The organism is Actinokineospora enzanensis DSM 44649 (assembly GCF_000374445.1).
In the GTDB taxonomy this organism is placed as follows: domain Bacteria; phylum Actinomycetota; class Actinomycetes; order Mycobacteriales; family Pseudonocardiaceae; genus Actinokineospora; species Actinokineospora enzanensis.
In genome coordinates this window covers 1-57,671 of sequence record NZ_KB894441.1, presented here as the reverse complement: position 1 = coordinate 57,671, position 57,671 = coordinate 1, and the positions used below count along the sequence as shown (strand labels likewise).

General features: G+C 71.7%; 45 protein-coding genes, 1 other RNA gene and 2 pseudogenes (1 of these 48 running past the window's edge). 18 read left to right on the top strand and 30 right to left on the bottom strand.

Annotated features, from left to right (window positions below; genetic code table 11):
* Positions 1-1,385, bottom strand: the 5' portion of a protein-coding gene (locus C503_RS0132045; protein WP_018686326.1) for an alpha/beta hydrolase. The gene continues 166 nt to the left of window position 1, outside the view; 1,385 of the gene's 1,551 nt are visible here — the first part of the coding sequence; the start codon lies at positions 1,383-1,385; its stop codon lies off the left edge, out of view.
* Positions 1,386-1,394: 9 nt separating this feature from the next.
* Positions 1,395-2,972, bottom strand: a complete 1,578-nt coding sequence (locus C503_RS0132040; protein WP_084477429.1) for an alpha/beta hydrolase — start codon at positions 2,970-2,972, stop codon at positions 1,395-1,397.
* Positions 2,973-3,082: 110 nt separating this feature from the next.
* Between C503_RS0132040 and secA2 the strand changes: the two genes are divergently transcribed.
* From secA2 to C503_RS0132015, 5 genes are all read left to right on the top strand, one after another.
* Positions 3,083-5,470, top strand: a complete 2,388-nt coding sequence (secA2, locus tag C503_RS0132035) for an accessory Sec system translocase SecA2 (RefSeq protein WP_018686324.1) — start codon at positions 3,083-3,085, stop codon at positions 5,468-5,470.
* A gap of 134 nt (positions 5,471-5,604) precedes the next feature.
* Complete coding sequence (locus C503_RS0132030) at positions 5,605-7,329, top strand: NAD+ synthase (RefSeq protein WP_018686323.1); 1,725 nt, start codon at positions 5,605-5,607, stop codon at positions 7,327-7,329.
* 713 nt (positions 7,330-8,042) lie between these two features.
* Positions 8,043-9,479, top strand: coding sequence for an RNB domain-containing ribonuclease (locus C503_RS0132025; RefSeq protein WP_018686322.1), 1,437 nt, complete (start codon positions 8,043-8,045; stop codon positions 9,477-9,479).
* 143 nt (positions 9,480-9,622) lie between these two features.
* Positions 9,623-10,297, top strand: coding sequence for an NADPH-dependent F420 reductase (gene npdG, locus C503_RS0132020; protein WP_018686321.1), 675 nt, complete (start codon positions 9,623-9,625; stop codon positions 10,295-10,297).
* Entirely contained in the window at positions 10,298-11,038 is a 741-nt protein-coding gene (locus tag C503_RS0132015; protein ID WP_018686320.1) for a helical backbone metal receptor, read from the top strand.
* Here C503_RS0132015 and pip read toward each other — a convergent pair.
* Entirely contained in the window at positions 11,035-11,982 is a 948-nt protein-coding gene (gene pip, locus C503_RS0132010) for a prolyl aminopeptidase (RefSeq protein WP_018686319.1), read from the bottom strand. The genes C503_RS0132015 and pip overlap by 4 nt on opposite strands.
* Positions 11,983-12,017: 35 nt before the next feature.
* On the opposite strand from pip, the pseudogene C503_RS42770 reads away from it, so the two are divergent.
* Positions 12,018-12,948: pseudogene (locus C503_RS42770) on the top strand (glutathione S-transferase family protein).
* A 24-nt stretch (positions 12,949-12,972) separates the two neighbouring features.
* Here the strand turns inward: C503_RS42770 and panB are convergent.
* From panB to rnpB, 10 genes are all read right to left on the bottom strand, one after another.
* Positions 12,973-13,872: a 3-methyl-2-oxobutanoate hydroxymethyltransferase gene (gene panB / locus C503_RS0132000; RefSeq protein WP_084477428.1), complete on the bottom strand. Its 900-nt coding sequence runs from the start codon at positions 13,870-13,872 to the stop codon at positions 12,973-12,975.
* Between the two features lie 160 nt (positions 13,873-14,032).
* Positions 14,033-14,236, bottom strand: coding sequence for a hypothetical protein (locus C503_RS0131995; protein WP_018686316.1), 204 nt, complete (start codon positions 14,234-14,236; stop codon positions 14,033-14,035).
* Between the two features lie 8 nt (positions 14,237-14,244).
* Complete coding sequence (locus C503_RS0131990; RefSeq protein ID WP_018686315.1) at positions 14,245-14,727, bottom strand: hypothetical protein; 483 nt, start codon at positions 14,725-14,727, stop codon at positions 14,245-14,247.
* Between the two features lie 13 nt (positions 14,728-14,740).
* Positions 14,741-15,748: a C40 family peptidase gene (locus tag C503_RS0131985; protein ID WP_018686314.1), complete on the bottom strand. Its 1,008-nt coding sequence runs from the start codon at positions 15,746-15,748 to the stop codon at positions 14,741-14,743.
* Positions 15,745-16,377: a hypothetical protein gene (locus tag C503_RS0131980; protein WP_018686313.1), complete on the bottom strand. Its 633-nt coding sequence runs from the start codon at positions 16,375-16,377 to the stop codon at positions 15,745-15,747. Before C503_RS0131980 ends, C503_RS0131985 begins: the two co-directional genes overlap by 4 nt.
* Positions 16,378-16,381: 4 nt before the next feature.
* The gene (locus C503_RS41580) at positions 16,382-18,439 is read right to left on the bottom strand and encodes a hypothetical protein (protein WP_018686312.1); all 2,058 of its coding nucleotides are present in this window, start codon (positions 18,437-18,439) and stop codon (positions 16,382-16,384) included.
* Positions 18,440-18,524: 85 nt separating this feature from the next.
* Positions 18,525-21,326 carry an ATP-binding protein gene (locus C503_RS0131965; RefSeq protein WP_245572638.1) on the bottom strand — a complete coding sequence of 934 codons (2,802 nt, stop codon included), beginning with the start codon at positions 21,324-21,326 and terminating at the stop codon, positions 18,525-18,527.
* Positions 21,327-21,450: 124 nt separating this feature from the next.
* A complete protein-coding gene (locus C503_RS0131960) occupies positions 21,451-21,987 on the bottom strand; it encodes a hypothetical protein (protein ID WP_018686309.1) in 537 nt (178 codons plus the stop codon).
* A 19-nt stretch (positions 21,988-22,006) separates the two neighbouring features.
* Positions 22,007-22,300 (bottom strand): hypothetical protein, encoded by a 294-nt coding sequence (locus tag C503_RS0131955; RefSeq protein ID WP_018686308.1) that lies wholly within the window; start codon positions 22,298-22,300, stop codon positions 22,007-22,009.
* 398 nt (positions 22,301-22,698) lie between these two features.
* Positions 22,699-23,097: RNase P RNA component class A (gene rnpB / locus C503_RS43760), an RNA gene on the bottom strand.
* Positions 23,098-23,149: 52 nt separating this feature from the next.
* Between rnpB and C503_RS48655 the strand changes: the two genes are divergently transcribed.
* Both C503_RS48655 and ssuE read left to right on the top strand, forming a co-directional pair.
* Positions 23,150-23,272: a hypothetical protein gene (locus C503_RS48655; RefSeq protein WP_281170549.1), complete on the top strand. Its 123-nt coding sequence runs from the start codon at positions 23,150-23,152 to the stop codon at positions 23,270-23,272.
* Positions 23,273-23,411: 139 nt separating this feature from the next.
* Entirely contained in the window at positions 23,412-23,969 is a 558-nt protein-coding gene (gene ssuE, locus C503_RS0131950; protein WP_018686307.1) for an NADPH-dependent FMN reductase, read from the top strand.
* A 116-nt stretch (positions 23,970-24,085) separates the two neighbouring features.
* Here ssuE and C503_RS0131945 read toward each other — a convergent pair whose 3' ends face one another.
* From C503_RS0131945 to C503_RS0131925, 5 genes are all read right to left on the bottom strand, one after another.
* The gene (locus C503_RS0131945; RefSeq protein WP_026316910.1) at positions 24,086-25,222 is read right to left on the bottom strand and encodes a bifunctional RNase H/acid phosphatase; all 1,137 of its coding nucleotides are present in this window, start codon (positions 25,220-25,222) and stop codon (positions 24,086-24,088) included.
* A 13-nt stretch (positions 25,223-25,235) separates the two neighbouring features.
* Positions 25,236-25,973: a zinc ribbon domain-containing protein gene (locus C503_RS0131940; protein ID WP_018686305.1), complete on the bottom strand. Its 738-nt coding sequence runs from the start codon at positions 25,971-25,973 to the stop codon at positions 25,236-25,238.
* The gene (locus C503_RS0131935) at positions 25,970-26,809 is read right to left on the bottom strand and encodes a Nif3-like dinuclear metal center hexameric protein (RefSeq protein WP_018686304.1); all 840 of its coding nucleotides are present in this window, start codon (positions 26,807-26,809) and stop codon (positions 25,970-25,972) included. The genes C503_RS0131940 and C503_RS0131935 overlap by 4 nt, the downstream gene beginning before the upstream one ends.
* Positions 26,806-27,843: an Rv2231c family histidinol phosphate aminotransferase CobC gene (gene cobC, locus C503_RS0131930; protein WP_018686303.1), complete on the bottom strand. Its 1,038-nt coding sequence runs from the start codon at positions 27,841-27,843 to the stop codon at positions 26,806-26,808. The genes C503_RS0131935 and cobC overlap by 4 nt, the downstream gene beginning before the upstream one ends.
* A 77-nt stretch (positions 27,844-27,920) precedes the next feature.
* Complete coding sequence (locus C503_RS0131925; protein ID WP_156893656.1) at positions 27,921-28,133, bottom strand: hypothetical protein; 213 nt, start codon at positions 28,131-28,133, stop codon at positions 27,921-27,923.
* 33 nt (positions 28,134-28,166) lie between these two features.
* On the opposite strand from C503_RS0131925, the gene C503_RS0131920 reads away from it, so the two are divergent.
* Genes C503_RS0131920 through C503_RS48240 form a run of 3 tightly spaced genes read left to right on the top strand, consistent with a single transcriptional unit; the run spans position 28,167 to position 30,302 of the window.
* Positions 28,167-28,628, top strand: coding sequence for a low molecular weight protein-tyrosine-phosphatase (locus tag C503_RS0131920; RefSeq protein ID WP_018686301.1), 462 nt, complete (start codon positions 28,167-28,169; stop codon positions 28,626-28,628).
* The gene (locus C503_RS0131915) at positions 28,625-29,464 is read left to right on the top strand and encodes a fructosamine kinase family protein (RefSeq protein ID WP_018686300.1); all 840 of its coding nucleotides are present in this window, start codon (positions 28,625-28,627) and stop codon (positions 29,462-29,464) included. Before C503_RS0131920 ends, C503_RS0131915 begins: the two co-directional genes overlap by 4 nt.
* Positions 29,465-29,492: 28 nt before the next feature.
* The gene (locus tag C503_RS48240; protein WP_018686299.1) at positions 29,493-30,302 is read left to right on the top strand and encodes an SURF1 family cytochrome oxidase biogenesis protein; all 810 of its coding nucleotides are present in this window, start codon (positions 29,493-29,495) and stop codon (positions 30,300-30,302) included.
* Between the two features lie 17 nt (positions 30,303-30,319).
* Here C503_RS48240 and C503_RS45150 read toward each other — a convergent pair.
* Positions 30,320-31,180 (bottom strand): annotated as a pseudogene (locus C503_RS45150) (cobalamin biosynthesis protein); the annotation flags it as partial.
* Between the two features lie 112 nt (positions 31,181-31,292).
* Between C503_RS45150 and C503_RS0131900 the strand changes: the two are divergent.
* From C503_RS0131900 to C503_RS47030, 4 genes are read left to right on the top strand one after another with little or no spacing between them, the layout of a single operon-like run.
* Entirely contained in the window at positions 31,293-32,852 is a 1,560-nt protein-coding gene (locus tag C503_RS0131900; RefSeq protein ID WP_018686297.1) for a DUF2397 domain-containing protein, read from the top strand.
* Positions 32,842-34,122, top strand: a complete 1,281-nt coding sequence (locus C503_RS0131895; RefSeq protein ID WP_018686296.1) for a TIGR02678 family protein — start codon at positions 32,842-32,844, stop codon at positions 34,120-34,122. Before C503_RS0131900 ends, C503_RS0131895 begins: the two co-directional genes overlap by 11 nt.
* A complete protein-coding gene (locus C503_RS0131890) occupies positions 34,119-38,372 on the top strand; it encodes a TIGR02680 family protein (RefSeq protein WP_018686295.1) in 4,254 nt (1,417 codons plus the stop codon). The genes C503_RS0131895 and C503_RS0131890 overlap by 4 nt, the downstream gene beginning before the upstream one ends.
* The gene (locus C503_RS47030) at positions 38,369-39,487 is read left to right on the top strand and encodes a DUF2399 domain-containing protein (protein WP_018686294.1); all 1,119 of its coding nucleotides are present in this window, start codon (positions 38,369-38,371) and stop codon (positions 39,485-39,487) included. Before C503_RS0131890 ends, C503_RS47030 begins: the two co-directional genes overlap by 4 nt.
* Here the strand turns inward: C503_RS47030 and C503_RS0131880 are convergent, their stop codons facing one another.
* On the bottom strand, positions 39,488-40,162 hold the full coding sequence (locus C503_RS0131880) for a FadR/GntR family transcriptional regulator (RefSeq protein ID WP_018686293.1): 675 nt from the start codon (positions 40,160-40,162) through the stop codon (positions 39,488-39,490).
* Positions 40,163-40,261: 99 nt separating this feature from the next.
* On the opposite strand from C503_RS0131880, the gene C503_RS0131875 reads away from it, so the two are divergent.
* Both C503_RS0131875 and C503_RS0131870 read left to right on the top strand, forming a co-directional pair.
* Entirely contained in the window at positions 40,262-40,756 is a 495-nt protein-coding gene (locus C503_RS0131875; RefSeq protein ID WP_033401273.1) for a gluconokinase, read from the top strand.
* Positions 40,753-42,108 (top strand): GntT/GntP/DsdX family permease, encoded by a 1,356-nt coding sequence (locus C503_RS0131870; protein WP_018686291.1) that lies wholly within the window; start codon positions 40,753-40,755, stop codon positions 42,106-42,108. Before C503_RS0131875 ends, C503_RS0131870 begins: the two co-directional genes overlap by 4 nt.
* Here the strand turns inward: C503_RS0131870 and nudC are convergent.
* The 5 genes from nudC to C503_RS0131845 all read right to left on the bottom strand — a co-directional run bounded on the left by nudC (position 42,092) and on the right by C503_RS0131845 (position 49,114).
* A complete protein-coding gene (gene nudC, locus C503_RS0131865; RefSeq protein ID WP_018686290.1) occupies positions 42,092-43,075 on the bottom strand; it encodes an NAD(+) diphosphatase in 984 nt (327 codons plus the stop codon). The genes C503_RS0131870 and nudC overlap by 17 nt on opposite strands.
* A gap of 205 nt (positions 43,076-43,280) precedes the next feature.
* Entirely contained in the window at positions 43,281-44,642 is a 1,362-nt protein-coding gene (locus tag C503_RS0131860; RefSeq protein ID WP_018686289.1) for a M16 family metallopeptidase, read from the bottom strand.
* The gene (locus tag C503_RS0131855) at positions 44,639-45,943 is read right to left on the bottom strand and encodes a M16 family metallopeptidase (RefSeq protein ID WP_018686288.1); all 1,305 of its coding nucleotides are present in this window, start codon (positions 45,941-45,943) and stop codon (positions 44,639-44,641) included. The genes C503_RS0131860 and C503_RS0131855 overlap by 4 nt, the downstream gene beginning before the upstream one ends.
* Before the next feature lie 128 nt (positions 45,944-46,071).
* Positions 46,072-47,268, bottom strand: coding sequence for a hypothetical protein (locus C503_RS0131850; RefSeq protein WP_018686287.1), 1,197 nt, complete (start codon positions 47,266-47,268; stop codon positions 46,072-46,074).
* A gap of 115 nt (positions 47,269-47,383) precedes the next feature.
* Positions 47,384-49,114 (bottom strand): DUF2207 domain-containing protein, encoded by a 1,731-nt coding sequence (locus C503_RS0131845; protein ID WP_026316905.1) that lies wholly within the window; start codon positions 49,112-49,114, stop codon positions 47,384-47,386.
* A gap of 363 nt (positions 49,115-49,477) precedes the next feature.
* Between C503_RS0131845 and C503_RS0131840 the strand changes: the two genes are divergently transcribed.
* A complete protein-coding gene (locus C503_RS0131840) occupies positions 49,478-50,452 on the top strand; it encodes a neutral zinc metallopeptidase (RefSeq protein WP_156893652.1) in 975 nt (324 codons plus the stop codon).
* A gap of 201 nt (positions 50,453-50,653) precedes the next feature.
* Here the strand turns inward: C503_RS0131840 and C503_RS46385 are convergent, their stop codons facing one another.
* The 5 genes from C503_RS46385 to C503_RS41570 all read right to left on the bottom strand — a co-directional run bounded on the left by C503_RS46385 (position 50,654) and on the right by C503_RS41570 (position 57,585).
* Positions 50,654-51,073 carry a hypothetical protein gene (locus C503_RS46385; protein ID WP_018686284.1) on the bottom strand — a complete coding sequence of 140 codons (420 nt, stop codon included), beginning with the start codon at positions 51,071-51,073 and terminating at the stop codon, positions 50,654-50,656.
* 34 nt (positions 51,074-51,107) lie between these two features.
* The gene (locus C503_RS0131830) at positions 51,108-52,172 is read right to left on the bottom strand and encodes a potassium channel family protein (protein WP_018686283.1); all 1,065 of its coding nucleotides are present in this window, start codon (positions 52,170-52,172) and stop codon (positions 51,108-51,110) included.
* A gap of 202 nt (positions 52,173-52,374) precedes the next feature.
* The gene (locus C503_RS0131825) at positions 52,375-53,739 is read right to left on the bottom strand and encodes a ribosomal protein L7/L12 (protein ID WP_018686282.1); all 1,365 of its coding nucleotides are present in this window, start codon (positions 53,737-53,739) and stop codon (positions 52,375-52,377) included.
* A 46-nt stretch (positions 53,740-53,785) separates the two neighbouring features.
* Positions 53,786-57,034 carry an ATP-dependent helicase gene (locus C503_RS0131820; protein WP_245572635.1) on the bottom strand — a complete coding sequence of 1,083 codons (3,249 nt, stop codon included), beginning with the start codon at positions 57,032-57,034 and terminating at the stop codon, positions 53,786-53,788.
* A complete protein-coding gene (locus C503_RS41570; RefSeq protein ID WP_018686280.1) occupies positions 57,031-57,585 on the bottom strand; it encodes a Uma2 family endonuclease in 555 nt (184 codons plus the stop codon). Before C503_RS41570 ends, C503_RS0131820 begins: the two co-directional genes overlap by 4 nt.
* Between the last annotated feature and the right edge of the window lie 86 nt (positions 57,586-57,671).

Sequence of the window (57,671 nt, the reverse complement as noted above, 5' to 3'; positions counted from 1 at the left end):
GTAGCCGGATCCCCGGTAGTGGAAACCACCAGCACCACCGGAATCCCGAAAATCTTCACCTCGCCCCCAGTGACCGGCACCGGCCACAACCCACAAACATCCAACGCGGGCAACACCGGCACATCGTCAGCCATGAACGTCCCCCGAGTCCCCTCGACGATCCGCCGAGCCCGATCCGCCACCACCGCGCGATCAGTGACCCGAGGGTCATCCACACACCGAATGGCATTCCGTGCATCCGTCGAGTGGTTGTACTCCCCATCCCCCTGCCGCCCAAGATACAGATCGGCCATCTCAAGCAGCGTAGCCCCGTCCCCCTTGGCCAGCTCATTCATGGCCCGCTGCAACCGAGTCCAACTCAGCTCGGAATACAACGCGGAAGTCAACCCGATGGACGCATCCGAGAACGACAGCTTTCGATCCCCCACAGCAAGCGGCGCGTCCTTCAGCGGACGAAGCAACGCAGCCATCTGATCCTGGTTCTTCACCCCGCACTTGGCCTGCGCGGCACACCACTCCACATACTTCTGCAACGCCTGGTCGAACCCCTTGGCCTGCGCGATCCCCGCATCCACCGGATCCTCATCCGGATCGAGCGCCCCATCCAGGATCATCGCCCGGATGTTCTTGGGAAACATCGAGGCGTAGTAGGTCCCCAACCGGGTCCCATACGAATACCCCAGATAGTTCAGCTTCTCCGCACCAAGAGCCGAACGCAACACATCCATATCCCGGGCGACATCCCGCGACCCCACATTCGCGAGCGCCTCAACGCCCCCGCTGTGCTCGATGCACGCGGCCACATACTGCTGCGACCGCTTCTCCGACTCCTCGACCGTCGTGGCAGGCGGCGCAAGCCGATCAGCGTCGAACTGACGCGCGTCATAACACCGGATGTGCGGTTCCGAGGCCCCCACCCCGCGCGGATCGAACCCGATCAGGTCGAAGCGCTGGACCATTTCATTGTCCGGCAACGCCGCACCCAGCTGCGACACCGTCATCATCCCGGAGACACCGGGCCCACCAGGGTTGACCAGTAGCGCGCCAACCCGGGCACCAGTCGCCTTGTGGCGCAGGATCGCGATGGTGATCGTGCGGCCGTCCGGTTTCGAGTAGTCCAACGGCACCGTCATCCGCGCGCACAGGATCCGCGGGACCGCGTAGGCGAGCCGGGTGTCCTCGTCGTCGCCGTAGGGGGCGCAGTCCTCCCAGTCGATCCGCTGGCCGTAGAAGCGTTCGAGGCCGGGCGGCACCGGGCCCTGGGGACCCAGTTGCTCACGGACGCCGGATGTCGGCGAGCCGTCCACAACGGACGTGCACGCGCTCAGGGCGAGGGCAGCCACACCGGCTATGACCAGCGGAAACCTGCGGAAAAACGACACCACGCCATCTTCTCAGGCAGAGCAACGGGTTTCCGGCGCGGGCAACGCCAAATCAACCAGGTAGGTGGTGCCCGCGTCGTCCACGCACTTGTCGCCCTGCAGGAACGCGGTGTGCTGGGTGGCCTCGTAGGTCAGCACCCGGCCGCCGAGGGCCTTGGCCAGCGAGACGCCCGCCTCGTACGGGGTGGCCGGGTCGCCGGTGGTGGAGACGACGAGGATCGGGGGCAGGCCGCTGACCTGCGGTTGACGTTCGGCGGCGGTGACCGGAACGGGCCAGAAGGCGCACGCGTCCAGGGAGTCGGTGGGTGGGTTGCCGTCGTCGAGGAACGGGGCGGCGGCCTTGTAGCGGCGCTGGGCCTCAAGGATCACCGCGCGGTCGGTCACCCGGGCGTCGTCCACGCAACGCACGGCGGTGAACGCGTCCTGGGTGGTCGAGTAGCGGCCCTTCTTGTCCCGTTCCAGGTAGGCGTCAGCGAGCCGCATCAACGTCGTGGCGCGGTTCTGCCTCAGCTCGTTAAGACCGGTGTTGAGCAGCTCCCACAGCTGCTCGGAGTACAGGGCCTGGGTGACGCCGGTGCTCGCGTCCGAGAACGACAGCTTCCGGCCGTCGCCGACGTCGACCGGGCGGGTGATCAGCTGCCGGACCAGCTCCTGGTACTTGGTCTGGGCGCGGGTCGCGTCCCGGCCGAGCGCGCAGTCCTGGCGTTGCCCGCACCAGGCCACGAAGTCGTCGAAGGCGTCCTGGAAGCCCTGGGCCTGCGAGACCAGCTCGGCGACCGGGTCCTGCTCCGGGTCGACGGCCCCGTCCAGCACCATCGCCCGCACGCTGCCGGGGAACGCGTCGGCGTAGACGCTGCCGATGCGGGTGCCGTAGGAGTAGCCCAGGTAGGTGAGTTTCTGATCGCCGAGAGCGGAACGCAGCACGTCGATGTCCCTGGCGACGTCGCGGGTGCCGACATTGGCGAGCATGGCGGCGCCCTTGTCGGTGCGCTGGGCGCACTTGGCCGCGTAGTCCTTCTCCTCGCCCTCGACCTTGGCGACCCCGGCGGGCGAGGCGTCCAGCTCGTCGTCGTCCGCGCGGTCGGCGTCGCGCTCGGCGTCGGTGAGGCAGTGGATGGTGGGCTCGCTGGAGCCGACCCCGCGCGGGTCGAAGCCGACGAAGTCGAACCGGCGGTTGAGGGTGCCCTCGGCGGACAGCCGGGCGGCGGTGGCCAGGCCCGCCGCGCCCGGTCCGCCCGGGTTGACGATGAGCGAGCCGATCCGGTCGTCGGCGTCCGTTGCCGGCTTTCGCAGAATTCCGATGCGGATCGTGTCGCCGCCGGGCTGGGCGTAGTCGAGCGGGACGGTGAGCTGCGCGCACTGCACGCCCTTGGTGCGCAGCGGCGCCCTGTCGTCGTCCGTCTTGGCGTACGGGTCGCAATTCTCCCAGGTCAGGGACTGCCCGTAGAACCTGTCCAGGCCCGGCGGCACGGCCCCGGCCGGACCCTTGCGCTCGACCAGCGGCAGCGTCGGCTCGTCCGACGAGCAGCCCCCGGCAAGGACGAGCAGGATCGCCAGGGCACTCGCAGTCGACTTCCGCACCGAAGGCATCCTGCCATCCGGATGCGGAACTCACCTGCCGTGCTGCACCGTTAAGGAGCAGGGCGAGAATTGCGTCACTGCGAGCGTCGCTGTTCGGACGAGGGAAGAGGACCGAGGACGTGGCTGCGTTGTTGACACGGGTCAAGAGCGGGTTCCAGCGGCTGTTGGAGCGCCCCGCCACCGTCGATCTCAAGCGGTACGCGGAGGTCCTGACCTCGATCGAGTGGCGCGAGGAGCGGGTGGCGAAGCTGTCCGACGCGGAGCTGACCGAGGCGGCGGACGCGCTGCGGGCGAAACTCGCGGAGAAGAACAAGAAAGACAAAAAGGACAGGGAACCGGTCAAAACGCTCGACGTGCAGGACATGGTCGAGTTGTGCGCGCTCGGCCGCGAGGCGTCCCGGCGGGCACTCGACCAGCGCCCGTACGACATGCAGCTGGTCGGTGCCATGGAGCTGCTGCACGGCCGGATCGTGGAGATGGGCACCGGCGAGGGCAAGACGCTCGCGGGCGCGCTGGCCGCCGCGGGTTACGCGCTGCAGGGCCGGTCGGTGCATGTCATGTCGGTCAACGACTACCTGGCCCGGCGCGACGCGGAGTGGATGCGCCCGGTGTACGAGCTGCTCGGCGTGTCGGTGGGCTGGGTCGACCAGGAGTCCGGCCCGGAGGACCGGCGCGACGCCTACGGCCGCGACGTCACCTACGGCGCGGTCAGCGAGATCGGCTTCGACGTGCTGCGCGACCGGCTCTGCGTCGACCCCGAGGACCTGGTGCAGCGCGTCCCGGACGTGGCGCTGATCGACGAGGCCGACTCGGTGCTGGTCGACGAGGCCAGGGTGCCGCTGGTGATGGCCGGGTCCACCGACGACAGCCAGGGCGACCCCGAGGTGGCCCAGATCGTCCGCACGCTGCGGCCGGGCCAGCACTACGAGCGCGACGAGGACAACCGCAACGCCTGGCTGACCAGTCGCGGCGCCAAGGTCGTGGAGAAGGCGCTCGGGGATATCGACCTCTACTCAGGCGATCACTCCGACCGGCTGGCCGCGGTCAATGCCGCATTGCACGCGCACGCGCTGCTCCAGCGGGACGTGGACTACATCGTCCGCGACGGCAAGGTGCACCTGATCAACTCCTCCCGCGGCCGGATCGCGCTGCTCCAGCGCTGGCCGGACGGGCTGCAGGCGGCGGTCGAGGCCAAGGAGCGGCTCAAGCCGACGGAGAGCGGCGAGGTACTCGACTCGATCTCGGTGCAGGGGCTGGTCAGCCGCTACCAGCGGGTCTGCGGGATGACCGGCACGGCGCAGGCCGTGTCGGAGCAGCTGCGCGAGTTCTACGAGCTGAAGGTGTCGGTGATCCCGCCGAACAAGCCGTGCGTGCGCGCGGACGAATCGGACCGGGTCTACGACACGATCGAGAGCAAGGAGGCCGCGCTGGTCGCCGAGATCGCGGCCCAGCACGAGACCGGGCGGCCGATCCTGGTCGGCACCATGGACGTGGCCGAGTCCGAGCGGATCGCGGAGAAGCTGACCGAGGCAGGCGTGTCCGGCGTGGTCGTGCTCAACGCGAAGAACGACGCCGAGGAGGCCGCGATCGTGGCCGAGGCGGGCGCGCTGAACGCGGTGACCGTGTCCACCCAGATGGCTGGCCGCGGCACCGACATCCGGCTGGGCGGTGCCGAGGGCGACGACGCCGCGCACGACAAGGTGGCCGACCTGGGCGGGCTGTACGTGATCGGCTGCGGACACTACCCGAGCAGCAGGCTGGACAACCAGCTGCGCGGCCGGTCCGGCAGGCAGGGCGACCCGGGCGGGTCGGTGATCTTCGCCAGCCTGGCCGACGACCTGGTCGCCCAGTACGCGCCGGACGCCACCGCCGGGACCGAGGCGGACGACGACGGGCGGCACGAGGACGCGACCGCGCGCCGGTTCGTGGAGCACGCGCAGAAGGTCGCCGAGGGCGTCAACCTGGACATCCACCGCAACACCTGGCGCTACACCCGGCTGATCGAGCACCAGCGCGGCCTGGTCCTCGCCTACCGCGACGACGTGCTGCACACCGACCTGGCCGCGACGCAGATGTCGGAGCGGTTGTCGGAGCAATGGGCGAAGTGGTCCGCGGACGTCGACGATGAGGTGCTGGCGCGCGTCGCCCGGCACGTCGTGCTGTTCCACCTGGACACCAAGTGGTCGGAGCACCTGGCGTATTTGTCCGACGTGCGCGAGACCATTCACCTGCGTGCGCTGGCCCGGGAGACCCCGATCGACGAGTTCCACCGGGCGGCCATCACCGAGTTCCGCGGACTGCTGAAGTCGATCGGCGACCTGGCCGCGGAGACCCTGGAGACCGCAAAGGTCACCGCGAGCGGGCTGGACCTGGAGACGGCCGGGCTGCGCAGGCCGACGTCGACCTGGACGTACCTGGTGCACGACAACCCGTTCGACTCCGACGCCGAGCAGGCGCTGCAGCGGGTGCGCGCGATGCTCAAGAAGGTGAAGACGCGCAAGGCGTGAACCCGTGGCGGGCGAACCTGCCTGACAGGCAAGCCCGCCACCCCACCAGGGCATCTATGGTGTTCCCCACGGTGGCGGGCTGACCCCCGTCACATTTTCGCCTCAGAGGCGAAAACATGGTGGAGGATGATGTCATGCCGCAGCTCCGAATCGCACTCGCGCAGGTCAACCCCACGGTCGGCGACCTGGCGGGCAACGCGGGCACCGTGCTCGCGTGGACCCGCCGCGCCGTGGAGGCGGGCGCCCACCTGGTCGTGTTCCCCGAGATGGTGCTCACCGGGTACCCGGTCGAGGACCTCGCCCTGCGCGAGTCGTTCGGCCTCGCCGCCCGGCACGCGCTGGAGGAGCTGGCCGCATCCCTCGCGACCGCGGGCTGCGGCGACATCCCCGCCTGGGTCGGCTACCTCGACCGCGACGAGGTCGGCCCGCGCAACGCGGCGGCGGTCCTGCACGGCGGTCGGGTGGTGGCCCGGCAGTACAAGCACCACCTCCCCAACTACGGCGTGTTCGACGAGCGCCGCTACTTCAAGCGTGGCCACAGCCTGGACATCGTCCGCGTGCGCGGGCTGGAGGTCGGCATGGTCATCTGCGAGGACATCTGGCAGGAGGGCGGCCCCATCGCGGCGCTCGGCCGGGCCGGGGTGGACCTGGTCGTGTCGCCGAACGCCTCGCCGTACGAGCGCAAGAAGGACGACGCCCGCCTGCCGCTGGTCGCCCGGCGGGCGCGGGAGGCCGGGGCGCCGCTGGTGTACGTCAACCAGGTCGGCGGTCAGGACGACCTGGTGTTCGACGGGGACTCGATGGTGGTCGGCACGGACGGGGCGTTGGTTGCGCGGGCGCCGCAGTTCGTCGAGCACCTGACGGTGGTGGACCTGGAGCTGCCGGGCGGCGCGGACCGCACCGACGCCCAGGCGGACGAGGAGTTCACGGTCCGGCGGGTGACGGTGTCGGATTCGTTCGTGCCCGCCTACGAGCCGGTGCACGTGCCGGGGATCGCGGAGCCGTTGCCGGAGGAAGCCGAGGTGTGGGCGGCGCTGGTGACCGGACTGCGGGACTACGTGCAGAAGAACGGGTTCCGGTCGGTGGTGCTGGGGCTGTCGGGGGGCATCGACTCGGCGGTGGTGGCCTCGCTCGCGGTGGATGCCCTGGGCGCCGACTCGGTCTATGGCGTGTCGATGCCGTCGGTGTACTCGTCGGAGCATTCACGGTCGGACGCGGCGGACCTGGCCGAGCGCACCGGATTGCACTTGAGCGAGCAGCCGATCGCCCGGATGGTCGAGGTGTTCGTCGGCCAGCTCGGGCTGACCGGGCTGGCCGAGGAGAACGTGCAGGCGCGGTGCCGGGGGATGACGCTGATGGGGCTGTCGAACCAGCACGGGCACCTGGTGCTGGCCACCGGGAACAAGACCGAGCTGGCGGTGGGGTACTCGACCATCTACGGGGACGCGGTCGGCGGGTTCGCGCCGATCAAGGACGTGCCGAAGACGTTGGTGTGGGAGCTGGCGCGGTGGCGCAACGCGGCGGCGGAGAAGCACGGCGAGGTGCCGCCGATCCCGGAGGACTCGATCAGCAAGCCGCCATCGGCGGAGCTACGGCCGGGACAGATGGACAGCGACTCGTTGCCGGACTACGAGCTGCTGGACGCGGTGCTGGATGACTACGTGGAGGGGGATCGGGGGTACGCGGACCTGATCGCGGCCGGGTTCGAGCCGGAACTGGTGGACCGGGTGCTGCGGATGGTGGACCGGGCCGAGTACAAGCGGCGCCAGTACCCGCCGGGCACCAAGATCAGCTTCCGGGCGTTCGGGCGGGACCGCCGCCTGCCGATCACCAGCGCTTGGCGGGAGGGGGCGGTCTGAGCTGGGCGACGAAAGTGAATGAGAAACGTCGTTACGGCTCATAGCGCCGCAGGTCAGGAAGTGTCGTCCCCGCGCCTGCGGGGGTGTTCCCAACACCCGGTCGCCGGGGAGCACGTACCACCAGTCGTCCCCGCGCCTGCGGGGGTGTTCCGTGCAGCCACGTCGACAACATCCAGATCTACGGGTCGTCCCCGCGCCTGCGGGGGTGTTCCCAGGCGCACCGGACTCCCGGTAGGCGGGTCTGAGTCGTCCCCGCGCCTGCGGGGGTGTTCCCTGCTACGCGAACTGGCCGAGCACCATCGCCATGTCGTCCCCGCGCCCTGCGGGGGTGTTCCGCCCTGGAGGCGGAGGAACCGGCCACCGATGCGGTCGTCCCCGCGCCTGCGGGGGTGTTCCCGAAGGATTGATCGTCTCAATTCTCGATGCGATGTCGTCCCCGCCTACGTGGGGGTGTTCCCAGCAGGTCTCCGGGTTGCAGGTCGGTGATCGAGTCGTCCCCGCGCACGCGGGGGTGTTTCGTCGATGTGACGGCGGCTGGTCGGTGACTCCTTGTCGTCCCCGCGTACGCGGGGATGTCCCGTCGAGCCCGCCATATCCGGTGCACAGGGTTCCGTCATCCCGCGTAGGTCGGGTTCGGTTCGAACTGTGCTGCGCGGTGATGTGTCGGGAAGCGAGTCGCTGTCGTCACCCGTTTGGGGTGGTCAGGGGCTAGGGTGCTCGGTGTGGAGTCCACGGGGACCGGGGGTGCTGGGGTCGATTTCGCGCGGGTTCGGGCGGAGTTCGGGTTGCCCGATCAGTTCCCGCCCGGCGCGCTGGCCGAAGCGGAACAGGCCGTGTTCGATGGGCCGCGCGGGGAGCGGGTGGATGCGACGGCGTTGCCGCTGGTCACCATAGATCCGCCAGGGGCCAAGGATCTCGATCAGGCCGTGCTGCTGGAGCGGCGCGGGGATGGCTACCGGGTGCACTACGCGATCGCCGATCTTGGGGCGTTCGTGGTGCCGGGTGGGGCGTTGGACGCGGAAGTCCGGGGGCGGGGGCAGACGATCTATCTGCCGGACGGGAATGTTCCGTTGCACCCGACCGTCCTGTCCGAGGGGGCGGCGAGTCTGCTGCCCGATCAGACCAGTCCGGCGGCACTGTGGACGATCGATCTCGACGCGGTCGGGGAGCCGGTGCACGCCGAGGTGCGGCGGGCCTGGGTGCGGTCGATCGGGCAGTTCGACTACGAGGGTGTGCAGGCGACGTTCGATGCTGGGACGCCGCACCCGTCCGTCGCGCTGCTGCCCGAGGTGGGCAGGCTGCGACGGGCGTTGGCGATCAAGCGTGGGGCTGTCGAGTTGCAGTTGCCCGAGCAGGAGATCGAGCCCGCCGGTGACGGGTGGCGGCTGGTGTTGCGGCCGCGCAACGAGGTGGACGCGTGGAACGCGGAGATCTCACTGCTCACCGGGATCTGCGCGGCCGAGATCATGCTCAGCGCCAAGGTCGGCGTGCTGCGGACGTTGCCACCGCCGGACGAGAGCGCGATCCACTGGCTCCGCCGGTCGGCGAAGGCGCTGGACATCCCGTGGCCCGCCGACGAGAGCACCGCGCGGATGCTGGCCGAGCTCGACCCGTCCTCCCCCGCGTCGTTGGCCCTGTTCATGGACGCGACCCGCCTCCTGCGCGGCGCCGGTTACACCGTCTTCGACGGCGAGATTCCCGCCCTCACCACGCACGCGGGCATCGCCGCCTCGTACGCGCACGTCACCGCCCCACTGCGCCGCCTCGTCGACCGCTTCGGCACCGAGATCTGCCTGTCCGTCTGCGCGGGCGACCCCATCCCCGACTGGGTGCGCGCCGCCCTGCCGCTGCTGCCCGACCTGATGGAACGCTCCGACACCACCGCCGCCAAGGTCGACCGCACCTGCCTCGACCAGGTCGAGACCTGGGTCCTCGCGGACCACGTCGGCACCGAGTTCCCCGCCGTCGTGCTGCGCGCCGAGACCACCACCGCCGAGATCTTCATCCCCACCCCGCCCGTCCTGGCCCGCTGCACCGGCCCCGCCCTCCGCGAGGGCGCCACCATCCGCGTCCGCCTCCTTGAGGCCGACACCACCCGCCGCCGCCTCACCTTCGAACAAACCGACGTCCCGCCCACCCCGGAAACCTGAGTCGCGAACCGCCGCGTGGCAGAACGGAACTGCGTGTTTCCCCGCGTCCGGAGGCGCGTAATTCCGGGTGCGGGTGTGGGGTGGGTGTCAGTGCGGGAACACCCCGGGAGTGGATACCGTGCGGGGAAGGCAACCGGGAAGGGGTGGGTGTGGCTGAGTTGGGGCGGGTCAAGGTCGGGGTGCTCGGGGGGACCGGGCCGCAGGGGCGGGGGCTCGCGCTGCGGTGGGCCAAGGCGGGGATCCCGGTGGTGATCGGGTCGCGGTCGGCGGAGCGAGCGGAGGCCGCGGCGGCGGAGTTGCGGGAGGCGGCCGGGGTCGGGCATGTGACCGGGCTGGACAACGCGGGATGTGCGGCGGACGCGGATGTCGTGTTGGTCGCCGTGCCGTGGGAGGGGCACCGCGAGTTGCTGGTCGCGGTGCGGGACGAGTTGGCGGGGAAGATCGTCATCGACTGTGTGAACCCGCTCGGGTTCGACAAGCAGGGGCCGTACGCGCTGGCCGTCGAGGAAGGGAGTGCGGCGCAGCAGGCGGAGCGGACGTTGCCGGACTCGCGGGTGACGGCGGCGTTCCACCACGTGTCGGCGGTGCTGCTGGGTGACCTGTCCGTGGCCGAGGTGGACATCGACGTGCTGGTGCTCGGCGACGACCGGGAGGCCACCGACACCGTGCGGGCGCTGGCCGACGCGATCCCGGGGATGCGTGGGATCTACGGGGGACGGCTGCGTAACGCCCACCAGGTCGAGGCGTTGACGGCGAACCTGATCGCGGTCAACAAGCGGTACAAGGCGCACGCGGGGCTGCGGATCACGGACGTCTGAGTGGTCGACGACCAGGGAACGCCCGTCACCGGCGCGGTCCGGCGGGTGGTGAGTCTGGTGCCGTCGCTGACCGAGGCGATCGAGGTGTCGGTGCCCGGATTGCTCGTCGGTGCAACGGACTATTGCACGCACCCGATTGACCTCGATGTGCCGCGCGTGGGTGGCTCGAAGTATCCGAGTGTCGACGCCGTGCTCGACCTGCGGCCCGATCTCGTGGTCGCCAATACCGAGGAGAACCGGCGCGAGGACGTGGACGCGCTGCGGGCCGCCGGGGTGGGTGTGTGGGTGACCGAGGCGCCCGCCACCGTGCCTGCCGGGCTCGGTTCTATCCGGCGGTTGCTCGGAGCGCTCGGTCAAAGCGAACCGGAATGGCTCGCTACCGCGACCGAACTGTGGACCGAGACGCCTGCGCCCAGGGCAACAGCGATTGTGCCGGTGTGGCGGAAGCCGTGGGTCGTCGTCGGGCGGGACACGTTCGCCGGGGATGTGTTGCGGCGTCTGGGGATCGTCAATGTCTACGCCGACCACGCGGACCGGTATCCGCGTCCGAGCATCGATGAGCTGAATGCCATGAGCGCTGACCTCGTAGTGCTCCCCGACGAGCCCTACGAGTTCACCGAGACTGACGGCCCGCAATGGTTCCCCGGCAAACGGGCCGTGTTGGTCGTCGGTCGTTACCTCACCTGGTACGGGCCGTCGCTCGTCGAGGCCAAGGCGGCGCTGGAGTCCGCGCTGGCCTAACGGAACTCGTCGGTCGCCGCGCGCAGGGCCTCGATCATGCCCGGGTCGCCGGTGGAGTGGCCCGCCTGCGGCAGCAGGGTCAGCCGCGCGTCGGGCCACAGCCGGGCCAGTGCCCAGGCGGTGACCGGTGGGCACACGATGTCGTAGCGGCCCTGCACGATCCGGCCCGGGATGCCGTGCAGCCGGTGGGCGTCGCGGAGTAGCTGGTCCTCGGTCAGCCATCCCGCATTGCTGAAGTAGTGCAGGGCGATGCGGGCGAACGGCACCGCGAACACCGGGTTCGCGTACTGCGCGACCAGCGCCGGGTTCGGGATCACCGACGCCGTCGCCCCCTCCCAGTTGCTCCACGCCGCCGCCGCGCGCACCCGTACCTGCGGGTCCGGCGACGACACCAGCCGCTGGTAGGCGGCGAGCGGGTCCTCCCCCGCAGGCACCAGCGACACGAAGTCGGCCCACGCGTCCGGGAAGATCGCGCCCGCGCCGCCCCGGTAGAGCCAATCCAGTTCCGAAGCTCGGAGCAGGAAGACGCCCCGCAGGATCATTTCGCTGACCCGCTCCGGGTATTGCTGTGCGTAGGCGACCGCCAATGTGGCGCCCCAGGAGCCGCCGAACAGCTGCCAGCGGTCGATGTCCAGGTGTTCGCGCAGCCGCTCCAGATCGGACACCAGGTGCCAGGTGGTGTTCGCGGACAGGTCCACCCCGGGGTCGCTGACGTGCGGCGTGCTGCGCCCAGAGCCGCGTTGGTCGAACAGGACGATCCGGTACGCGTCGGGGTCGAAGTGCCTGCGCTGCATCGCGTTCGAGCCGGTGCCCGGACCGCCGTGCAGGACCACGACCGGCTTGCCGTCGGGGTTGCCGCTGGTCTCCCAGTGCAGCTGGTGACCGTCGCCCACGTCGAGCAGGCCGTGAGCGTGCGGCTCGATGGCCGGGTACAGGAAGCGCATGCGTTCATGCTGCACCAGGGCATAAGGTCGTGGGTATGGCGCAATTCGGCGGGGAGACCGCGACCAGCGGGGCGTTCGTGCGGCAGCCCAACGCGTTCACCGGGCGGATCACCGCCGACGGATCGTCCGGCGTCCGCCCCGAGCCGGGCCGCTACCGGCTGATCGCCTGCCTGGCCTGCCCGTGGGCGCACCGCGCGATCATCGCGCGCAAGCTGCTCGGACTGGAGGCGGTGATCTCGCTCGGAGTGGTCGATCCGATCCGGGACGAGCAAGGCTGGCGGTTCACCCTGGACCCGGACGGCCGGCGACCCGGTGCTTGGCATCCGGTACCTGTCCGAGGCGTACCTGGCGACGGACCCGGACTTCACCGGCCGGTTCACCGTGCCCGCACTCGTCGACCCCCACACGGGGAAGGTCGTCACGAACGACTACCCGCGGATCACTCTCGACCTGAGCACCGAATGGCGTGAGTTCCATGCCGAGGGTGCACCGGATCTCTACCCGGAGAAACTGCGCCCGGAGATCGACGCACTGATCGAGCCGATCTTCCACAACGTCAACAACGGCGTCTACAAGGCCGGGTTCGCCACCTCGCAGGATGCCTACGCGGACGCATACACCGCGCTGTTCGCCGAGCTCGATCGCCTCACCGTGCGGCTGGAGAGCTCCCGCTACCTGATGGGCGACCAGATCACCGAGGTGGACATCCGGCTGTTCACCACGCTGGTCCGGTTCGACGCGGTCTACCACGGCCACTTCAAGTGCAACCGGCAGAAGCTCGCCGAGCTGCCGACCCTGTGGGCCTACGCGCGCGACCTGTACCAGACGTCCGGGTTCGGCGAGACGGTCGACTTCGACCACATCAAGCGGCATTACTACGCCACCCACGACCAGATCAATCCGACCCGGATCGTCCCGATCGGTCCGCTCGCGGACGCCTGGCTGGCACCGCACGGCCGGGGCTGAGCACCCCGACCGCGCGGTCGGGGTTCAGTGGAAGACATGCTCCGGGGCAGGGAACTCGCGCCCGCGCACGTCGTCCGCGAACGATCGCGCCGCGCCGAGCAGCACGTCGGCCACGTCCGCGTAGCGCTTGACGAACCGCGACGCCTTGGCCCGCCGCAGGCCCGCCATGTCCTGCCAGACCAGCACCTGGCCGTCGCAGTCCGGCCCGGCCCCGATGCCGATCGTCGGCACCCGAAGCTCGTGCGTGACCCGCTTGGCCACCTCCGCCGGGACCATCTCCATCACCACCGCGAACGCGCCCGCCTCCTCGACGGCCACCGCGTCGGCCAGCACCCGCTCGCCGGTGTCGCCGCGGCCCTGCACGCGGTAGCCGCCCAGGCTGTGCTCGCTCTGCGGGGTGAAGCCGATGTGCGCCATGACCGGGATGCCCGCGTTGGTGATCGCCCGGATGTGCGGCGCGAACACGCTGCCGCCCTCCAGCTTCACCGCGTGCGCGCGGCCCTCCTTCATGAACCGCACGGCCGTGGTCACCGCCTGCTCGACCGAGACCTGGTAGGAGCCGAACGGCAGATCGGCCACCACCAGCGCGGACTTGGCCGCGCGGGTCACCGAGCGGACGAGCGGGATCAGCTCGTCCACGGTGACCGGCAGCGAGGTGTCGTAGCCGAAGACGTTGTTCGCGGCCGAGTCGCCGACCAGCAGCACCGGGATGCCCGCCTCGTCGAACAGCTCGGCGGTGTACATGTCGTAGGCGGTGAGCATGGGGAACGGCTCACCGCGGTCTTTGAGGTCCTGCAGGTGGTGGACGCGGACGCGCTTGGCGGGCTTGCGGCCGGTCGCCGGTCCGGACCCGTACGGCGCCACATCCTCGGAGTGCGGCGCGACCTCGGAACTCGGGGCAGGGGAATTCATCGCAGCGGACATCGCTGTTCGACCGTCCTTCCCTCAAGGCCCGCGTCGTCGCGGGTCCCTGGGTGTATGCGGATGGCTTACCCGTCCAGCGTCGCACCGCACCCCACCCCAGGCGAGGCCGTTGGGACGGATTTCACAGCCCCACCTGCGGAAACAGGGGTGGGTCAGCCCGTCATTCGTCGTCGTCGCCGCGGAACCGTCGGTCGGCGCTGTCGGCCGCCGCGGTGCGCTCGTGCGCGATCTCCAGCGCCCGCTCGGCGGTCGCCCGGTCGGGGTACGGGCCGAGCAGGTCGACCCGTCGGGACAACGTCCCGTGTTCGACCTGCCCGGTTCGAGTGTTGTAGTACCAGCCCGGATCAGGGTTGTCGTCGCTCATGGCATCAGCTAACCCCAGGTCGGCGACTGCTGCACCGGGAAGCCGCGCGGCGGCGTGTCCTGGTTGGCGTTGTAGTGCTGGCCGGGGATCGGGTCCAGGCAGGAGACCAGCACCTCCTGCTGCTCCGGGTGCTCGATCCGGCGGCCGTTGCGCTCCCGGTAGACCAGCTCGCCGTCGCCGTCGATCTCCACCAGGCAGCCGACCTCGGCCAGCTGGTCCTCGTCGAGGTCGACCAGCCGCTCCCGCCGGGACGGCACCACGCGGTACTCCGGCCAGTCCAGGTGCGCGTAGACTTGGTGGAACTCGTGCAGCAGGTGCGCCATGTGCTGCTGCCACGGCAGCGGCATCGCCTCCGCCAGCCCGCGCGGCAGCACCACGTAGCCCTCGCTCACCCCGGGCCGCTTGGCGCTGTTGAGGAAGTCGCGGATCGGCGCGGCGGAGGCGGGTGGGCCGGGATGTCTGGGCAGGGGTCCCGGTGGGTACATGTTCATCAGTCGCCTCTTCTCAAACCCCGGGCCGCACGGCCTGGTTCATCAGCTCGCCCTCGGTGAAGGAGACCGGCCGGATGTGCACGGGGACACCGGTCTGCTGGGCCTCCACGATCTTGCCATCCCCCAGGTACATGGCCACGTGGTGAATGGTGCTCGGGTCGGACTCGTCGTAGGCCCAGAACAGCAGGTCGCCCGGCTGCGCCTGCTCCACCGGCAGCAGCGCGCCCGCGTGGTACTGCTCGCGCGAGGTGCGCGGCAGAAGCACCCCGGCCGAGCGGTAGGACTGCAGCATCAGGCTGGAGCAGTCGTACGAGTCCTGTTGGTCGATCGAGGCGGCCCACAGATACGGCTTGCCCTGCTGGGACAGCGCGAACTGCATCGCACCGCCCGCGGCCGCGGTGGGCGCGGGCAGCAGCGCGCCCAGACCTTCGCCACAACCGGTGTAGTTCGCGACCTGGCCGAGCTCCCCGATGAGGAACGCGGCCATCGGCTCCCAGCGGTGGTAGCGGTCCGGGAACGCGGACCGCTCGACGTCCTGCGCGGAGTCGCCCGGCCGCTGGGTGTCCCAGTCGGGCAGCGCCAGCAGCACGTCGTAGAACTTGTTGATGGCGTAGGTCGGGTTGGTGACCTCCGCGGCGGTGCCCCAGCCCATGGACGGGCGCATCTGGAAGATGCCCAGCGAGTCCCGGTCGCCGTAGTCCAGGCTGCGCAGCCCGGACTCGGTCATGCCCGCCTGGATCGCCACCTGCCAGGCCCGCGAGGACAGGTTGCGCTGCTTGCCGATGGTGATGATCAGCGCGACGGTGCCGCGCTGCTCCTCGGAGAGGTTGGCCGCGTCCGCCGCGCCGGAACCTGCCGGGCCGGTGCTGATCGGGCCGAGCGAGGCGTTGCACGAGGTGAGGCCGACCGCGGCGGCCTGCTCGGCCTGGTCGTTCTGCACCACCGAGGTGACCGCGCCGGTGCTGATCACGGTGGTGAACACCGTCACCACGACCGCGCCGACGATGATCGCCGTCTTCATGACCGCCCCTGCTCGTAGCCTGCGACCTTCCAGCCCTTGCCGGTGTCGATCACCGTCACGTGCAGGGTGCCCGCGTCCGTCGGCACCTCGGCCTCCACCGACTTGGCGAACGACACCGCCGCGCGCACCGGGCCGGTGACCCGGCTCGCAGGCACGTTCGCCGGGTCCACGTCGGCCATGACGGCCAGGTACTCCTCGGTCGTGTACGGGCGCAGGTGGTCGAGCCAGTCCTTGGCGGTGATCCCGGCCGGGTGGTCCACCCAGCGCTCGGCGAACCTGGTCACCGCGTCCAGGGCCTGCGGCGGCGCGTCCGCCCGGGACGTGGGGGTGGGGCCGGAGGTGATGCGGGTGGGCAGCGGGGACGTCGGCACGGCCGTGGTCAGCCCGGCGTCCGGGCGCTGCCCGGGGACGGTGGTCGAGGTCGCCACCGGGGTCGACGCGCCTGCCGCGCCGGGCGCGGCCTGCTGGCCGTGGCCCCGGCCGAGGACCTTCGGCACGATGATCCCGGCCGCGGTCAGCACGAGCACGGCCAGGAAGACGGCGACCGCTAAGTGCCGGGGCGAGCGCAGCGGCCAGCCCCACAGCTTGCGGTAGACCGCGGCCCGGCCGCGGTTGGTGCGGATCGGCACGGCGTCACCTCACCACCGAGTCGGTGTCGCGCGGCCCGTCGTGCAGCGGCATCCGGCGCGGCTGCGGCTGCCGCTGGTCGGCGACCTCCAGGCCGCGCGATGGCCGGTAGACCACGTGCACCGGTCGGCCCGCGACCATCTCCACATCCGCCACCCGCGGCGCCGGGTTGGGCGGGGCCTCCACCGGCGCCTCGAACTCGCCCCGCCTGCTGGGCACCATGGACGGGATCACCACCGCGTCCTCGCCGCGGTCGTAGCCCCGGTCGGCCACCGGCACGGTGTCCACGACCCGGCTCGCACGGCTGCCGCCGCCGACCGACAGCCGGGTGGTGCCGGGCTGGCCGGGCAGGCCGTCGAGCAGGAGCTCACCGTGGATGTCCTCGGCCCGGGACTCGATGCCCGGCCGGGACCCGCCCACCTGGGTACGCCTGCGCACCACCACCGGCTGGCCGCGGCCGTCGAGCCGCTCGGCGTGCGCGGTGACCGGGTTGCTGGCCTCGGGGCGCGGCCGCTTGCCCGAACTGGGCACCAGCGTGCCCGCGCCTTCCTCGTTCTGCTCACCCTCGCGAACGTTCTCCCAGAACGCGTCCTGCGGGGTCGGCCCCTGCTGCTTGTTGCGCCGGAACCGGGAGAAGAACCCGCCCCCCGCGCCAGGCATCGCGCCGCCCGCGGCACCCACGGACAGCTCCAGCATCTGCCACATCCGCCGCGCGGGGCGGCCGACCAGGAAGAAGACCAGGGTCACGATGGCGGCCAGGAGCATCTGCGTGAGCAGGGACAGCTTGGCGTCCGGGGAGAAGATCAGCTCCAGGAACTTGAAATGGATGCCCGCGAGCATCGCCAGCACGAGCACGTTCAGTACCACCGCGCCGACCGCTCGGCCGATCTTGCGCAGGATGTCGTGGTGGATCAGCGCGACCAGGCCGATGACCGGCGCGCTGAGCGCGAGCACCCGCAGCAGCAGCTGGGCCAGCAGCACCGCGAGCTTGGCGAACAGCTGGAACAGTGAGTACACGATGGACTGGAACAGGGCCAGCACACCGGCACCGGTGCGGCTGCCGCCGGTGCCCTTGAAGTAGTCGGTCGCCGGGCCGAGCTGACCGGCGATCTGCTTGTACTCGGCCTTCTTCGCCTGCTCGGCCGCGTTGTCCGCGTCCCGGCCGGTGACCACGTCGTCGCGGGTCCAGGACTGGGCGTCGAGCAGCTTGCGGCCGTAGTCGCGGGCCTGCGGGCTGGTCGGGTCGCCGAACTCGCCGCGCAGCCAGTTGTCGTAGACGATCTTGTTGTGCAGCTCGGTTGGCAGCACGTGCTGCGCGGCCACGTTCTCCTTGGGGTCCTCGAACCCGGCCTGGATGCTGGTCGTGGTGCGCACGATGACGTCGTCGATGCGGTCGTAGTTGGCGACCAGCACCGCCGACGAGGCGGCCAGCCACATGCCGGCGAAGGCGAACAGCGTGCGTTTGCTGACCGTGGCCAGGTCGCCCTTCCAGATCTGCCGGAACAGCAGGATGGCCAGGCCGAGCATGAAGATGCTGAACAGCTGGGCGAAGGTGTTGTTGAAGATCGAGTCGGCGGCCTTGCCGATCTGACCGTTGAGGCCGCCGAGGACACCGCCGTCGAGCAGGGTGTAGTGCAGTGAGTTGGTGGCGCCGACGATGTTCTTGGCGACGTTGAACAGCTCGTTGCCCGCCCAGTTGTCGATCGTGGCGCCCGGGTCGGTGACGCCGGTCGGCACGATGCCGCCGCACTTGTCGTCGTAGACGTGCCAAACCATGCCGGAGTAGCCGTAGATCAGGTACGGGCTGTTCGGCTCGCCGTTGCCCTGCGGCGGGTCCAACGCCCCGACCATGCCCGCGCCCGGTCGCTCCGGGTTGGCGACGCAGGAGTCGTTGGCCGGTGGCTGCGCGAAGGCCGGGCTGCCGGTGAAGACCTGGAGGCCGAGGACGCCGATGGCGGTGAGCATGGCCAGGGAGCGGCGGGAGAAGGCCTGCCCGCGTTGTCTGCGCCGCCGCCGGGCCGCGATGAGCAGCACGGCGGCGGCCACCACCAGGAGCGTGATCATGTGACGTCCACCAACCTCGCCGACCTCGGGGGCACCAGCTTGATCAACTCAACCAAACGAACGACCGCGACCGCCAGGCCGCCGCTCATGCCGCGTCCTCACGACCGCGCTTCTTGTCCCCGCCACCGCCGTCCGGCGGCGGCCCGCCGGGCACCGGCTCGCCGACGAAGTCGTCCTCGGTCAGCCCAAGCTCGAACTCCGCGGCGCGCTCGAACTCCTCGTCCGTGAGCGAGCCGTCGACCGGCTCGAACTCCTGCTCGCTTGGCGGTGTCGGCGGGGCCACCGGGCGCTCGGCCGACTCGGCCAGCAGCCTGCGCGCCGACTCGCGCTGTGCGTCCGGGGTGGTGTCCATGACGGTGCGCAGGTGGTCGAGGTGGTTGCCGGACAGGTCGATGCGGATGCGCTCCACGCCGCCCGCGCCGTCGCCGAAGATGAACTGGCGGGGCGCGGTGTCCCGTTCGACCATGCCGCGCTGCACGCCGGGGCGGCGGCCGAGGCTGGCCACCACCTGTTCGTAGCCCGCGCCGACCGGCACCTTGAGCAGCCGCAGCGCGTCCGCCTGGGCCTGGTCGTCGTCGAGCCTGCCGATGAACACCGAGTCCAGCAGCGCGACGAAGCCCTGGATCTTCAGGAAGTCGGCCGGGATCTGCGAGGACAGCAGCACCCGGACGTTCCACTTGCGGGAGTCGCGGGCGAACCGGTTCATCAGCACCCGGCCGGTCGGCACCTCGGAGAGGAAGAACGCCTCGTCGATCCAGACGCCCTTGCGCATGTCCTTGGGCTTGTCGTAGATGGTACGCTGGGTGAGCCAGGCGGCCAGGTTGAGCATCTCCACGCCGAGCGCCTCGGCGTCGGTCCAGTGCTCGCGGCCGACGCCGTCCTTGGGCAGGGTCAGGCCCGCCATGGTGAGCACGGTCATCCGGTCGTCGCGCTGCTCGTCGTACGGGTCGGCGCCGCGCTCGGGGATGAGCAGCGACATCCGCTCCTTCATCTCGTCCAGGAAGTCGGCGACCACGATGGCATGCTCGCGGTGTTCGCTGGCGTCCCGGCGCAGCGCGTCGAAGACCAGGCCGGGGTCGGCGTCGATGCGGCCGCCGACGGTGCGGACCGCGCGCAGCAGCACGATGCGGCTCTGCGGCAGCCGGGCGACCTCGTAGGGCAGCAGGCCGGTGAGCACGTCCAGCACGAGCCTGCGGCGGGTGGCGGCGGCGAGCGCCTTCTCCCGGCGCCAGGCGCGTTCCGGGTCGTCGTCGTCCAGGAAGTGGTCGATCTTGGGTTCGGCCACCACCCGGTACGGGTTGAGGATGCCTGCCTGGGCGTTGAGCAGGTTGATCGGCCGGGCGTACGGGCGCAGCTCGGGCAGGTCGCAGAGCCGGGCCAGTGGGCCGGACGGGTCCAGGATGGTCCAGTGCGCCCCGGCGCGCAGCGTCTTGTAGACGATGCCGCCGCCGAGGAAGGACTTGCCGCCGCCGAGACCCGCGACCATTGCGGTGAGGCCGGAGCCGTCCCGGATCTCCTGCGCCATCCACGGGTCCCAGGCGACCGGGCGGCGGGTGGCGGTGCAGGTCTCGCCGAGCAGGATGCCGCGCCGGTCGCCGACCTCGGCGGTGGCGGTGGGCACCGCCGAGGCGGCCCAGATGACCGAGCCGCGGCGCAGGTAGGCGCTGGAGGCCAGCGGCTCGCCGGGGATGAACTCGCGGGCCATGGCGTACTGCGCCTCGGGGTGCTCGATGGCGACCTTCGGTTTGTACAGGTCGAGCAGCTGCTGGGCCAGCCGCAGCGCGTCGCGCTCGCTGGGGCCGGACACCGCGAGCCGCCACCAGGACCGCACCCGGGTGGCCAGCGCGGTGAAGCCGGAGGTCATCTCGTCGTCGATCTCCAGCACCCGGCTGGCCTGCCGGGCCAGCGACTGCGGCGGCTCCAGCTCGTGCTCGTCGGTGTAGTGCTTGACCTGCGAGCGCACCTTGTTCATCTGGCGCTGCAGCTCACCCTGGACTTCCTCGGGTTTGCGCACGTAGATCCGAGCGGACCACTCGACGGAGGCGGGCAGCCGGTCGCTGCGCTGCACCCACGGGTCGTCGATCTCGGGGATCTGCAGGCCGTGCATCATGCCGACGGTCAGCACGGTGACGTGCCGGGTGACACCCGCGTTGGAGCCGGTGCGGCCGCGCACGGTGACCGTCGGGGAGTACGGGTCCTGGTGGAAGTCGGCGGCGTCGGTGAAGCTGGCCAGGTCCTCGGGTTCCCAGGCGGCGCCGGGGACCGCGGGCATGTTGCGTGGCGCGGGCAGGCCGAGCGAGCAGGACCGGTGCATCAGCCAGGACATCTCCTCGGCGGTGGCCGGTCGGCCCTCCAGCCCGGCGGAGCCGATGACCTGGTCGAGGTGCTCGACCTCGCTCTCGATGGCGAGCAACTCGGCGTCGACCGCGTCCGGGAACACCTTGCGCAGCAACGGGGCCGCGCGTTCAACGGCCCGGTCGACGACGTTGCGGGTCTGCACCTGGACGCCCAGGTAGACCTCTTTCTCCGCCATGGACCGGCCGAGCAGCTGCTGCTGTTCGCCGACCAGGTAGTCGTCGAAGCTCAGCGCGCCCGGCACGTCCGGCAGCCGGTTCACCGCGTTGTGCACGTGCGCCTCGGCCCACATCCGGATCGGATAGGGCCGGGTGGTGACGCGCAGGTGCAGCCAGCGGCCGGCCAGTTCGGCGTACTGGCCTGCGATGGCGGCGATCAGGTCCTGGCGCTGCGAGTCGGAGCGGAACGACCAGCGCTGCGGGGCCAGCCGGTACCAGGCGTAGACGTCGGTGCCGGTGCGCAGCAGGTGCCCGTCGATGGTGCGGGCCGCGATCTCCGGGGTGTAGCTGGGGATGCCCTGTTCGCCGGGCAGCCGCTTGCCGCGTTTGCGGGGCGCCTGCGCCTGCTCGTAGCGCGCGCTGTGCCGGGTCCGGCCCTGGGAGACGGGGTCGTGCGGGTGTCCCGCCGGGTGGGGCGCGAGCGGGTCCTGCTCGCGCTTACGGCGTCCGAACACCACTGGCCTCCCTGTTCCGCTGCTTCTGGACGTTCTTGGCGGTGCGCTTGGCCGGGCGCGGCGGCCTGCCCGCGCGCGCCTCCCTGGCCTTGCGCCGGGCCTCCTCGGCCCGGCGCGCGGTCTTGGCCCGGCGGCGGTCGGAGGTGCCGCGCGGCTTGCGGTGCGGGCGTTCCGCGCGCACCCGGACGCCTGCCGCGCTGACCGCGCCGCCGTTGCCCGAGGTGGTCTCGCGCGGCGCCTTGAGCTCGCGCAGCCACATGGTGAGCACGGCGCCGAGCGGGCGCTCATGGCTGATCCGCGAGCAGATCACCATGGTCAGGCCGATGGTGGCCACCAGTCCCCAGGCGAACGACCAGAACAGGCCGACGCCCAGGTTGCGCAGGACGGTGAGCGCGAGCAGGAAGACGACCGTGCCCACACCCCAGGCGACATAGCGGGCCCGAAAGGGGAAGGTGGCCTTGGGCGGCCCGAGCCAGACCGCGTCGACCCGGTATACCTCGTCGTCGGTGCGTATCCGCACGTCAGTTCACCGGGCCTGATCAGCCGGTGAACAGGCCTGCGAGCCACCGGCCGATTCCCTCGCCGGCATTGGTGACCGCCAACCCGATGATGGCCAGGGCGACGATGACGCCGCCGAGACGGCGCATGACTCCCGCGTTGTCCCCCTTGCCGCCACCCAGCCACAGCAGCAGGAGCGCCACCGTGAGCAGGAGCAACGGGATGATGTTGTTGAGGATCCAGTCGCGGACGCCGCCGGTGCTGAGACCACCTTTGTCGGAGGGTTGTTGCTGTTGGGCGAAGTCGACGAGCGCGGCGATGGTCGGGGTAGTCATCTCGATCTCCCAAGTGCGCGGAAGCGGTCCGGGGCGTCGGGCTCCTGCGCGGCAGGTCTGTGCTGTGCCCGTCGAGTAGAGCACGAAAGGCACATGGTTGTCATTACTATGGGTAGCTAGAAGGATGCGTACCGTAGGTTCAGTACGTCCAAGCGGGCCCTCCGTCGTCCCATCCGGCTGCCATCTGACCACACCATCATCATCCGGAGCGGGCCGGTCAGAACCTACGACCACCCGATTTTCCTAGTCCAGGGGACGTTTCACCCGGCCGCGCGGATCACTCTCACTCTGTGTGACACAACTCACGAGGATAATCGCGGCGAGTCGCGTGCGGAATTACTCCAATCGGTGTAGGGCCGATCAGGTCACACTCGGGCGGACCGAGTGGTCGCTCAGGGCGGGCGAGCCGGCCGTAAGCCGGATCCTGTCCCCGGGACCCGCGTCCCGGGGGGCGACCATCCATCTAGGCCTGCCGTCGCCGACAGGCTCGTGCGGCCTACCCGCAGACTCGGGCGGGCCGCCCTCGGACGTCTGCGCAGGAGCCTCGCGGCTCCCTCTTGGCCTTGCTCCGGGTGGGGTTTACCTAGCCGCCCCGGTCACCCGGGGCGCTGGTGGTCTCTTACACCACCGTTTCACCCTTACCCGGCGGCTCGGTGCTCCCGACCCGCCGGGCGGTCTGTTTTCTGTGGCACTGTCCCGCGAGTCGCCTCGGGTTGCCGTTAACAACCACCCTGCCCTGCGGAGTCCGGACTTTCCTCGTCGGTGGGTCACACCGCCGCGGCCGCCCTGCCGACTCGCCCGCGGATCAAGGATACGGGGGTCCACTTCGCGGTCCGCACGTCCCATGGCGTGGACACCGTTGAGCCCGCGGACCTGGCCTGTTCTACTCGTGCCATGTCCGGTGACCGAGTACTCACCCGGCGCAGGCACGTGGACTTCCTCCTCCTCGCGGGCGGCTGCTGTCCGCGCTGAAAGCACGGCATCCCAACGCTCCCACCCGTTCCGGGTCGTTCGGCGTCCGCGCTGTTCAGCGCGTCTTTCCTTGTTCAGCTCGGCTTTTCCCAAGCGTCGCCCCGCCGCCGCCCGGCGGGCACACCACCTGGAGGGACCCGTGGGCTCGATCCTGATCATCTCCGGCAGTCCGGCACCGAGCGCGCGGGCAGGCGTCCTCGTCGCGCACGTCGCGGCCGAGCTGCGTCGGCTCGGCGAGCAGGTCGCGGTGCTCAGCGTGCGGGACCTGCCCACGGTCGCGCTGCTGGCCGAGGACACCGGCGACCCGGCGATCAGCGCCGCGATCGAGGCGGTGGCGGGCGCGGACGGCATCGTGGTGGCCAGCCCGGTCTACCGGGCCGCCTACAGCGGACTGGTGAAGTCCCTGCTGGACCTGCTGCCCGCCGGGGCGCTGGCAGGCAAGGCCGTGCTGCCGCTGGCGACCGGCGGCACCCAGGGGCACCTGGTGGCCATCGACGGGGTGCTGCGGCCGCTGCTGTTCGCCATGGGCGCCACCAAGGTCCTCGCCGGGCACTTCGTGCTGGACCAGATGATCGCCGACGAGCACGAGGGCGCCCGGGTGCGCCCGCTGGCCGCGGCCGCGCTTGGCGAGGTGCTGCACGGCTTCACCGAGACCGTGCGCAGGCGCCGTCCCGCGGTCGTGCCGCTCACCGGCTGAACCGGACCGCCCGATGGCCGAAGTGGACTTGTCCGGCCTGCCGGGCGAACTGTCCAGTCGACTGTGGATTTCTGTCGATTTCCCGCCGACCGCAAGGATTTCCGTCGTCTACGCCGTCAGTCCAGGTGGGAGATGTCGTTGACGAGTCGCACAGACGCGTTGCCGTCCGGGTAGAACTCCACGATGGACAGCGACGCCAGGTCCAGGTGCAACCGGAACAAAAGGGACGGACCGACCTCCAGCGCCAGCCGCAGCAGCGCCTTGATCGGCGTCACGTGGCTGACCACCAGCACCGTCCGACCCGCGTGCTCGACCAACAACTCGTCCCGCACCCGGGCGACCCGCTCGTGCACCGCGTCGAAGCTCTCACCGCCGGGCGGCGGCACCGAGGTGTCGGCCAGCCAGCGGTCGTGCAGCGCCGGGTCGCGCTCGTAGGCCTCGGTGAAGGTGCGGCCCTCCCAGTCGCCGAAGTCCGTCTCCACCAGACCCTCGTGCACCCGGACCTTGGCGCCCAGCGCGTCGGCCACGGCGCCCGCGGTGCGCCGGGCGCGGTCCAACGGGGATGTGATCACCGGCGTGTCCGGGCCGAGGCCGTCCAGCGCGGCGATCCGGCGCGCGGCCGCCGCCGCCTGGGCCCGGCCGAGCTCGGTCAGCGGGACGTCGCCGCGGCCGGAGTAGCGGCGCTCGGCGGACATCGCGGTCTGCCCGTGCCGCAACAACAGGATCTTCGTCGGGTCGCCGTGCGCCCCGGTCCAGGCGGCCGGGGACATCCGCCGTGGAGTCGCGAAGAGACCGTCCTGTTCGGCCTTGGGGCGCGCGGCGGGCGGCTCCGGCGTGGCCGGTTTCGGCGCGATGCCCGCCTGCGCGTCCATGGCCTGGTTGGCCAGCCGGTCGGCGCGCTGGTTGCGCTCGCGCGGGATCCACGTGTAGGTCACCCGGGAGAACTCGCCAGCGAGCGTGCGCGCCCGTTCGGCCAACGGCTTCATGGACGGGTGCTTGACCTGCCAGCGGCCGGACATCTGCTCCACCACGAGCTTGGAGTCCATCCGCACCTCGACCACGTCCGCGCCGAGCGCGGCGGCCGCCCGCAGGCCCGCGAGCAGGCCCTGGTACTCGGCGACGTTGTTGGTGGTCACCCCGATGCCCTCGGCGCGCTCGGCGAGCACCGCGCCGGTGTCCGGGTCCAGCACCACGGCGCCGTACCCGGCCGGGCCGGGGTTGCCGCGCGAGCCGCCGTCCGCCTCGACGATCACCCGCACGGCGCCGTCACACTCCCGACTCGGCGGTGCGGACCATGATCGTGCCGCACTCCGGGCACTCCAGCACCTCGTCGGCGGCGGCCTCCCGGATGCGGGACAGCTCGCGGCTGTCCAGCTCGATCCGGCAGGCGCCGCAGCGGCGGGCGCGCAGCAGGGCCGCGCCGGTGCCGCGCAGCTCGTGCCGACGCGTGTAGACCGCGAGCAGGTCGGCGGGCAGGTCCGGGAGCACCCTGGCGCGCTCGGCGGTGCGCCGCGCCTCGGTGGTGTCCAGGTCGGCCAGGTTCTCGTCGCGCCGGTGCGTGGCGTCGGCCAGCGCCTCCTCGGCCTTGGCCAGCTCCAGGTCGGCGTGCTTGGTGTCCAGCTCGACCGCCTCGCGCCGCTCCATCAGCTCAAGCAGGTCGTCCTCCAGCACCGCCTGCCTGCGCTCCAGGGTGCCCAGCTCGTGCTCCAGGTCGGTGAGCTGCTTGGCGTTGAGGGTGCCGCCGACCTGGAGCTTGCGGTCGCGGTCCTCGCGGGCGCGCACCGCGTCGATCTCCTTCTCCTGCCGGGCGGCCTCGCGGTCGAGGTCGTCCAGCTGGGTGCGCGCGGCCACCACGGCGTCGCGCCTGGCCCGCGCGGTCCGCTCGGCCGCGTCGATCTCGGCCAGCTCCGGCATGGTGGTGCGGCGGTGTCGCACCCGGGTGAGCTCGATGTCGACCTCGGCCAGGTCGAGCAGTCTGCGCTGGGCGGCGGGATCGGCTTTCACCCGGTGAACCTCCCGGTTCGGCTCGGCGCGCCCGCTGCCTGGGTGGTCCAGGGATCGGTGCGGCGGTGGGAAACGTCAACGATGACCGTACCGCCGAGGGCGGCGCGCAGGATCTCCGCCGCCTGGGCGCACCACGGCCACTCGCTGGCCCAGTGGGCGACGTCGACCAGCGCGGGCGCGCCGGGCCGGGCAAGGTGCTCGGCGGCCGGGTGGTGGCGCAGGTCGGCGGTGACGAAGGCGTCCACGCCCGCGGCGGTGGCGGTGGCCAGGTAGGAGTCGCCCGCGCCGCCGGAGACGGCGACCCGGCGGATCGGCCGGTCCGGGTCGCCCGCGGCGCGGACCCCGCCCTCGGTGCCGGGCAGCGCGGCGGCGACGCGGTCGACGAACCGGGCGAACGGCTCTGGCTCGGGCAGCTCGCCGATCCGGCCGATGCCGGTGCGGCCGTCCGGGTTGGCGTCGAGCGGGCCGGTGACGGTGAGGCCGAGGGCGGCGGCGAGCGCGTCGGAGACGCCGGGGTCGGCGGCGTCGGCGTTGGTGTGCGCGCAGAACAGCGCGATGCCGTTGCGGATCATGCGGTGCACCAGCGCGCCCTTGGCGGTGTCGGCGGGTACCCCGTGCACGCCCTTGAGCAGCAGTGGGTGGTGGGCCACGATCAGCAGGGCACCGACATCGACCGCCTCGTCCACAGTGGACTCGACGGGGTCGACGCAGACCAGGATCCGGTCGGCAGGCTCGGCCGGGTCCCCGCAGACCAGGCCGACCGCGTCCCAGCTCTCGGCGAGCGCGGGCGGGTAGGCGGCCTCCAGGGCGGCGACCGCGTCGGCGACGGTCGTCACGGGCGGACCTCCAGGACGGGTTCGGCGCGAAGCGCGGCCAGCAGCGGCGCGCATTCCTCGGGCGAGCGGACGGCGACGCGCAGGTGGTTCGGCCCCAGACCGGGGAAGGTGTCGCCCCTGCGCACGGCGATTCCCCGGTCGCGTAAGGCCATCCGCAGCCGTTCGCCGTCCGGGACTTCGAGGAGCAGGAACGGCGCCTTCGGGTCGCCGAGCACCAGATCGCCCAGTTCCGCGCGCAACGCCTCGCGGTGGTCACGAGCGTCCACCGCGGCCAGTTCGGCCTCCGCGAGCGCGGGCGCCTCGCAGCACGCGACGACCGCCTCAAGCACCAGCGTCCCGACCGGCCACTGTGGACGGCCGCGGGTCAGCCGGGCGAGCAGGTCCGGGTGGCCGAGCGCGTATCCGGCGCGCAGGCCGGGGAGCGCCCAGGTCTTGGTGAGGCTGCGGAAGACCAGCACGCCCGGATCACCCGCCAGGGTTTCGGGTTCGCCGGGGATGGCGTCCATGAACGCCTCGTCGACCAGGACCACGCGCCCGTCGGCGAGTTCGCGGATCCGGTCGGCGGGGTGCAGCGTCGAGGTCGGGTTGGTGGGGTTTCCGATCACCACGAGATCGGCGGCAGCGGGCACGTCCTCGGGATGCAGCGCGAAGTCGTCGGCCGCGGAAAGCAGGACCCGTCGGACATCGATGCCGCCGGTGCGCAGCGCCACCTCGGGCTCGGTGAACTGCGGGTGCACGACGGCGGCCAACGCGGGCGCCAGGTTGGGCAGCAACGCGAACCCCTCGGCGGACCCGTTGAGGATCACCACCTCGTCCGGGTCGCGGTCGTGCCGGGCGGCGACGGCGGCGCGGGCGCGCAGGTCGTCCGCCGGGGACGGGTAGGTCCCCAGCCGGTCGATGGCGGCGGCCAGCCGCTCGCGCAACCAGCGGGGCGGGGTACCGCCGCGCACGTTGACCGCGAAGTCGAGCAGGCCGGGCGCGGTATCGCGGTCGCCGTGGTGGCTGAGCAAGGGATCGATATCGCCGCTGGTCATCGCCCCGGAGTCTAGATGAGTCAGTCCGAGCGGTCGTCGGCACTGTTTGCCCGGTCAGTCGGCGCCCCGCGCCCAGCTCAGCGCTGCACGACGGCGGCCAGGCCGTTGGCGCGCAGCCAGCGGGTGGCGCGGCGGCGGGCCAGTTCGTCCGGTGAGGTGCGGGAGACGATGTGTGCCTCCACCGCCTCCGCGAGCCGGTCGACCGCCTCCGCGCGTTGCTCCGCGGACAGCTGCCGGAGCGCGTCCGGCGTCCACCACATCTCCGTCACCACGTGTCTCCCCGACGACATCGACGCTCCCTGGTCTTCCCTAGGCTGGCCTGCGTGCACATCTGCTTCGTCTGCACCGGCAACATCTGCCGGTCGCCCATGGCCGCGCTGGTGTTCGGCGAGCACCTGCGCCGCGCGGGCCTGGCCGAGCGGGTGCGGGTGACCAGCGCGGGGCTCGACGACTGGCATGTGGGTGAGCCCGCGGACCCGCGGACCGCACGGGTGCTGGCCCGGCACGGCTATCCCACCGCCCATGTCGCCACCCAGGTCGACGCCGACCATCTGGGCGCCGATCTGCTGGTCGCGATGGACTCCGGGCACGCGAAGGCACTGCGGGCCCGGGTGTCCGACCCCGAACGGGTGACATTGTGCCGCGTTTTCGACCCGGCGACTTCGACGAATCTTGACATTCCGGACCCCTACTACGGCCCGCCGAAGGGGTTCGAGGCGGTGTTGGCGCTGGTCGAGGCCGCCTGCCCGGGTCTGCTCGACTGGGTGCGGGAGAACAGGGGTTGAACCTCGACGAGGTGACCGCGCTCACCGGGCTCGTGGTCGTCGGCACGCACGCGCTGGCCGACCACGTCTTCGAGGTCGACACCGCGGACGGCGACCTGCTGGTGGCCAAGCACGACCCGCGCCCGAACGCGGTGGCCGCCGAGGCGGCCGGGCTGGCGTGGCTGACCGAGCCGGGCGCGGTGGCGGTGCCGCACGTGCGCGCGCACGACGACCGCTGGCTGGTGATGGAGCAGGTCGAGCAGACCGGCCCTTCCCCGGCGGTGGCCGAGGACTTCGGCCGGGGCCTGGCGGACCTGCACGCGGCGGGCGCGTCGGCCTTCGGCGCCGCGCCCGGTCCGGTGGACGCCTGGATCGGCCTGGCCCCGATGCGCTGCGTGCCCGCTCCCGCGTGGCCGGAGTGGTACGCGGCGGATCGTGTGGAGCCGCATCTGCGTAGCGCGGCGAACCGGGGGTTGTTGGAGGCCGAGGGTGTGCACGCCATCGAGCGGGTCTGTGCGCGGATCACCGAGTTGTCCGGTCCGGCCGAGCCGCCCGCGCGGCTGCACGGTGACCTGTGGTCGGGCAACGTGCTGTGGACGCGGGACCGCGTGTGGCTGATCGACCCGGCCGCGCACGGCGGGCGCCGCGAGACCGACCTGGCGATGCTGGCCCTGTTCGGCTGTCCGCACCTGGACCGGATCCTGGCCGCCTACGACGAGCACCGCCCGTTGGCGGACGGCTGGCGGGCGCGGATCCCGCTGCACCAACTGTTCCCGTTGCTGGTCCACACCGTGCTGTTCGGCGCGGGCTACGCGCGCGAGTCGCGGCTGGCGGCGGAGGCGGCCCTGCGTATCTGAGCCGGGCGGACTCGCCTACCGTGGTGGGGTGCGGCTGAGGTTCCTCCTGCGTCCGGGCTGGCTGCTGCTGGCCTTCGTCACGGTGTCGTTCGCCGTGGCGTGCTTCACGCTGCTCGCGCCGTGGCAGTTCCGCCGGGACGCGGAGAACTCGGCCACGAACTCCGCCATCCAGTCCTCCTACGACGCGCCGCCGGTGCCGCTGGGCACCGACCCACACGAGGAGTGGCGGAAGGTGACACTGACCGGCACCTACCTCCCGGCGGCCGAGGCGGTCGCCCGGCTGCGGACGGTGCTGGGCAACGCGGCGTTCGAGGTGCTCACGCCGGTGCGGCTGACCGACGGCTCGGTGGTGCTCGTCGACCGGGGCTACGTGCGGCCCAAGGAGGGCGTCCGCGTCCCGGACATCGCCCCCGCGCCCGGCGGTCAGGTCACGCTGCTGGCCCGGGTCCGGGTGGCCGAGTCGACGCCGCGGGACGCGTTCCAGGAGGACGGGCACCGGCAGGTCTACGCGGTCGACCCGGCGGTGGTGGGCAGGGCCGCGGACATCACCATCCGGCCCGGTTACGTGCAGTTGGAGGCAGGCTCACCGGGCGTGCTGGAGCCGTTGCCGCTGCCGCAGCTGGACGCGGGACCGTACTTCTCGTACGCGCTGCAATGGATCGCGTTCGGCAGCATGGCCCTGTTCGGCCTGTTCTACTTCACGGCACGCGAGGTCAAGCCGGGTGGCGCGCTGGCCGGGGAGCGCCCACGGCGCCGCTCGGTCGCCGAGATCCTGGCCGAGGACGAGGCCCGGGACCGGGCCGCCGCGACCAGCACGGCGACGCCCGTCGTCAAGTGAGCCACCAGCCGGGACAGCCGCACGGCCCGGCGGACGTCCACCGGGCTGGGATCGTCGCCGTCGCCAAGGACCGGGCGGATCTCCACGCCGTAGGGGTAGACCGTGCGGCCGCCGAGGCTGATCTCCAGCGCGCCCGCGAACGCCGCCTCGACCCGGCCCGCGTTCGGGCTCGGGTGCGCCGCCGCGTCGCGCTGCCACGCCACCCACGCGCCCGGCCGGTCGCCGTCGACGGCGGGCGCCGCGAGCACGGTCAGCGCCGCCGCCACCCGGGCCGGTAGCCAGTTCACCGCGTCGTCCAGCCGTGCCGACGCCCAGCCGAACCGCAGGTAGCGGGCCGACTTGTGGCCCACCATCGCGTCCATGGTGTTGATCGCCCGGTAGCCCAGCAGGCCCGGCACGCCCGCGACCGCTCCCCACAGCAGCGGCGCCACCACCGCGTCGGATGTGTTCTCGGCCACCGATTCGACGGTCGCGCGTGCGATGCCCGGCCCGTCCAGCGACGCCGGATCGCGCCCGACCAGGTGCGGCAGCCGTTCGCGTGCCGCCGCCAGGTCGTCGCCTGCCAGGTGTCCGCCGATCAACGCGCCTTCCCGGGCCAACGACCGGCCGCCCAGCACGACCCAGGTGGCCACCGCCGTTCCCAGCGTCCGCACCACCGGGTTCCGCGCCCGCTCGACGGCCACGCCCAGCGCGACCGCTCCCCCGGCGAGCAGTCCGGTGTACCCGACACCGGCCCACCGCTCGTCCCGGTACACGGTCTTCTCGACCAGCGCGGCCACGCGGCCGAACCCGGCGACCGGATGCCACCGGCGCGGGTCGCCGAACGCGGCGTCGGCGGCTGCGCCGAGCAGCAGGCCGACGGCACGGGCGCCGGACACGGATCCTCCTCTGGCCGAACCTGTGCGCACATTCCCCCTGGCGAGGGAACCGTAGCGTGGGCGGGCGGCCGGGGTGCGCGGCTGTCGGCCGCTCGGGCTATCGTGGCCCGCCGTGGAGGACGAGCAGGGGCGGGACGCGAGCAGGCTCCAGCTCTACGCCTATCTGCAGCCCCGTGAGCACCACCACACCTATCTGGCGATCATGCGGTTGTTCACCTCGACGCTGCTGGCCGACCTGTCCGCGGGCGAGGTGTCCAGCGCGCTGGCGGCGGCCGAGCGCGACGGGCTGATCGATATCGGCGAGTCGCACATCGATGTGGTGATCCCCCGGCTGCGGCAGCTGGTCGAGTGGGGGAACCTGGTGCACGGGCGCCGGGAGACCATCGCGGCGAGCATCGCGGAGTTCCAGCAGGGCTCGATGCGCTACCAGGTCAGCAAGCTGGCCGTGCGGGTGCAGCGGGACGTTGACGAGCTGCTGCGGGTGCCGGAGGGCGCGCGCGAGGTGTCCCGGGAGCTGCTGCCCGCGATCGAGCGCGGTCTTGGCGAGCTGGGCGAGGCGCTGGCGGTGGCGGTCGCGCGCGGCCAGCGTGACCCCGGTTCGCTGCCCGCGCGGCGGGCCCGCGAACAGCTGGCCGAGCGGGTGACCACGCTGTTCCTGCAGCACGCCGAGCTGGCCGCCACGGTCCGCGACTTCTACGCCTACCTGGGCCAGATCCTGACCCGGCACCACTTGGCGCCGGAGGAGATCGCCGGGTTCCGCAACCTGCTGGTCGAGTACATCCAGGTCGTGGTGGAGGATGTGCTGCGGTACACCCCCGCGATCGCAGGCGCGCTGACCGCGCTGGCCTCCGGGCGCAGTGAGCTGCTGCGGCTGCTGCGCCCGGCCGAACAGCTTGGCTTGGCCGTGGAGCGCACGCGCGGGCGCGGCGAGGCCGATTGGCAGGAGTTCACCGACTGGTTCGTCGACCGCCCCGGCAACCCGAGCCAGGTGACCGCGCTGCGCGAGGCGACCACCCGCGCGATCGGCGCGCTGCTGGCCACGGTCCGCCGCGCGACAACCGGCGGCGGGCTGCTGCCGAGCAGGCGCGCCGAGCTGGTGCGGTTGGCGGGCTGGCTGGACGCGTCGACCCCGGACCGCGCGCACGCCGTCTACGCGGCCGCGTTCGGCCTGCACTCGGCGCGGAACCTGCTGCCCGCCCCGGAGCACGACGGCGACGACGAGCACACCCCGTGGGCGGACGGCCCGGCGCTGGACGTGACGGTGAGCGTGCGCGGCCGGGGCGACCGGGGCGCGCGCGGCCGCACCTCCCGGATCATGGACGACCCGATCACCGAGCAGGGCCTGCTGGCCCAGGCCCGCGAGGCCGACGAGCTGCGCGAGGCGGCCGCCGCCGAGCTGGCCGCCGCGGCCGCGGACCTCGACGGGACGACGCTGTCCGGCGCCGCCCTTGGCGCGTTGTGCGAGCTGTTGACGCTGGCCATGGCGCAGCGCGAGGGCGCGAGCGACCCGGGTTCGGCCACCGACCAGGTGCGCGGGCTGGCGTTGACGCTCACCCCGGCGGCGGGCACCACGACCAGGATCCGCAGCAAGTCGGGCACGTTGACGCTGCGCGACACCGTGCTGGGCATCAGCCGGGTGGCCACCGGCAAGAAGGTGCGCGATGCCCGCTAAGGCCGCCTTCCGCGCCGACGTGCTCGGCGACCTGTCCGATATCGACGCCGCGAACGTCGCCCGCTGCGCGAAGGTCCTGCTACGGCACCCGCTGCTGCGCCCCGGCGGCCCGGACGCCGACCTGCTGCCGTTGATCTATCGCTACCGGGTCTCGTTGCAGGAGATGTTCGCGACCCTGCTGGGCTACCGGCTGGTCGTGGAGCGCCGGTTCGCGCGCCTGTACAAGAGCGGTCCGGGCGAGGACACCACGCGCGGCGAGCCGGGCCTGTCCCCGCGCGCCTACGCGTACGTGTGCCTGACGATGGCCGCGTTGACCGGTGTCGGGCGGCAGGTGCTGCTGTCCCGGCTGGTCGCCGACGTGCGCGGGGCGACGGCCGAGGCCGGGATCAAAGCGGCCGACGGCGTGGGCGACCGGCGCGCGCTGACCGCCGCGCTGCGGCACCTGATCGGCCTTGGCGTGATCACCGAGACGGACGGCACGGTGGCCGGGCTGGTCGCTGAGGCGCCCGCCGAGGCCTTGATCACCATTCACACCGACCTGCTCGGCCAGCTGCTCGCCGGGCCGCTGGCCGAGGCCGACTCAGCCGACGAGCTGGTGTCGCTGGCCGCCGCGCCCGGTCAGCTGGGCGTGGAGCACGCGGTGCGGCGCAGGCTGGTGGAGAACCCGGTCACGCTGCACGCCGACCTGCCCGCCGCCGAGGCGGAGTGGCTGCTGCGCAACCAGCGCCGCGAGTCCGTGGTGTTGGAGCGCTGTTTCGGCCTGGTCACCGAGATCCGCGCGGAGGGCGTGGCGGTGACCGACCCGGAGGAGTACCTGACCGATGTCGTGTTCCCGTCCACCGGCACGGTCGCCCGGATCACCCTGTTGGCGCTACCGGAGCTGCTCGACCAGTCCGACACCGTCAACAGCGGGATCAACAGCGGGATCGACAGCGAGAACGACGGCGAGAAGCCTGCCCGGCGGCCGGACGGCCGGGTGCCGGTCAGCCGGGAGCGGATGAGCGAGGTGTGCCGGATCCTGGTCGAGGACTACCCGGCGGCGTGGTCGCGGCAGGCCACCGACGATCTCGACACGCTGGTGGACAACGTGGTCGACCTGATGACCCGGCTGTCCCTGGCCGTGCCGGATGCGGACGGCGGCTGGCTGATCAGCCCCGCCGCGCACCGCTGGCTGCCGCAGCCGGACGACTCCCCCGGCCGACCGACCGCGCAGCCGGAGATCCCGCCGGAGCCGGGCTGGTCGCTGTTCGACGAGGAGGGGACGCCGTGACGGAGCCCGTCGGCCACAGTGCGAACACGCGCACCGAAACCGAGCACCCGACAGAAGCGAGCAGCGTGAGCGAGCCGAACGGCCTCCTGGACTCCCCCGACGACTCTCCCGGTGTAGACGACCACGCCGTGGGCGATCGCGCGGCGGTCGGCGAGCCCGAGGACACGCCCGCGTTCGGCCGGTGGCGGCTGCACCGGGGCGGCATCGTCAACATCTGGCAGTACCGCGAGCAGACGTTCGACTTCTCCGGCGGCCGCGCGATCTTCCAGGGCACCAACGGTTCCGGCAAGTCCCGCACGCTGGAGCTGCTGCTGCCGCTGTGCCTGGACGGCGACCTGCGCTACCTGGGCTCCAAGGGCGCGGGCACGGTGTCGATCCGGCGGCTCATGCTGGACGACTACGACGGCGGCCCCAACCGCATCGGCTACGCCTGGATCGAGCTGCACCGAACCACCCCGACCGGTGCCGACGAGTACCTCACCTGCGGCATCGGCGTGAAGGCGTCGGCCACCTCGCAGCAGATCAGCGACTCCTGGCGGTTCGTCACCCCGGCCAGGGTCGGCACGCACTTCCAGCTGGCCTCCGCCGACCGCGTCCCGCTCGGCCCGGCCGCGCTGCGCGAGGTGCTCGGCGCCGACCGGGTCTACGACGAGGCCGCGTTCCGCGCCAAGGTGGCCGAGACCGTCTACGGCGTTCCCGGCGGCCGGTACGGCGATCTGCTGCACCTGCAACGGACCCTGCGCAACCCGGACATCGGGCTGAAGGTGCAGGACGGGCAGCTGGAGCAGATCCTCACCGACGCGCTGCCGCCGTTGGACGCTGGCGTGGTCGAGCAGCTGGCCACGTCGTTCGAGGACCTGGAGTCCATCCGGGAGAACATCGGCAGGCTCAGCTCGGCCGACACGGCGATGAGCGCGTTCCTGTCCGGCTACTCCGGTTACGCCCTGGGTGCCCTGCACGGCGCGGGCGGCCGCGCGCAGTCCGCGGGTCGCGCGTTGGACAACGCGCGCGCGGAGATCGCCAAGCTGGAGACGAGACTCGGGGCCGACGCGACCAAGCACACCGAGGCCGAGGAACGCGTGCGGGCCTTGGAGGAGCGCGACGCCGAGCTGGAGAACAGCATCGACTCGCTCAAGTCCCTCCCCGCCTATCAAGGCCTTCGCGACTTGCAGGACCGGGAGAAGCTTGTCGAGCGCACGCGTGAAGCAGCGAGCGCGGCACTGGACAACGCTGGTATGCAGCGCAATCACGCCGATCGCGCGGTGGAGACCGTGCTGACCGTGTTGCGCCGCCTGGGCGGGGACATCGAGGACGCGGCCGAGCTCGCACAGTCCACTTCGGACGCCGTGGCCGCCGCCGGGCTGGACGCGTCGATGCGGCCGAACGTGCCCGCCGCCCCGAAGCCCGTGCCGGGCACGGCGACCGACCGGGTACGCGCCAAGCCGGACCCGGAGGCCGAGCCGCTGACCATCCAGCGCCGCACCCCGCCCGCGGTGGCCCCGGACGAGCTGTCCGCGAGCCTGACCGTCGCCGCCGGGCGCGCGGGTGAGCTGGCAGGCGAGGCGGCCCGGCGCGCGGCGCTGGCGATGTCCCTGCACGACCGGGCGATGTCGTTGGACGCCGACCGGCAGGAGCTGGACAAGCTGCACGCCAAGGCCCGCGACACGCAGATCGAGGCGACCGAGTCGGCGGGCCGCCGGTACGAGGCGCGGCAGCGGTTCGGCGTGGCGGCGGAGGTGTGGTGCGAGCGGGCGGTGGCGTGGACGTCGGCCGGTCCGTTCGCCGGTGACCCGCACGCCCCCCGACCGCCCCAGCCTCCCCTCGTGGATGCCGTGCTGGCCGCGCCGGACGCGACCCGCGCGGCGGCGGAAGGCGCGCGGCAGTGGGCGGCCCCGCACCTGACCGGGTTGCGCCAGCGCGTGGTGGCCGCCCGGCAGACCGTGGACGATCTGATCAAGCGCACCAAGGACGCCGAGGCCCGGCTGATCGAGCTGCGCAAGGGCGTGGACGCGGCCCCGGCCGGACTGGTCGACCAGGGCGCGGGCGCCGCGTTCTACCGGCTCGTGGACTTCGCGCCCGGTCTCGACCCGGCGGCGCGCGCGGGCATCGAGGCGGCGTTGCAGGGCAGTGGGTTGCTCACCGCGTGGGTCCGTCCCGATGGCGGGATCGGCGACACGGGCCTCGCGGGCGTATTGGCCAGTGTGGACGGTTCGGCGCCGGAACCGTTGAGCGCGGCCCTGGTTCCGGCCGTGGAGCCGGACGCGCCGGTGTCCGCCGAGGTCGTGGCCGCGCTGTTGGCGTCGGTGTCCTACGACGCGGAGTACCCCGGCCTGGCGGTCTGGCCGTCCGGGCGGTGGCGCGCGGGCGTGCTGCGCGGCGCACTGTCCAAACCGGACGCCGAGTTCGTCGGCGCGGGCGCGCGGGCGGCGGCTCGGCAGCGGGCGATCACCGAGCTGGCCGCGGCGCTGGAGGTGCTGCACACCGAGCTGGCCGCGGCCGAGGCGGAGCTGCGCGCCCGGTCGGCCACGGTCGAGGTGTGGGACCGGCACCTGGACGCGTTCCCGGACGACCGGGAGCTGATCGGCGCCCGGGTCACCGCCGAGCAGGCGACCCGGCAGGCCGAGGAGACCGCGACCAAGGCCGAGCGGCGGCGGTCGGAGCACGTGGCCGCCGAGGGCCGGGTGCGGGCGATGGAGACCGAGCTGTCCCAGGACGCGGGCGCGGCCGGGCTGTCCGCGGACACCGAGGCGTTGCGCGCGGCGCAGCGGGCGGCGAGCCAGGCGCGCGGGTCGGCGGAGAGCCTGCGCGACGCGCTGGCGAAGCGGTGCGTCGGCACGGTGCGCGACCTGGTGGAGGCGCTGCACGACCACAACGCATCGGTCGACGACCGGACCACCGCCGAGCGGGTGGCGGACGAGAAGTGCGTGGCGTTCCACCGCGAGGCGGCCGCCCTGGCCGAGCTGACGGCGGCGGTCGGCGGCGCGGCCGAGGAGGTGTCGCGGCAGCTCGGTGAGCTGGAGCGGCAGCGGCGCGCGGCCCGACAAGAGCTGCCGGAGGCGCGGCGGACGTCGGTCGAGCTGTCCAACCAGGTGGTGAAGACGCAGACCCTGCTGGACACCCGGGGCGCGGAGATCGACGGCAAGCGGGCGGCGGCGGACAGCGCGGCGCAAGCGTTTGCGGAGGCATTGGCCGCGCCCGGCGTGTGGCCCGCCGCGATCACCGAGGACCGACCGGACGACGACGCGGCCGCGTGGGCGCTGCTGGAGGCGGCGGTCGCCGAGGCGAAGCGGCTGCCCAGCGAGGAGAACGTCCTCACCAAGCTGCAGAACCTCCAGTCCTCGCTGGCGGGCACGCACAACGTGCTGCCCGAGCGGCACGCGGGCATCCTGACCGTGGTGGTGTCGGCGGAGGAGGGCCCGGCCCCGGTGGCGGTCGCCGCCCGGCGGGTGGCCGACCGGCTGGCCGAGCGGCGCGGCTTCCTGACCGAGCAGTACCAGGGGATCTTCGCCCTGCACCTGGTGCGCGAGCTGGCCGAGCGGCTGTCCGCGCAGATCGCCGTCGCCGAGGACCTGACCCGGCGGATGAACGACGTGCTGGACACCGCGCGGTCCAGCCAGGGCGTGCACGTGCGGCTGGAGTGGCAACCCGCCGCCTGGCTGGACGAGGCCACGCTGGAGGCGCTCCGATTGCTCCGGGTGCCGTTCGCGCAGCGCACCGAGGAGCAGGACACCCGGTTGCAGCAGGTGTTCACCGAGCGCATCGAGTCCGAACGCGACAGCACCACCGGCGGTTACACCGAGATCCTGGCCAGGGCCTTGGACTACCGGTCCTGGTTCGCGTTCACCGTGCGCGTCCGCGACACCGGCCCGGACGGCAAGCCCCGCTCGCGACGGCTGCGTCAGCTGTCCTCCGGCGAGACCCGGCTGATCTCGTACGTGACGCTGTTCGCTGCGGCGGCCGCGTTCTACGGCGCCATCTCCGCAGGCCTGGCCGCGACCATGTCCCCGCTACGGCTGGTGCTGCTGGACGAGGCGTTCGAGCGGCTGGACGACCCGACCATCGCCCGTATGCTGGAGCTGCTGGTCGACCTGGACATGGACTGGATCATCACCTGGCCCAGCGGCTGGGGCGTGTCCGACCGCATCCCGCGCATGCACATCTACGACGTCCTGCGCCCCAAGTCCGGCCACGGCGTCGCCTGCACGCACACCACGTGGGACGGCGCCGACCTGGAACGGGACGACCCGTGACCGAGGAGTTCGACCGGCCGGAGTACGCGGTCCTGTGGCGCCAGGCGCGCACGGCGGTGGCCCGTGGCCAGGTGAAGCTGGGCTACAAGGCTCCGGACCCGGCGGCCGCGTCTGCGGTGTCCGGCTTGCTGGGCCGGGAACTGACGGCGGGCGTGGGCACGACCATCCCGGTCGCCGACCTGGACGACGCCGTGCGCTCGCGATTCCACTGTGGACTATCCGATGTGCTCGGCGCGGTGTTCGGCGAGCAGGCGGCGGCCGTTCCCGCCGCCGCACCGGACGAGGCCGACCGCATCCTGTTCCAGGCCATGACCGACGCGGGCGTGTCCGGCGACTGGGTGCCGCGCTGGGTCGACCAGGCCCGCCGCTACGCCAAGATCGCCCCGGACCGGCTGGCCACGGCCGCCCGACAGGCCGCCGCGATCGTCGCTTCATTGCACCTGGACTCGTCGGTCCCGCCCCCGTCCTGGGAGGTGCGGTCCGATCTCGCCCAGGGCCACCGCCTGACCGGCCTCGTCTTACGCGCCGCCGCCCTCGCCCACGGCGTCCCGCTTCCCCGCCAGCGCGGCGAGGAGAAGCGCCTATGGGAACGCTGCGGCGTCCTGCTCGACGGCGTGTCCACTACCATACTGACCTGGGCTTTCCCCGGCTTCGACGACCGCAACGCACAGGGCCTGCCCACCCACCTGACGATCCGCGACCGCGTGCCCTCCGGCCTGGTAGCCGCTGTCTGTACGAGCCCACGCACGATCGACGCCGCCATCGCCGCCGGGATCCGCACGCCGCTGCTCTGCCTGTCCGGCCACGTGAACCCGGTGACCCGCCAGGTGCTGTCGACCCTGTCGGGCGCCCGCGTGCACAGCGACTTCGACGCCCACGGCCTGCTCATCGCCCAGCAGGCACTGTCACTGACCAACGGCACCCCATGGCGCATGACCGCCGACGATTACCGCGCCGCACTGAGCCGCGCGCGCCAGGAGGAGATCGACCTCCCCGCCCTGGACGCGGCACCCCCGGCCACCCCCTGGGACCCGGACCTGACCGAGGCGATGCGCGCGGGCTGGGCGGTCCCGGAGGACGTGGTGATCGCCGAACTGCTCACCGACCTCGGCTGATCAGGGGAGTTCGGCCAGTACCACGCTGACGATGGCGCGCATGACGGATTCGGCACGTACCGGGTCGCCTGCCGTGATGGCCTCGGCGACCTCCACGTGCAGGCGCACGGCCCAGGGGGCCGGGGTGGCGGGCATCAGGTGGTGGTGGGTGCGGCCGGTGAGCACGGCCGCGACGACGTCGCCGAGCTGGGCGAACATCTCGTTTCCGGAGGCGGTCAGGATCAGCCGGTGGAAGGCGATGTCGTGGGTGAGGAAGGCATCCAGGTCGTGGGTGCTGGAGCGCAGTTCGACGGCCAGTGCGGTCAGAGTGCCCACCTGGTCGGGGGTGACTCGGGTGGCGGCGAGGGCGGCGGCGGTCGGCTCGGCGGCGGCGCGGAGCTCGGTGAGCGAGCGGAGCTGGTCGACGCGGTCGGAACCGGCCAGGCGCCAGCGGATGACCAGCGGGTCGTAGAGATTCCAGTCGGCGCGGGGCAGGACGGTGATGCCGACGCGGCGGCGGCTGCTGATCAGCCGCATGGCCTCCAGTACGCGCAGGGCCTCGCGGACCACCGTGCGGGAGACGCGGTGGGCGCGTTCCAGTTCCTCGGTGCGTAGGACCGTGCCAGCGGGGTACTTACCCCCCACGATGGCCGGTCCGAGGTCGTCGAGCAGGCGGCCCGGGAGTCCTGAGATCACCGCGCCAGTGTCCCACTCGTATGACCAATGCGTATCACCCTCTTGAATAAGTAGTACTTTTGAGCGCACACTGGGTCGGTGCACAGTGTCGTGGTCGTCATGGGCGTCGCGGGGTCGGGCAAGACCACCGTGGCCGCGCTGCTCGCCGCGCGGCTGGGGGTACCGCTGGCCGAGGCGGACGAGTTCCACCCGGCGGCCAACATCGCCAAGATGCGCTCCGGGGTCCCGCTCACCGACGAGGACCGCTGGCCGTGGCTACACGCCATCGCCGAGTGGATCACCAGCCGCGGCCGGGACGGGGGCGGCGTGGTCACCTGCTCGGCGCTGAAGCGCGGCTACCGCGACCTGCTGGCAGGCGCCGGGAACGTGTTCTTCGTGCACCTCGACGGCGACCGGGACCTGCTCGCCACCCGCATGTCCGCGCGCACCGGGCACTTCATGCCGGTCTCGCTGCTGGACTCCCAGCTGGCCGACCTGGAACCGCTCGCCGACAGCGAACGCGGGGTCCGGCTGGACATCGCGGACGCACCCGAACGGCTCGCCGAGGCCGCCGCGCGGTCGCTGGCCGATGTGGACGGAGGTACCCCGTCATGACCACCCTGGCGGCAGGCTGGACCGGGCACGACACCCGGCTGATCGGGGCGGCGGTGCTCGGCATCGCGCTCATCGTCGTGCTGATCACCAAGGCCAGGTTCCACCCGTTCCTGGCCCTGGTGCTTGGCTCGGGGCTACTCGGGCTGGTGGCCGGGATGCCGGTGGACAAGCTGGTGGACAGCTTCACCAAGGGCGTCGGCTCGACCGTGGCCGGGGTCGGCGTGCTGATCGCGCTTGGCTCCATGCTGGGCAAGCTGCTGGCCGACTCCGGCGGCGCCGATCAGATCGTGGACACCATCCTGGGCAAGGCGACCGGCCGGAAGCTGCCGTGGGCGATGGCGCTGGTGGCGGCGTTGATCGGGCTGCCGATGTTCTTCGAGATCGGCCTGGTCATGCTGATCCCGGTGGTGCTGCTGGCCGCCCGGCGCAGCGGCAAGCCGTTGATGCTGCTGGCGATCCCCGCGCTGGCGGGCCTGTCCGTACTGCACGGGCTGGTGCCGCCGCACCCGGGACCGCTGGTGGCGGTCGACTCGCTCAAGGCCGACCTGGGGCTGACGCTGGGCCTGGGTGTCCTGGTCGCCATCCCGACGGTGATCATCGCCGGGCCGCTGTTCGCCCGGCTCGCCGCGCGCTGGGTGCCGGTGACCGCGCCGGAGGCCGACGAGGCGGACGCGGAGGAACGGCCCGAGCGCAGGCCGAGCTTCGCCGCCACGCTGGGCACCGTGCTGCTGCCGGTGGTGCTGATGCTGGGCAAGGCACTGGCCGACATCCTGCTGGCCAAGGGCACCACCGCCCGGACCGTGTTGGACTTCCTGGGCACCCCGCTGGTCGCACTGCTGCTGGCGGTGCTGGTCGGCATGGTCACGCTCGGCCGCGGCCTGGGCCGGGACCGGCTGTCCGCCTCGGTCGCCGCCTCGCTGCCGCCGATCGCGGGCATCCTGCTGATCGTCGGCGCGGGCGGCGGGTTCAAGCAGACCCTGGTGGACGCGGGCGTCGGCGACGTGATCACCGGCCTGGCCAAGGACGCGAACTTCTCCCCACTGCTGCTCGGCTGGCTGATCGCGGTCGCCATCCGGCTGGCCACCGGCTCCGCCACCGTCGCCACGGTGTCCGCCGCCGGGATCATCGCCCCGCTGGCCGTCGGGCTGGCCCCGCCCCAGGCCGCCCTGCTGGCACTGGCCATCGGCGCCGGGTCGCTGTTCTTCTCGCACGTCAACGACGCGGGCTTCTGGCTGGTGAAGGAGTACTTCGGGCTGAGCGTCGGGCAGACCGTGCGCACCTGGTCGGTCATGGAGACGATCATCTCGGTGGTCGGGATCCTGCTGATCCTGCCGCTCAGCCTGGTGTTCTAGTGGTCGCACCACTAGCCCAGCTCTCGATCATGAGGCGGGCGATGGAGGCGCCGCCTGCCAGCACGATGTCGTTGTGCCTGCCGCCGTGGTCCAGGATCTCGCGGACCTCGGTGCGGGACATCCAGCGGGCGGTGTCGATCTCGCCGTCGGCGGGGGTGATGGGGGCGTCGCGGTCGGCGGTGGCGGCGAAGCCGATCATGATGGAGCGGGGGAAGGGCCAGGGCTGGCTGCCGAGGTAGCGCACGTCGCGGACTTGGACGCCTACCTCCTCGGCGATCTCGCGTTCCACGCAGGCTTCGAGGGACTCGCCGGTCTCGACGAAGCCCGCGAGGACCGAGTAGCGGCCTGCGGGCCAGTTGGCGCCGGTGGCGAGGAGAACGTGTTCGCCGTTGGGGCCCTCGGTGTCATGGACGAGGCAGATGACGGCCGGGTCGGTGCGGGGGTATTCCTCGCGGGAGCAGCCGGTGCAGGTCGTGGCCCAGCCTGCGGAGGTGACAGTGGTGGGGGAACCGCAGCGGGCGCAGAAGCGGGCTCTGGCGTGCCAGTTGGACAGGCCTGCGGCGGCGGTGAAGATGCCCGCGTGGATGCCATCGAGGTGGGCGCCGATGCCTCGGAGGTCGTGCCATTGTTCGCCGGTGGCGGATTGGGCGCCGGACCAGAAGGTGAAGGATGTGGCGGGGGCTGGGAGTTGTGCCAATTCTACGTCTATTGGCTGGGCCCAGTAGGAAATGTCGTCGAGTTCGCCCAGGAGCCAGGCGTTGTCCGGGCGGTCGCCGGTGGTTTCCCGGAGAGCCAGGGAGGAGAGGTCTCGGGTTACCGGGGTGCGGCCCTTGGGGTCGATCAGGAGGAGGTGGCCTGACTTCCAGAGATGGTCCAGGAGGTCGGGGGCCTTGCGGGTTGCTTCACTGCGGGTGGTGGTGGAGCGGGAGAGAGTGGGGAGGGAGGGGAGCTGGAACTTGGGTGTCACGGGGGGTTCGCCTCGCCTGCGGCATCGTGTTCGGGGTCGGCTCGCCTTCGGCATCGCACCTGGGGCGCCACCCGATCAAGCAGTGATCGGGTGGCGTGTTGCGTTTGTCGAGGGTCGGGGGCGGCGGCCGGTAGAGCTGGTTTCCGGCTGGACGATTGTTGTTCGTCGGTTGCGGATTCCAGCTCTACCTGCCGGTTCGATGGTGTTACTTGTCGGGGAAGTGGATGCCACCCAGTTTCTTCAGGGGGGCCAGCTTGTCCACGTCGCCGACTACCACGCCGGTGAAGTTGGTGGGGGCGAAGAACTCCTGGGCGGCCGCGGCCACCTCGTCGGCGGTCACGGCCTGGAGCTGTAGCGGATGGTTGATCAGCCAGTCCAGGCCGAGACCGACGGCGGCCAGGGCGGCCAGCTGGGAGGCGATGCCGCCCTGGGAGGAGGTGCTGGTCAGCAGGGAGCCGACGGCGTACTGGCGGACCGTGTCCACTTCGGACGGCTCGGGGGCGATCAGGGCGAACCGGCCGAGCTCGTAGCGGATCTCCAGGAGAGCGGCGGCGGTGACATCGCTGGCGGTGTCCGTGTCGATCAGCAGGGTGCTGCCGTCCGGGGTGAACTCCGGGTAGGAACGGGCGTGGTAGGTGTAGCCCTTGTCCTCGCGGATGTTCTCCACCAGGCGGGAGGAGAAGAAGCCGCCGAAGGCCAGGTTGGCCAGTTTCAGTGCCGGGTAGCGCGGGTCGGTGCGCGGGACGGCCTGGGCGGAGAGGCGGATCTGGGACTGGACGGCGCCGGGGCGGCTGATGACCTGGAGGTCGCCGGGGGTCAGGTGCGGCAGCGGCGGCAGGACGACGGCCGCGTCCGGGGACTGCCAGCCGCGCAGGGCCGACTCGGCCTCGGCGATGGCCCTGGCCGGGTCGATGTCGCCGACCAGGACCAGGACCGAGCCCCGGGGCAGCACCGCGCTCGCGTGCAGGGCGCGGACGTCGACCGGGCGGACCTGGGCGACCTCGGCGGCCTCCGGGATCTCGCGGGTGAACGGGTGGTCGCCGTAGCGGTGCCGTTGGAGGGCCAGGCGGGCGATGACGTTGGGCTTGGAACGGGCGACGGTGATGCGCTCGATCAGCCGGGCCTTCTCCCCCGCCACCTCGTCGTCCCGGTGGACCGCGCCGGTGAGGGCGTCCGCGAGCACCGCGAGCAGCGTGTCGAAGCCGCTGGCCAGGGCGTTGCCGCCGAGGGAGAGCAGCTCGGGGTCGACGGCCGCGGACAGCTCGCCGCCGACCAGCGCCAGCTCGGTGTCGACGGCGACCCGGTCGCGGCGTTCGGTGCCGGTCAGGATCGTGGCGGCCAGGACCTCGGCGGTGGCCGCGTGCGTGGGGGCGTCGCTCGCGAACGGGATGCGGAGGCGGAGCTCGACCATCGGGACCGTGGACTGGTGCACCGCGATGACCCGGAGGCCGTTCGGCAGCACGGTGTCCACAGAGGACAGATTGGTCGCCGCGCGCTGCTCGCCGAGCGGCGGGAGGGGGCGGGGGCCCTGGGTGGTGCGCCCGATCTCCTCGGCGGTGCGGCTCACTGGTCGTCTCCTGCGGTCTCGGCGGTGGGCTGGCTGGGGGTGACGGTCAGGATCGCGCGGGCGTCCGGGCGCAGCTGTTTGGCGGCTGCGGACACCGCCTCGGGGGTGATCGCGGCGATCCGGTCGGGGAGCTCGTAGACCAGGGCCGGGTTGCCGTAGAGCAGCTCGAACGCGCCGAGCGCCAGCGTGCGGCTGACGATCCGGTCGTGCTCCTTGTGCAGGCTGGCCGCCCACCGGGCGGTGACCTTGGTCAGCTCGGCCTGCTCCGGGGCGGTGCCCGCCAGCCGCTCGATCTCCTCGTCGACCGCGACCAGCACGGTGTCCAGGTCGACCTCGGGCGAGTACATGGCGGTGATGGTGAACGTGTCCGGATCGCGGGCCTCGAACGGGCCGAACATGCCGCAGCCCGCGCCGACCTCGCTGACCAGCTGGTCGCCGTAGACCAGGCGCTGCTGCAGGCGGGAGCCGTCGCCGTCGGCCAGCACGCCCGCCAGCAGCAGGTAGGCCAGGTAGGCGTCCAGCTCCTCGATCGGGTCCGGGATGCGGTAGCCGATCGCGACCGCGGGCAGCGGGGCCAGCGGGTCGGGGTGGTCGGCGCGCAGCTCGGCGGCGGGTGGCGGCTCGGCGAACGAGGGGCGCTCCGGGCGCGGGCGCGCGGGCACGTCGCCGAAGTGCTTCTCGATCAGCGCGCGGGCGTTGTCGACCGTGAAGTCGCCCGCGACGGTGAGCACCGCGTTGGCCGGGGCGTAGTAGGTGTCGAAGAAGGCCGCGCAGTCGGCGACCGTCGCCTGCTCCAGGTCCTCGAACCCGCCGTAGCCGTTGTGCGCGTTGGGGAAGGTGTCGAACAGGACCGGCGGGAGCAGGATCCACGGGAAGCCGCCGTACGGCCGGTTCAGCACGTTGAGCCGGATCTCCTCCTTGACCACGTCGATCTGGTTGCGGAGGTTCTCCTCGGTGAGCTTGGGCGCGCGCATCCGGTCGGCCTCCAGGAACAGGGCCCGTTCCAGCGCGGCCGAGGGCAGCACCTCGAAGTAGTCGGTGTAGTCCGGATGGGTGGAACCGTTGAACGTGCCGCCGGAGGATTGCACGTGCCGGAAGTGGGCGAGCTTCTCCAGGCTCTCGCTGCCCTGGAACATCAGGTGTTCGAACAGGTGCGCGAAGCCGGTCCGACCTTCCGGCTCGGAGCGGAAACCCACGTCGTAGTGCACGCTGACGCCGACGACCGGGGTGGTCTCGTCGGGCGCGAGGACGACCCGCAGGCCGTTGTCGAGGGTGTACCTGAGCGGCTGGGAAACGGTCACACCGCGAGCCTACGGGAGATGGACCACAGGCGGACACCGCGCGGCGCCCGCCTGTGGACAACTCCCGATCCCGCAGGTCGGCCCGGGTCGGCCGGGCTCGGGGGCCGGACCGTCCCGGGTGGACAGAGCTAGCAGTCCACGGTGAACTTCTCGGTGGTGCGCAACCCGCCCCCGACAAGCTGTGCGGTGTAGGTGCCGTCCTTGAACCGGCCGGCGTAGCGGGTCCACTGGTAGACGCCTGGGCCGTCGAAGCGGATCTCCTCGTCGTAGCGCGCGGCGCCCTTCACACTGAAGTTCCGCACGGCCGGGAACGGACCGACGGCGTAGTACCGGAATGTCACCACCGACTTGCCCGCCACGCAGCGGGTCGACACCTGGAGCCCGTCCCGGTCGACCACGACGTCCGCGCAGTAGTCGACGGCGACGCCGGTCTCGGTCTCGGTGCCGTCCGAGCCCCGCACGACCACTTGGTGGTCACCGGCCGGGACCGGGCCGAGGTCGACGCTGCCGTGGCCTGCGCCGGACACGGTCACCGCGCGGCTCGCCCCACTCGCGCTGACGGTGTACTCGACCGCCGCCCGGTTCGGGTTGTCGATTTCCACCCACAGCACGGCGGGCGTGGTCACGTCGGCCTTGTCGTCACATTGCGCGTAGGTGCCCAGGCCGGGTGAGTTGCCCGCCGCGCAGTTCACCGTGAACGTGCGCGCCAGCGGCTCGTCCAAGCCGCCGCCGGTGAGCACGGCGCGGTAGACGCCGTCGTCGTAAAGGTTCTCGGTGATGCTCAGGAACATCCCGGGCGCCACCTGGACCTGGTACTGGTCCGGGGTGCCGAGCTGGAGACGGTAGTCGCGGACCTCGTCGGTGCCCGGGTTGGCGATCTCGAAGGTGGCCAGGCCCCAGCCGCCCCGGCACTGCACGTCGACACTCAGCGCGCCCTTGGCCGGGTCGCGGTCGGCGCACGGCTTGACCACGACCGGCAGGCCGTCGGACGGCTCGTCGGCGCCCTTGATCCCGACCGTGTACTCACCGACCGGTACCGGGGTGAACAGCACGCGGTTGACGCCGTGTTCGTCGTCGTATGCGGTCTTCTTCGCGGGCAGGCCGGAGCCCGCGAGCGTGACCGTGTAGGGCTTGGTGCGGTCGTCGAGGATGACCTCCACCCCGGCCGTGCCGCCGTCGCACACGCTGGTGGCCGCGGCCAGGGTCGGCTGGGCGACCTCGACCGGGTAGTCCGGGTCCTCCTGGGCGGTGGCGGGTGACGCCGCGAGAGCCACGGTGAGGCCAACGGCGGTGGTCAGGGCGATTCTGCGCACGATCGTGAGCAATGGTCCTCCCCGGTCGTACCAATGAAAGTGCGCGAAAGGTACACCGCGAATCCCACTTTGACGAGCCCACCCCGAGTAGATCCGTGTAGATCAAACGCGATCGGCTCACATCAGGTCAGCGTTTGGCGAACACCTCGTCCAACGCGGCCACGAAAGCCTGGAACTGGGCCACGAACCGAGCCTGGTCGTGTGCCGCGGCCTGGTCTTGCGTGGCGTACCAATACAAGCCGGGCGTGCCGTCCGCGGCGGAATCGAGGTCACCGAATTGCGCCAACCAGCGCTCGGTCTCCCCCAACGCCACCGCATAGGGCAACGACCGCGAGAACACCGATTCCCTGTCCGCGGCGGGAATGGAGTTCGGCCGCGCGGCGTGCAGGAACCCGCGCACGCCCTTCACCTGCTGCACGAGCACACTGCCGCGTTTGGTGCGGGCGGGTGCCAGCCGCGCGCCGATCAACAGGCCGAGACCGCCTGCCGCCACCGCGATGCCGAGCAGCGCGGGCCCGCCGAGCGCCGCCGCGAGCACGGTCGCGACCGTGCCCAGGGACAGGACGACCGCGCCTGCCAGCCCCCAGCGGCCGACCCCGCGCGGGTGCCTGCCGAACCAGTCGCGGCGGATGGCGTCGGCGTAGAGGGCGGCGCGGGCGGGGCCGAGGTCCGGTGGGGTCTCCCGGAGCGCCGAGAGCGTCACCGACTCGACGCCGTCCGGCACGATCGTGTCGTAGACCGCGCGCTCGTAGGGCGTGAGCGCGTCGTCGGCCGGGTTGCGGCGCACGATCTGCCAGTCGCCGCCCACCTCGATGATCCACAGGTAGTTGCGCACCGCCAGGTCGAGCACGGTCGCGCTCAGGTCGCGGGCATCCACCCGCTCGTCCACGACGGTGCCGACCTGGCCGGGCAGGATGCCGTCCGGCGAGGCGAACCGGACCCGGTCGCCGTCGCGGGCCAGCAGGTCGATCGGGGCCACCTCGGCGGCCACCGCCTTGGCGTCCCGGCCGCGGGCGAGCCACAACACGGCGAACCCGGCGACCAGGAACAGCAGCACCAGGCCGAGCCCGGTGCCGGTGAGCGGGGTCAGCGCGAACGCGGCATCGGCCGCCCGCTCGAACCGGGCGTTGACCGGGACCGCGCCGGGCTCAAGGTCGGCGGCGAGGTCGACCCGGGAGCCGACGTCCAGATCGGACTCGGCCACCCGGAGCACACCGGTCGCGTCGATCACCCCGCTGCGGCACGGCTCGGTGCTGCCCGTGGGCCCGGACAGACAGGTGAAGTGGCGCGGCACCTTGGGCGTCAACAGCGAGGCGCGCACGCGGTTGATCCTGGTGTCCCAGCCGCTTACCACCGGCCAGCGGACCTCAAGGTGGTCGCCCAGGTCCGCGACCGCGCCGTCCACCGTGTACGTGACGGTCGAGGCGCCCCCGTTCAGGCGCAGCACCAGGGCGTCGTCGACCACCTGGGCCGTCCCGTCGCCCCGCACCGCGATATCGCGCACGGTGAAGGCCCGGTCACCGATGTGCAGCGGCGCGGTCCGCGTCATGGTCTGCCGCGCCTGCACGACGACCTGTTCCCGCACGGTCAGCCTGCCGTCGCGCTCCACCTTGAGTTGCAGGTTCAGGCTCTGCGTCAGCACCGGGTCCACCGGCTTGCGGGTCGGCGGCACGGACGGCCCGGTGGGCGGCACCGGGTCGATCCGCGGCGGCGTGGCCGTCCCGGTCGGGCCCGGCTTGGGCAACGGGAAGTCGATGCTCGGCGGATTCGGCGGCAACGACGGAAACGACGGCTGCGCCGCGGTCAAAGTGACGCCTGCCACGACAGTCGCGGCGGCGGCCCCCCATTTCGTCAACACGGCAGCGAACGATAGCCGAGCGGCCCTATGCTCACCGCCGGTCCGGCCAAATCGACCGGGTCCGTCCAGACCGGGGGAACGATGCACCAACCGCCCATGGGCCCGTGGCGCCCGCAAGGCCCCTACCGGCCGCCACCGTTACCGGTGGCGCCGCCGCCCATGGCCAGTCCGCTGCCGTTCCCCGCGCCGTACCCGCCGCAGTATCCGGCCCAGCAGCCTGCTCAATATCCACAAAGGACATACGGGCCGACCGGGTACGCGCCACAGCCCGGATATGGGCCGCCACCACCCGGATACGGCGCGCCGTACGGCCCCCCGCCGGGTTGGCGCCCGCCGCCGAAGCGGATGGGGACCGGGCCGAAGGTGGCGCTGATCCTGTCGCTGGTCTTCGTGGGGCTGTTGTTGGCCCGGGTCACCGTGAGCACTGTCAGTGCCGCGAGCCGTTCCCGCCACACGGATGTCGGTTACACGACCCCGGCCACATACACGTATTCGACCACCACGACCACCACCACCGTCACCATCACCACGGCCGCCCCGACGACAACGGCCACCGCGCGCGGCACTACTACTGCTACGTCCACGGCCCCGCGCACCACGACCGCCAGCCCCACCCCAACGGGCCCGCGCCCGGTGGTCACTCTCGCGGACAACCCGTTGTTCTCGCCCAACAACGGCGTCAACGTGGTCACCTGCAACCTGCCCGCCTGGCGCAGCGACCCGGCGAGCACCCAGGCGTTCTTCGCCGCCGCGGTCCCCTGCTTCGACAAGGCGTGGGCGCCGGTGCTGCAACGGGCCGGGCTGCCGTACCGGACCCCCGGCCTGAAGTTCACCTGGGAAAGCGCCTGCGGTGGCAAACGCGGCGCGCACTGGGCCGCCTTCTACTGCTCGGTGGACTCGACGCTGTACATGCCGTTCGACGGCCTGCAGACCGACCAGAGCGGCAACCAGGTCGGCGCCTATCTCGCGTTGTTCGCGCACGAGTTCGGACACCACATCCAGTCCATGTCCGGCGTCCTGGAAGCCTCGCACGAGGCCATATACGAGGCGGGCGACCAGACCCCGGCGGGCCTGGAACTGAGCCGCCGCACGGAACTACAGGCGACCTGCTTCGGCGGCATGTGGTTCGCGGGCGGCCAACACGGCGGCGCCTCCATCTCCGACCAGGTGATCCGGGAAATGCTCGCCGACGGCTACACCCGCGGCGACTGGGACCCCAACGAGCCTGCGGACCATGGCTCGCAACAGCACAACGGTGCTTGGCAGCAACAGGGCTTCGAGACGAACCGGACTCAGCCGTGCAACACGTGGGCGGCCAAACCCGGGGACGTGAGCTAGTTGTCCACAGGCCACGGTCGGGCGATATTGACAACCGCCGGGATCGCCTAGGGTTCCGCGTATCGGGCGGGTTCGCCCCCCGGGTGGGTGGGGCGTGTCCGCTGGATGTTCTGGGGCGGCGGGAAGAGAACCGGGGTCGGGTGGGCGAGGTGGTCTGGTGGCTGGAGTCGGTGGCGCGACCACGCGGACGCTGTCGAGCCGCTACGTGGTCTGTGCGGTCTGCCGGGGTGGGGTGCGGCGGCGGAGTAGTTCGGCCATGCCGCCGCCTGCCATACCCGCGAAGATCAACAACACCACGCCGATAGGACGGGCGTCCAGGCTCGCACCGGCGTTCGCGGATGCCAGGTGCACGACCGTTCCCAGACTCACCTCGACCTCATCCCCCACCGAATGCCCACAAGCATCGAGCGCCGCCTCCCCACCCGGATACGACACACGTTCCTGCCCCGACTGATCGCACGGCACCGCTACCACCACCCGGGCCTGCACAGTCCGTACTTCGCTGGTCACAGACCAGTGCCCCAGCAGTCCCACGAACGCCAACGCCAACGCGAGCACTGTGCTGACCACGCCCACTATCGCCGCTTTGACAGCGGTGACGGGAAGGGCGAGGACTCGCATCCCCGGATCGTCGCAGACCGCGCAAGAGGGAGTGTCAGTCCTCGGCGGGGGTGACCTTCCGGATGTACAGCAGGCGGTCGCCGGACTCGATGGCGTCGGCCTCGCTGGAGTCGACCCGGTACAGCCTGCCCGCGCGGACCAGACCGAGGACGATGTCGGGCAGGTGTCGGGGGGAGCCGCCGACCTCGGTGGGTTCGACCTCGCGTTCGGCGATGGCCAGGCCCTCGTCCGGGGTGATCAGGTCCTCGACCATGTCGACCACGGTGGGGGTGTGCGTGGCCATGCCGAGCAGCCTGCCCGCGGTCTCGCTGGAGACGACGACCTGGTTGGCGCCGGACTGGCGGAGCAGGTGGACGTTCTCGGTCTCCCGCACGGCCGCCACGATCTGCGCGTCCGGTGCCATCTCGCGGGCGGTGAGCGTGATCAGCACGGCCGAGTCGTCCCGGCTGGCGGCCACGACGACCGACTTGGCCCGCGGCACGCCCGCGACGCGCAGCACGTCGGAGCGGGTGCCGGAGCCGTGCACGGTCACCAGGCCGAGCAGGGAGGCCGCGTCGAGCATGGCCTGGTCGGTGTCGACGACCACGATCCGGCTGGGTTCGACCCCGTCGGAGAGCACCGCGCTCACCGCCGAGCGCCCCTTGGTGCCGTAGCCGACGACCACCACGTGGTCCCGCACCTTCGACCTCCACCTCTGGATCTTGAATGCCTGCCGGGAGCGTTCGGTCAGCACGGCCAGGGTGGTGCCGACCAGGACGATGAGGAACAGGATGCGCAGCGGGGTGATGACCAGGATGTTGGTCAGCCGCGCGGACTCGCTGACCGGGGTGATGTCGCCGTAGCCGGTGGTCGACAGGGACACCGTGGCGTAGTAGGTGGCGTCCAGGAACGAGATGCCGTCCCCGTTGACGTCCCGGTAGCCGTCCCGGTTCAGGTAGACCATGATCACCGCGGCGAACAGGGCGAGCACCGCCCAGATCACCCGCCGGACGATCGAGGTGACCGGGGAGACGCTGCCCTCCGGCATCCGCAGGATGCCGACCAGGTCGTGCTCCGCCCGGGCCGACAGGTCGCCTCCCGACCGCCATGACCTGTTCACCGCGACTCCCCCGACACCGTCCGACTCACCAGCGGAAGGTTAGCCGCCGCCCGCCGCGGCCGCCGCAGGGCTCGCGGGTCGGTTCAGACCTGCTCGATGACCAGCCAGAACCAGGTCTCGATGTCGCCCGCCACCAGCCTGGTCCATTGCGGAACGGTTCAGGCCGCGGGCGTCGCCGGAAAGCCGCACGCGTGCAGCCGGGTCAACTGATCTCGCCCTTGCTGCCGGTGCCGCGGATCTGCTCGACCAGTTCCTCCGCCGCCGCCCGGCTCAGGCCGGTGCCGACGATGATGGGCAGGTCGGACTCGACCATCTCCTTGGCCTCCTTGAGGCCGACCCCGTTGTGCTCGCGCACCACCTTGATCAGGTTGATCTTGAACTCGCCGATCTCGGTGACCAGCACGTCGAAGTCGATCCGCCGGACGCCGACCGCCTCGGACAGGTAGATGTACCCGTCCAGGGCGTGCGCGTCCTGCTCCACGGCGGCGATGAGCCTGCCCACCGCGCGGTCGCCGGTCAACGAGTTCACTGTCTTCTCCACGGTGTCGTCCGGGGCCAGCGCGTCGCGCAGCTCGGTGATCTCCTTGTAGAAGTCCGGCCGCTGGTACTGCACGACCAGCAGCGCGGCCAGGATGCGCACCTCGTAGTCCGTGCCTGCGAAGGTCTGCTTGGCCAGCTCGTCGTTGAGGATGAACGAGTTCACGAACCGCTTGATCCGGCGCGGGTTGGTGCCCAGGCCCGCCACGATGTCGGCGGCGATGTCGTGCAGGCTCTCCGGCAGCAGCGAGCAGACGAACGAGGTGGTCGAGTCGGTGGAGACCGGCGGCAAACTGAACGGCACCTGGACGATCTTGTCCAGGTAGCGCTCGCTGATGTCGCGGTCCTTGTAGCGGGTGTTGATGCTGTTCTCCAGCGCCTCGCGGTCCACGCCGAGCACGTAGACGCAGCCGGGCATGTTCAGGAACAGCTTCAGCGCCTCCAGGGTCTTGAGGATGTTCTCCGGCAGGCAGCGGTCCAGGTCGTCGATGAAGAACACCAGCCGGACCGCGCCGTCGTCGGTGGCCCGGCCGAGCAGGCGTTCGAAGTGCTCGCGCAGCCGGACCTGCTTCTCGCGGATCTGGAAGCGTTCCTCCTCGTACTGCTTCTCGAACGCCTTGAAGTCGGTGGTCGCGTTGAACACCGTCATGGCGCGCAGGGCGGCGTTGGTGAGCGCGCCCGCGATGGCGGCCAGCAGCCTGCGGCCCTCCTCGCCGAGGCCGAGCTTGTCCACCATGGTGTGCAGCAGGGCCACGGCCGGGTTCTCGTCGAACTGGTGCCGCCAGGCGTCGAACCACACCGTGATCGGCCCGCCCTGGGCGGTCTCCAGGTGCCTGCCGACCAGCCGCATGAGCGAGGTCTTGCCGGTGCCCCAGGAGCCGTAGAGGCCGACCACCAGCGGCGTCTCGCACACCATGATCGAGTTCCCGAGCGCGCGGGCGATCTTGTCCCGGTCCAGGGCGTCGACCGACGCCGGTTCGTCGTTGCGGATCCCGGTGGACCAGGACGCGAGTCCGTCCCTCGTGGACATGCCTGCTCCCCTGCCTAGGCTGCGCGACCAGCCTAGTGCGGGGCGATTACTCCGCGTGGGGAATTGAACGCAGCAGGGCACGCAGGCCGTCGGCGTCGAGAAGATCGGCCGGGCGCAGTGTCGTGTCATGCCGGACGTAGTGGAAGGCAGCGCGGACCTGCTCGATCGGCACGCCAGACAACCCGGCCCACGCCAACCGGTAGGCGGCGAGCTGGACGGTCAACGCGGGTAGGTGGTCGTCGTCCGGGACGCGGCCGGTCTTCCAGTCGACGACGGTCCAGCCGCCGTCGGGGTCGAGGAACACCGCGTCCATCCGGCCGCGCACGGCGATGCCGTCGATGTCGGTGGAGAACGGCACCTCCACCTCGTGCGGGGTGCGGTTGGCCCAGTCGCTGCGCAGGAATGCCTCGCGCAGCGTGTCCAGGTCGGTGTCGGGGGCGGCGTCGTCGTCGGCCGCGCCGGGCAGCTCGTCCAGGTCGAGCAGGGCGCGGGAGCCGAACCGGCGCTCCAGCCAGGCGTGGAACGCGGTGCCGCGGCGGGCGACCGGGTTCGGCGGGAACGGCAGCGGCCTGCGCAGCCTGCGGGCGAGCGCGCGCGGGTCGGCGGCGAGCTCGACCAGCTGGCTGACCGAGAGGCTGTCGGGCAGCGTGACCTGCTCGCGGTGTGCGGCGGCGGCCCGTTCGGCGAGGAGCACGTCGGTGTCGCGGACCCAGCCGTCCTGATCGTCCGGCGGGTCGTCGAACTCGGCCCCCGCCGCCAGCGCCTGGAGCTCGGCACGGACCAGGGCGGCGCCGGTGGCCACGTCGTCGCGACGGTCGCGGAGCGGGTCGGCGGGCCACTGGGCCGACTTCACGGCGGTGGCCAACGGGTTCTCCGAGCCTTCCTCGGGCTCGTCGGCCCAGCTGTCCACGAAATCGGTGTGGTCGGACAGTTCGGTGAGGAACTCGGAGGGGCCGCGCGGTTTCGAGCCGGTGCGCGCCCACCAATGGCCGGAGACGAACAGGGTGCGTTCGGCGCGGGTGAGCGCGACGTAGAAAAGCCTGCGCTCCTCCAACAAACCGCGTTCGGCGAACTCCTCGTTGTGAATGCGGAGGGCTTCCTCGACCTCCTTGCGGTTCGCCGCGCCCGCCAGGTTGAGCTTCGGCAGGTCGACGGCGTCACCGCGCAGGTCGGCGGGCAGCTCGGTGACCGTGCGCAGCCAGCTGCCGCCGCGCCTGCCGCTCGGGAACACCTCGCGGACCACGTGCGGGACGGCCACGATCTCCCATTCCAGGCCCTTGGCCGAGTGCACGGTGACGATCTGCACCCGGTCCTCGGCGACCTGGATCTCGCCCGGTTCCAGCCCATCCTCGGCGCTCTCCGCGGTGGCCAGGTAGTCCAGCAGGGCGGCGAGGCTGGCGGCCGGGGCGGCCTGGGCGTAGTCGGAGACCACGTCGGCGAACGCGTCCAGGTGCGCCCGGCCCGCGCCGCCGCGCCGGGCGGTGGCCTCGATGTCCAGCAGCATGGTCCGCTCGACGTCGGCGACCAGCTCGGGCAGCGGCTGATCGAGCCTGCGGCGCAGCATGGTCAACTCGTGCCCGAGCGCGCGGACCCGCCGATAGCCCAGCTCGGAGTAGGCCGCCGGGGGGCCGGGGTCGTCGATGGCGTCGACCAGCCCGGCCTGTTCGGCGCCCTCGCCGGGCACCAGGTTGCCTGGCTCGGTGGCGTAGGCACCCGCCAGCGTGCTCGCCCGTCCCCAGAGCGCGGCCAGATCGGCGGCCCCGACGCGCCAGCGAGACCCGGTGAGCAGCCGGGCGGCGGCGGTGCCCGCGAGCGGGTCGATGAGCACGCGCAGGGCACTGACCAGGTCGCGCACCTCGGGTTCGTCGAGCAGCCCACCGAGCCCGACGACCTCGACCGGCAGCCCACGCGCCCGCAACGCCGTGGCGATATCGGCCATGTCCGCCCGACGCCGCACCAACACGGCGGCGGTCGGCGGCTTGCCCTCCGCCTCGACCGCGGCATGCCAGCGATCAGCCACCTGGTCGGCCATCCACTGGATCTCAGCGTCCACATCGGACAGAAGGGCGATCCGAATGTCCCCCGGCGGGGCGTCGTCACGCGCCCGCAGCTCGTCGACCTCCAGTCCCTGCGCACGCAGCGGCGCGGAGACGGCGTTGGCGAGAGCAAGCACCTCGGGCGGGTTACGGAAACTGGTGAGCAGACCGAAACGCGTGGCAGGCTCGCGACGTCCGCCGTGTTTCTGTGGGAAATCGGTGGTGAACCGAGGCAGGTTCGCCGCGCTCGCGCCCCGCCACCCGTAGATGGCCTGCGCGGGGTCACCGACGGCGGTCACCGGCATAGGCTCGGCGTCCGGGTATTCCAGCGAACTGCCGAAGAGCGAACGCAGCAGAACACGCTGGGAATGCCCGGTATCCTGGTACTCGTCGAGCAGCACGGCCCCGAACCGCTCCCGCTCCCCCTTGACCACTTCGGCATGCCCGGCGGCAAGCCGAGCCGCGAGCGACATCTGGTCCCCGAAGTCCAACGCCCCTTCCTTGCGCTTGCGGTCGGCGTACGCGGCGACAAGCGGGAGGAGCGCGATCCGGAACTGTTGCGTGACAACGACTTTCCGAAGGTCTTGCGACATCTCCGCCCGCTGCCCCTTGGCCCGCGGCGCTTCCTCGATCGCGGCACACAACCGAATCGCGTGCTCCCACAACACTTCCGGCTCGACAAGATGCTCGGCCAACTCCCCGGCGAGAGCGAGAAGATATTGGGTCACGGTGGCAGGCACGTAGTCGGTATCGAGATCCTGCCCCCAGGTCGACACAACCCGATGCGCGGCCTGCCAGGACGCCGTCTCAGTCAGCAACCGCGCCCCCGGCTCGACCGGCAGCCTCAACCCATGCTCGGCAACAAGCCTGCCCGCGTAAGCGTGGTAGGTGAGAATCGTAGGTTCCCCGGCGAACACAGCGGCTTTGCGTTCCCCAGTGGGATCAAGCTTGTCCAGCAACCGCGACCCCGCCAGCCTACGCAACCGAGCCCGAACCCGATCGGCCAACTGCCGCGCGGCCTTCCGAGTGAAGGTAAGCCCCAACACCCTCTCTGGCGTGACCAACCCATTGGCCACCAACCAGACCACCCGCCCGGCCATCGTCTCGGTCTTCCCGGCCCCCGCCCCCGCCACCACCAACGCAGGCTCCGGCGGCGCCGCAACAACCTCGGCCTGCTCCCGCGTAGGCGGCGCAAGACCGAGCTCAGCAGCCAGTTCCCCAGGACTGACCAGCGCCAACCCAGGCAGCGGAAGACTCACGGCAGCAACGCGTCCAGGTAGATCAACAACGGACACGGGCTGTCGACCTTGAGCACGTCCTGAACGTGCATGACCTCCTGGTAATTGCCATCCACCAGGTCAAAGACCGTCACGGACATGGGATACCCCGGCACGACCCGCCAGAAGTGCGGGATTCCCGCACGAGCGTACTGCTCGGGCTTGGTCAGCAGGTCGACCCGCCTTGACCCGGGCGAGACGACCTCGACCACTAGCACCACGTCCTTCGCGGCGGTGAAGGTGTCGTCGTAGACCGTTGTCGTGGCGGTGACAGTGAGATCCGGGACCCGCACCGTGGGCGGCTCAAGACCAAGGTCGACATCGATCTCGGGAAAGACCAGAAGTTCTGGCGGCAGCTGGGTTTCGATCTGGGTGAAGAGTCTCCCCAGCGCCAACTGGTGGAGTTTGACCGGCCGTGGACTCACGCGCAGGATGCCTTCGTCGAGTTCGTGGATGAACGAGCTCTCCGGGGGCAAGTCGGCGAACTGCTGCAGCGTCAGCCGCCGTCCGCCGTGGGCCTGTATCGAACTCATACGAGTCAATCTACCTCGCGAAACCCCAAACTCCACCCCCACAACCCTCGATCACCTGTTCGAGCGCCGACAACACCCCCAACCCC

Excerpts from the sequence above, each read along its gene's own strand:
- C503_RS0131985 (WP_018686314.1), bottom strand. The coding sequence starts at position 15,748 with ATGAAGACGGCGATCATCGTCGGCGCGGTCGTGGTGACGGTGTTCACC.
- C503_RS41580 (WP_018686312.1), bottom strand. The coding sequence starts at position 18,439 with ATGATCACGCTCCTGGTGGTGGCCGCCGCCGTGCTGCTCATCGCGGCC.
- C503_RS0131995 (WP_018686316.1), bottom strand. The coding sequence starts at position 14,236 with ATGAGCGACGACAACCCTGATCCGGGCTGGTACTACAACACTCGAACC.
- cobC (WP_018686303.1), bottom strand. The coding sequence starts at position 27,843 with ATGACCAGCGGCGATATCGATCCCTTGCTCAGCCACCACGGCGACCGC.
- C503_RS0131825 (WP_018686282.1), bottom strand. The coding sequence starts at position 53,739 with ATGTCCACGAGGGACGGACTCGCGTCCTGGTCCACCGGGATCCGCAAC.
- C503_RS0132030 (WP_018686323.1), top strand. The coding sequence starts at position 5,605 with ATGCCGCAGCTCCGAATCGCACTCGCGCAGGTCAACCCCACGGTCGGC.
- C503_RS46385 (WP_018686284.1), bottom strand. The coding sequence starts at position 51,073 with ATGCGAGTCCTCGCCCTTCCCGTCACCGCTGTCAAAGCGGCGATAGTG.
- C503_RS0131955 (WP_018686308.1), bottom strand. The coding sequence starts at position 22,300 with ATGACTACCCCGACCATCGCCGCGCTCGTCGACTTCGCCCAACAGCAA.
- panB (WP_084477428.1), bottom strand. The coding sequence starts at position 13,872 with ATGTCCGCTGCGATGAATTCCCCTGCCCCGAGTTCCGAGGTCGCGCCG.
- C503_RS0131875 (WP_033401273.1), top strand. The coding sequence starts at position 40,262 with ATGGGCGTCGCGGGGTCGGGCAAGACCACCGTGGCCGCGCTGCTCGCC.
- C503_RS41570 (WP_018686280.1), bottom strand. The coding sequence starts at position 57,585 with ATGAGTTCGATACAGGCCCACGGCGGACGGCGGCTGACGCTGCAGCAG.
- C503_RS0131925 (WP_156893656.1), bottom strand. The coding sequence starts at position 28,133 with ATGTCGTCGGGGAGACACGTGGTGACGGAGATGTGGTGGACGCCGGAC.
- C503_RS0131990 (WP_018686315.1), bottom strand. The coding sequence starts at position 14,727 with ATGAACATGTACCCACCGGGACCCCTGCCCAGACATCCCGGCCCACCC.
- C503_RS0132040 (WP_084477429.1), bottom strand. The coding sequence starts at position 2,972 with ATGCCTTCGGTGCGGAAGTCGACTGCGAGTGCCCTGGCGATCCTGCTC.
- C503_RS0131870 (WP_018686291.1), top strand. The coding sequence starts at position 40,753 with ATGACCACCCTGGCGGCAGGCTGGACCGGGCACGACACCCGGCTGATC.
- pip (WP_018686319.1), bottom strand. The coding sequence starts at position 11,982 with ATGCGCTTCCTGTACCCGGCCATCGAGCCGCACGCTCACGGCCTGCTC.
- C503_RS0131895 (WP_018686296.1), top strand. The coding sequence starts at position 32,842 with ATGCCCGCTAAGGCCGCCTTCCGCGCCGACGTGCTCGGCGACCTGTCC.